Annotated in this window: 46 protein-coding genes (2 of these 46 only partly in view); 24 read left to right on the top strand and 22 right to left on the bottom strand. The window is 40.3% G+C overall.

The window, feature by feature from the left end; all coding sequences use genetic code 11:
• The 3 genes in view from AN393_RS01555 to AN393_RS01545 are tightly spaced (at most 24 nt apart) and all read left to right on the top strand, a layout consistent with a single transcriptional unit that may run on beyond the window.
• Window positions 1–1,180: the 3' portion of an HAD-IIB family hydrolase gene (locus AN393_RS01555; RefSeq protein WP_055013759.1), read on the top strand. The gene continues 566 nt to the left of window position 1, outside the view; only the last 1,180 of its 1,746 coding nucleotides appear in the window; its start codon lies off the left edge, out of view; the stop codon is at window positions 1,178–1,180.
• A complete protein-coding gene (locus AN393_RS01550; RefSeq protein WP_055013758.1) occupies window positions 1,173–2,396 on the top strand; it encodes a hypothetical protein in 1,224 nt (407 codons plus the stop codon). Before AN393_RS01555 ends, AN393_RS01550 begins: the two co-directional genes overlap by 8 nt.
• 24 nt (window positions 2,397–2,420) lie before the next feature.
• Complete coding sequence (locus AN393_RS01545) at window positions 2,421–4,199, top strand: sugar phosphorylase (protein WP_055013757.1); 1,779 nt, start codon at window positions 2,421–2,423, stop codon at window positions 4,197–4,199.
• A gap of 104 nt (window positions 4,200–4,303) precedes the next feature.
• Here the strand turns inward: AN393_RS01545 and AN393_RS01540 are convergent, their stop codons facing one another.
• Both AN393_RS01540 and AN393_RS01535 read right to left on the bottom strand, forming a co-directional pair.
• On the bottom strand, window positions 4,304–7,144 hold the full coding sequence (locus AN393_RS01540; protein WP_055017134.1) for a TonB-dependent receptor domain-containing protein: 2,841 nt from the start codon (window positions 7,142–7,144) through the stop codon (window positions 4,304–4,306).
• Window positions 7,145–7,703: 559 nt separating this feature from the next.
• The gene (locus AN393_RS01535; protein ID WP_055017133.1) at window positions 7,704–10,556 is read right to left on the bottom strand and encodes a TonB-dependent receptor domain-containing protein; all 2,853 of its coding nucleotides are present in this window, start codon (window positions 10,554–10,556) and stop codon (window positions 7,704–7,706) included.
• A 511-nt stretch (window positions 10,557–11,067) separates the two neighbouring features.
• Here AN393_RS01535 and AN393_RS01530 point away from each other — a divergent pair.
• Both AN393_RS01530 and AN393_RS01525 read left to right on the top strand, forming a co-directional pair.
• Complete coding sequence (locus AN393_RS01530) at window positions 11,068–11,457, top strand: cytochrome b562 (protein ID WP_055017132.1); 390 nt, start codon at window positions 11,068–11,070, stop codon at window positions 11,455–11,457.
• A gap of 9 nt (window positions 11,458–11,466) precedes the next feature.
• Complete coding sequence (locus tag AN393_RS01525) at window positions 11,467–11,853, top strand: OsmC family protein (RefSeq protein WP_055013753.1); 387 nt, start codon at window positions 11,467–11,469, stop codon at window positions 11,851–11,853.
• Between the two features lie 51 nt (window positions 11,854–11,904).
• On the opposite strand, the gene ykgO is transcribed toward AN393_RS01525, so the two are convergent.
• Together ykgO and AN393_RS01515 are read right to left on the bottom strand one after the other, a co-directional pair.
• Complete coding sequence (gene ykgO, locus AN393_RS01520) at window positions 11,905–12,039, bottom strand: type B 50S ribosomal protein L36 (RefSeq protein ID WP_055013752.1); 135 nt, start codon at window positions 12,037–12,039, stop codon at window positions 11,905–11,907.
• Window positions 12,039–12,302, bottom strand: a complete 264-nt coding sequence (locus AN393_RS01515) for a type B 50S ribosomal protein L31 (RefSeq protein ID WP_055013751.1) — start codon at window positions 12,300–12,302, stop codon at window positions 12,039–12,041. Before AN393_RS01515 ends, ykgO begins: the two co-directional genes overlap by 1 nt.
• A gap of 223 nt (window positions 12,303–12,525) precedes the next feature.
• Between AN393_RS01515 and AN393_RS01510 the strand changes: the two genes are divergently transcribed.
• A complete protein-coding gene (locus AN393_RS01510; RefSeq protein WP_055013750.1) occupies window positions 12,526–12,792 on the top strand; it encodes a hypothetical protein in 267 nt (88 codons plus the stop codon).
• A gap of 51 nt (window positions 12,793–12,843) precedes the next feature.
• Here AN393_RS01510 and AN393_RS01505 read toward each other — a convergent pair whose 3' ends face one another.
• Both AN393_RS01505 and AN393_RS01500 read right to left on the bottom strand, forming a co-directional pair.
• A complete protein-coding gene (locus tag AN393_RS01505; RefSeq protein ID WP_055017131.1) occupies window positions 12,844–13,887 on the bottom strand; it encodes a metal-dependent hydrolase in 1,044 nt (347 codons plus the stop codon).
• Between the two features lie 57 nt (window positions 13,888–13,944).
• Window positions 13,945–14,832 (bottom strand): LysR family transcriptional regulator, encoded by an 888-nt coding sequence (locus AN393_RS01500; protein WP_082422652.1) that lies wholly within the window; start codon window positions 14,830–14,832, stop codon window positions 13,945–13,947.
• Between the two features lie 114 nt (window positions 14,833–14,946).
• On the opposite strand from AN393_RS01500, the gene AN393_RS01495 reads away from it, so the two are divergent.
• From AN393_RS01495 to AN393_RS01485, 3 genes are all read left to right on the top strand, one after another.
• On the top strand, window positions 14,947–16,119 hold the full coding sequence (locus AN393_RS01495) for an MFS transporter (RefSeq protein ID WP_055013748.1): 1,173 nt from the start codon (window positions 14,947–14,949) through the stop codon (window positions 16,117–16,119).
• Window positions 16,120–16,273: 154 nt separating this feature from the next.
• Complete coding sequence (gene dkgB / locus AN393_RS01490; protein WP_055013747.1) at window positions 16,274–17,089, top strand: 2,5-didehydrogluconate reductase DkgB; 816 nt, start codon at window positions 16,274–16,276, stop codon at window positions 17,087–17,089.
• Window positions 17,090–17,155: 66 nt separating this feature from the next.
• Entirely contained in the window at window positions 17,156–17,443 is a 288-nt protein-coding gene (locus AN393_RS01485) for a putative quinol monooxygenase (protein ID WP_055017130.1), read from the top strand.
• Between the two features lie 115 nt (window positions 17,444–17,558).
• Here AN393_RS01485 and AN393_RS01480 read toward each other — a convergent pair whose 3' ends face one another.
• Window positions 17,559–18,212, bottom strand: a complete 654-nt coding sequence (locus AN393_RS01480; protein ID WP_055017129.1) for a DUF6058 family natural product biosynthesis protein — start codon at window positions 18,210–18,212, stop codon at window positions 17,559–17,561.
• Window positions 18,213–18,384: 172 nt separating this feature from the next.
• On the opposite strand from AN393_RS01480, the gene dapA reads away from it, so the two are divergent.
• Window positions 18,385–19,302 carry a 4-hydroxy-tetrahydrodipicolinate synthase gene (dapA, locus tag AN393_RS01475; RefSeq protein ID WP_055017128.1) on the top strand — a complete coding sequence of 306 codons (918 nt, stop codon included), beginning with the start codon at window positions 18,385–18,387 and terminating at the stop codon, window positions 19,300–19,302.
• Between the two features lie 98 nt (window positions 19,303–19,400).
• Window positions 19,401–20,702 (top strand): DEAD/DEAH box helicase, encoded by a 1,302-nt coding sequence (locus AN393_RS01470; RefSeq protein ID WP_055013711.1) that lies wholly within the window; start codon window positions 19,401–19,403, stop codon window positions 20,700–20,702.
• A gap of 129 nt (window positions 20,703–20,831) precedes the next feature.
• Here the strand turns inward: AN393_RS01470 and AN393_RS01465 are convergent, their stop codons facing one another.
• Entirely contained in the window at window positions 20,832–22,439 is a 1,608-nt protein-coding gene (locus AN393_RS01465) for an NAD(P)/FAD-dependent oxidoreductase (protein WP_055017127.1), read from the bottom strand.
• A gap of 192 nt (window positions 22,440–22,631) precedes the next feature.
• Here AN393_RS01465 and fdxA point away from each other — a divergent pair, with 192 nt between their 5' ends.
• The 3 genes from fdxA to AN393_RS01450 all read left to right on the top strand — a co-directional run bounded on the left by fdxA (window position 22,632) and on the right by AN393_RS01450 (window position 27,471).
• Window positions 22,632–22,955 carry a ferredoxin FdxA gene (gene fdxA / locus AN393_RS01460; RefSeq protein ID WP_055013709.1) on the top strand — a complete coding sequence of 108 codons (324 nt, stop codon included), beginning with the start codon at window positions 22,632–22,634 and terminating at the stop codon, window positions 22,953–22,955.
• Between the two features lie 141 nt (window positions 22,956–23,096).
• Entirely contained in the window at window positions 23,097–25,343 is a 2,247-nt protein-coding gene (locus AN393_RS01455; protein ID WP_055017139.1) for a carbohydrate binding family 9 domain-containing protein, read from the top strand.
• Window positions 25,344–25,566: 223 nt separating this feature from the next.
• Window positions 25,567–27,471 (top strand): bifunctional diguanylate cyclase/phosphodiesterase, encoded by a 1,905-nt coding sequence (locus tag AN393_RS01450; protein ID WP_055017126.1) that lies wholly within the window; start codon window positions 25,567–25,569, stop codon window positions 27,469–27,471.
• 241 nt (window positions 27,472–27,712) lie between these two features.
• Here AN393_RS01450 and AN393_RS01445 read toward each other — a convergent pair whose 3' ends face one another.
• The 13 genes from AN393_RS01445 to AN393_RS01385 all read right to left on the bottom strand — a co-directional run bounded on the left by AN393_RS01445 (window position 27,713) and on the right by AN393_RS01385 (window position 42,134).
• Window positions 27,713–28,417 carry a TorF family putative porin gene (locus tag AN393_RS01445; protein ID WP_055013707.1) on the bottom strand — a complete coding sequence of 235 codons (705 nt, stop codon included), beginning with the start codon at window positions 28,415–28,417 and terminating at the stop codon, window positions 27,713–27,715.
• Between the two features lie 9 nt (window positions 28,418–28,426).
• Window positions 28,427–29,644, bottom strand: coding sequence for a BCCT family transporter (locus AN393_RS01440; protein ID WP_055013706.1), 1,218 nt, complete (start codon window positions 29,642–29,644; stop codon window positions 28,427–28,429).
• Window positions 29,645–29,790: 146 nt separating this feature from the next.
• The gene (betA, locus tag AN393_RS01435) at window positions 29,791–31,458 is read right to left on the bottom strand and encodes a choline dehydrogenase (protein WP_055017125.1); all 1,668 of its coding nucleotides are present in this window, start codon (window positions 31,456–31,458) and stop codon (window positions 29,791–29,793) included.
• A gap of 10 nt (window positions 31,459–31,468) precedes the next feature.
• Window positions 31,469–32,932: a betaine-aldehyde dehydrogenase gene (gene betB / locus AN393_RS01430; RefSeq protein WP_055017138.1), complete on the bottom strand. Its 1,464-nt coding sequence runs from the start codon at window positions 32,930–32,932 to the stop codon at window positions 31,469–31,471.
• 1 nt (window position 32,933) lies between these two features.
• Window positions 32,934–33,509, bottom strand: coding sequence for a transcriptional regulator BetI (betI, locus tag AN393_RS01425; protein WP_024031790.1), 576 nt, complete (start codon window positions 33,507–33,509; stop codon window positions 32,934–32,936).
• A gap of 415 nt (window positions 33,510–33,924) precedes the next feature.
• Window positions 33,925–34,230, bottom strand: a complete 306-nt coding sequence (locus AN393_RS01420; RefSeq protein WP_055013704.1) for a hypothetical protein — start codon at window positions 34,228–34,230, stop codon at window positions 33,925–33,927.
• Window positions 34,230–34,487: a DUF3081 domain-containing protein gene (locus AN393_RS01415; protein ID WP_055013703.1), complete on the bottom strand. Its 258-nt coding sequence runs from the start codon at window positions 34,485–34,487 to the stop codon at window positions 34,230–34,232. The genes AN393_RS01420 and AN393_RS01415 overlap by 1 nt, the downstream gene beginning before the upstream one ends.
• Window positions 34,488–35,116: 629 nt before the next feature.
• Window positions 35,117–36,340, bottom strand: coding sequence for a type III PLP-dependent enzyme (locus tag AN393_RS01410; RefSeq protein WP_082422651.1), 1,224 nt, complete (start codon window positions 36,338–36,340; stop codon window positions 35,117–35,119).
• Between the two features lie 293 nt (window positions 36,341–36,633).
• Window positions 36,634–37,488, bottom strand: a complete 855-nt coding sequence (locus tag AN393_RS01405; RefSeq protein ID WP_055017124.1) for a transporter substrate-binding domain-containing protein — start codon at window positions 37,486–37,488, stop codon at window positions 36,634–36,636.
• 55 nt (window positions 37,489–37,543) lie between these two features.
• Window positions 37,544–38,347 carry a DUF1338 domain-containing protein gene (locus AN393_RS01400; protein ID WP_055013701.1) on the bottom strand — a complete coding sequence of 268 codons (804 nt, stop codon included), beginning with the start codon at window positions 38,345–38,347 and terminating at the stop codon, window positions 37,544–37,546.
• A 27-nt stretch (window positions 38,348–38,374) separates the two neighbouring features.
• Window positions 38,375–39,841 (bottom strand): succinylglutamate-semialdehyde dehydrogenase, encoded by a 1,467-nt coding sequence (gene astD, locus AN393_RS01395; RefSeq protein ID WP_055013700.1) that lies wholly within the window; start codon window positions 39,839–39,841, stop codon window positions 38,375–38,377.
• 7 nt (window positions 39,842–39,848) lie between these two features.
• Window positions 39,849–40,883, bottom strand: coding sequence for an arginine N-succinyltransferase (gene astA, locus AN393_RS01390; RefSeq protein ID WP_055013699.1), 1,035 nt, complete (start codon window positions 40,881–40,883; stop codon window positions 39,849–39,851).
• A 45-nt stretch (window positions 40,884–40,928) separates the two neighbouring features.
• On the bottom strand, window positions 40,929–42,134 hold the full coding sequence (locus tag AN393_RS01385; RefSeq protein WP_055017123.1) for an aspartate aminotransferase family protein: 1,206 nt from the start codon (window positions 42,132–42,134) through the stop codon (window positions 40,929–40,931).
• A gap of 182 nt (window positions 42,135–42,316) precedes the next feature.
• Between AN393_RS01385 and AN393_RS01380 the strand changes: the two genes are divergently transcribed.
• Complete coding sequence (locus AN393_RS01380) at window positions 42,317–42,745, top strand: Lrp/AsnC family transcriptional regulator (protein ID WP_055013697.1); 429 nt, start codon at window positions 42,317–42,319, stop codon at window positions 42,743–42,745.
• 126 nt (window positions 42,746–42,871) lie between these two features.
• The gene (locus tag AN393_RS01375) at window positions 42,872–44,044 is read left to right on the top strand and encodes a cellulose-binding family II protein (RefSeq protein ID WP_055013696.1); all 1,173 of its coding nucleotides are present in this window, start codon (window positions 42,872–42,874) and stop codon (window positions 44,042–44,044) included.
• A gap of 56 nt (window positions 44,045–44,100) precedes the next feature.
• On the opposite strand, the gene AN393_RS01370 is transcribed toward AN393_RS01375, so the two are convergent.
• Entirely contained in the window at window positions 44,101–45,039 is a 939-nt protein-coding gene (locus tag AN393_RS01370) for a hypothetical protein (protein ID WP_055013695.1), read from the bottom strand.
• A gap of 374 nt (window positions 45,040–45,413) precedes the next feature.
• Here AN393_RS01370 and AN393_RS01365 point away from each other — a divergent pair, with 374 nt between their 5' ends.
• The 8 genes from AN393_RS01365 to AN393_RS01330 form a co-directional block, all read left to right on the top strand.
• Window positions 45,414–45,716, top strand: a complete 303-nt coding sequence (locus AN393_RS01365) for an isoamylase early set domain-containing protein (protein ID WP_055013694.1) — start codon at window positions 45,414–45,416, stop codon at window positions 45,714–45,716.
• Between the two features lie 9 nt (window positions 45,717–45,725).
• On the top strand, window positions 45,726–47,723 hold the full coding sequence (malQ, locus tag AN393_RS01360) for a 4-alpha-glucanotransferase (RefSeq protein WP_055017122.1): 1,998 nt from the start codon (window positions 45,726–45,728) through the stop codon (window positions 47,721–47,723).
• Window positions 47,716–49,935, top strand: coding sequence for a 1,4-alpha-glucan branching protein GlgB (glgB, locus tag AN393_RS01355; protein WP_055013692.1), 2,220 nt, complete (start codon window positions 47,716–47,718; stop codon window positions 49,933–49,935). Before malQ ends, glgB begins: the two co-directional genes overlap by 8 nt.
• Window positions 49,928–51,991 carry a glycogen debranching protein GlgX gene (gene glgX / locus AN393_RS01350; protein WP_055013691.1) on the top strand — a complete coding sequence of 688 codons (2,064 nt, stop codon included), beginning with the start codon at window positions 49,928–49,930 and terminating at the stop codon, window positions 51,989–51,991. The genes glgB and glgX overlap by 8 nt, the downstream gene beginning before the upstream one ends.
• Window positions 51,984–54,521, top strand: coding sequence for a glycogen/starch/alpha-glucan phosphorylase (locus AN393_RS01345; RefSeq protein ID WP_055013690.1), 2,538 nt, complete (start codon window positions 51,984–51,986; stop codon window positions 54,519–54,521). Before glgX ends, AN393_RS01345 begins: the two co-directional genes overlap by 8 nt.
• Before the next feature lie 14 nt (window positions 54,522–54,535).
• Window positions 54,536–55,837 carry a glucose-1-phosphate adenylyltransferase gene (gene glgC, locus AN393_RS01340; RefSeq protein ID WP_055013689.1) on the top strand — a complete coding sequence of 434 codons (1,302 nt, stop codon included), beginning with the start codon at window positions 54,536–54,538 and terminating at the stop codon, window positions 55,835–55,837.
• 41 nt (window positions 55,838–55,878) lie between these two features.
• Window positions 55,879–57,414, top strand: a complete 1,536-nt coding sequence (locus AN393_RS01335; RefSeq protein ID WP_055017121.1) for a glycogen synthase — start codon at window positions 55,879–55,881, stop codon at window positions 57,412–57,414.
• Window positions 57,415–57,505: 91 nt separating this feature from the next.
• On the top strand, window positions 57,506–57,671 hold the 5' end (the start) of the coding sequence (locus tag AN393_RS01330; RefSeq protein WP_055017120.1) for an EAL and HDOD domain-containing protein. The gene runs 1,049 nt beyond the window's last position; 166 of the gene's 1,215 nt are visible here — the first part of the coding sequence; it begins with the start codon at window positions 57,506–57,508; the stop codon falls past the right edge of the window.

Raw genomic sequence — 57,671 nt, 5'->3', positions numbered from 1 at the left:
TAAAGAAGGTGTGTGGCGACGCTGTGTAAACAGTTGCCTAGCAAATGAATACAAAAGTGTGTTTAGTAAAATAGATTACACAGTGATGCTCAAAGCGCCGAGCTTTGAAGATGTATTTAAGTGGCGCCAAGAACAAGAGCAAAAGCTTATTGCCGCTAAAGGCGAGGGCGATGGCACCATGAGTGATGATCAACTGCTGCACTTTATTTCACACTTTGAGCGTATCACTCGCGAAAATTTAAACACCTTAAGCGCTAAAGCAAACGCCCTTATTGAGCTTGATAGTAATCGCGATATTAGTGCTATGCATTTGACCAGCGATGATACTCTGCAACCTATTATATTTACCGATTTAGATGGCACACTGCTCGATCATGGCGATTACAACACTAAAAATATCAGTGGCTTGCTGCAAGATTTGCAAGCCGCCCACATTCCTGTGGTGTTTAATACCAGTAAAACTTTTTGCGAAGTGGTTGAACTTAAAAACGAGCTTAATATTCAACAGCCTTTTATTGTTGAAAATGGCGCGGCGGCTTATTTACCCGTAGATTATTTTGAGCTTAAACCCATTGGCTGCAAGCAAGTAGGGGCGTATTGGTGTTATGCATTTGCAACACCGCTGTCTGACTTATTAAGCGATTTAAACTCGTTAAGTAGTGAATACAAAGCAAACTATAAATTATTTAGTGACTTATCGAGCGAGCAAATATCATCCCTCACAGGGCTTAATGAAGCGCAGGCAAGGCGCGCTCAAACACGCGAGTTTTCAGACCCACTTTATTGGCATGGAAGCGATGAATTACTAAATTCGTTTGTAAACGATGTTAAAGCACTTGGCTACGAAATAAAAATAGGCGGGCGCTTTATACATATTGCTAAAAACACCGATAAAAGCGCTGCACAGCAGTGGTTAGTTAAACAAATTTCACAACATTTTAGAAAGCCTCTCACGGTAATTGCACTCGGTGATAGTGACAACGATAAGCAGATGCTAGAGCAAGCTGATATCGCGATTATTATCCATAACCCAAGCAGTAAAAAGCCGGTTAAGTTATCTCACAACAAGGCGCGTTATTCACAATCTCCCGCTCCACAGGGTTGGATTGAAGAAATAACCACATTGCCTTGTATTAGCAGCATTTTAAATACTATTGAGGAGCAGAAATCACATGGCTGATTTTTATCAAAATGGCATTATTACAACTTTACATAACATTGCCGATAGACCGGTAGAAGCGCTAGAAGAAGAGCTAATTGGTTTTAGCAAGCAACGGCCTATGGGGTTAATACTCCCTTCGTTATTTAGCGAGCTTGAAGGCCCAGCGTTACAGAATATTGTAAAAGAACTTAGAGATGTACCCTATTTATCACAAATTACCATAGGTTTAGACAGGGCAGATGAGTCACAGTATCGCCATGCTTTGGGCTTTTTTAAAGAGCTGAATCAAAATCACAAAGTCTTATGGAATGATGGCCCACGCTTACAAGCGCTCGATAAAGAATTACAGGCGCTAGGCGTTGCACCGCGTGAGCTTGGAAAAGGTAGAAACGTGTGGTATTGCATGGGTTATAAATTAGCTACCTCAGAGGTGGAGTCGATAGCACTGCACGATTGCGATATTTTAACTTACGATAGAGGGCTGTTAGCACGTTTAATATACCCTGTTGCACATCCTCGTTTTAATTACGAATTTTGTAAAGGCTTTTACCCGCGTACTGCAAACGGCAAAATTAATGGCCGTGTGTCGCGCTTATTGGTAACGCCGTTATTACGCTCATTCAAAACTATTTTAGGCAATACCGACTACCTTGAGTACATGGATACCTTTAGATACCCATTAGCGGGGGAGTTTTCGTTTAGACGGGATGTGCTAAACGATATTCGTATCCCGAGTGATTGGGGCCTAGAAATTGGCGTGTTAAGTGAAATGTATCGCAATTATTCGCATAATCGCTTATGCCAAGTGGATATTGCAGATAACTACGACCATAAGCATCAGGAGCTTTCTCTTAATGATCAAAATGCTGGATTATCAAAAATGTCGATAGACATAACAAAGGCGTTGTTTAGAAAGTTAGCTACTCAAGGGGTTACATTTACCAGTGAAACTATTCGGTCTTTAAAAGCAACGTATTATCGTATTGGTTTAGACTTTATAGAAACCTACCACAACGATGCAATAATGAACGGGTTAAACCTAGATGTGCACCAAGAAGAAAAAGCCGTAGAAATGTTCGCCAAAAATGTTATGGAAGCAGGCCAGCACTTTTTAGATAACCCGATGGAAGCGCCATTTGTGCCAAGTTGGAACCGAGTTGTATCGGCCATGCCTGATGTGTTTGAGCGCTTAAAAGAAGCGGTAGATCTGGATAATAAAGAATTTAGTGAATAAATAAAACAATAATAAGGGGCGCGTGTGAATACAGTAAGTGAATTATTTTTACAGCGGGTAGAGCAACATCTGCACATCATTTATAAAGATGTTGAGCTGCCATTGAGTATTACAGAGCTGGCTGAGCAGCTTATTACTATAATTTTAGGCGACAGCCCGCTGCGCGACCCTACGCCCCATACTAACCGGTGGGATGAGCAAGATATCGTTTTAATAGCCTATGGCGATTCTATTATTAAGCATGATGAGGCAGAACAAGCCGTTGCAAAACCACTTGAAGCCCCCCTAAAAACCTTGCACCGATTTATAAAAGAGCAGTGCGATATGCAGCTCAACGCTTTGCATATATTGCCGTTTTACCCGTATAGCTCTGATGAGGGGTTTGCGGTAATGAACTACGTACAAGTCAATGAGTCGTTAGGGGATTGGCAAGACATAAGAAATATTGCCAAAGATGTAAAACTAATGGCAGATTTAGTAATTAACCACTGCTCTAGCCGAAGTGTATGGTTTGAAAACTTTTTAAACGATGTAGACCCAGGTAAAGATTACTTTAAAACAGCAAGTTTAACCGATGATTTAAGTAACGTAGTTCGCCCACGTACGTCACCGCTATTAAATACGGTAACTACACCAAGCGGCGAAAAACATGTATGGTGTACATTTAGTCATGACCAAGTTGATTTTGATTTTGGTAACCCTGAAGTTTTAAAAGAGTTTATACGCATTATTCGCCACTATTTAGATAATGGCGTACGTTTGTTTAGGCTAGATGCGGTTGCGTTTTTATGGAAACAGCTCAATACAAACTGTATTAATTTACCCCAGACCCACGAAGCCGTTAGGCTCATACGCACGCTTATAGAGCATACTGAGCCAAGTGTTGTCATAATTACCGAAACAAACATACCAAACCAAGAAAACCTTTCATATTTTGGTAATGCTAACGAAGCCCATAGCATTTATAATTTTGCCTTACCGCCTTTATTACTGCATACCTTACTCAGTGGCGATAGCACAGCCATTAAGCATTGGATGATGAGTATGCCGCCTGCACAAAATGGCACCACCTATTTTAATTTTATTGCCTCGCACGATGGCATAGGGCTTAGACCAATAGAAGGCTTGTTACAGCCAAGCGAAGTGGCATCATTGGTGAGTACGTCTATGCAATTTGGTGGGCGTGTATCAATGCGCACCAGCAACGATGGTACACACACACCGTATGAACTAAACATTGCACTTTTTGATGCATTACAAGGTACGCACAATGGGCAAGATAAGTTTGGCCTTGAGCGGTTTATGTGTGCACACGCCATTATGTTTGCCCTTGAAGGGATACCTGGGCTTTATATTCATAGTTTGCTTGGCACTACAAACGATTACGAACGCTTTGAAAATTCCCAGCATAACCGCGCTATAAACCGCCACCGTTGGCAAGAGTCAAAGTTATTATCGGCTTTAGGTGATAAATATAGCCATCATCACAAAGTGTTTAATGGTATTAAGCACCTATTAGGTATTCGTAAAAAACAAAGTGCATTTCATCCAAATGCCACGCAATTTACGCTGCATCTAGCGGGGGGGTTATTTGGTTTTTGGCGGCAAAGTATAGATAGGCGCCAAAGTATATTTTGCGTTTATAACATAAGTGATAAACCACAAGTACTTACCCTTGCAGATTTAAATTTAATTAACACCCAGCAATGGTTTGATTTAGTGGCTGATGAAACAATAAGCGAAGATCAACTCACCATAGAGCTTGAGCCGTATCAAAGTGTATGGCTAAGTAATATTAAATAATGAGTAGCAACGCCCATTTGCAAAAAGTACACTTAATTAAGCCCATTGGTATAAAAAGGCTCGCAGTGCGAGCCTTTAACATATTTAATAAACGTTGTTTCTAATTATAAGCTGTAGCTTAAGTTAATGTAGCCAAAGCGGCCAATGTTATCGTAACTTGCAGAGCCAGCACCTGTACCACGAGTGCCGTACGGAAGCTTACGATTGAATAGGTTATCAACACCTACTTTTACGCCTAAACCATTATCGAAGCTGTAACCCACTGTCATATCGGTAATAAAGTATTTACCGTAAGACATTTGGTTACTTGGGTTAGGGTTGCTGGCAAGCTCAACATTTGTGTATAAATCAACTTCGCTGATAAAGCGAGTTTCAACCGTTGAGTAAAAGTTATCCATGGCATAGCTAACTGATAGGTTAGTTTGCCATTTAGCTTCGCCAGTTGTACCCGCGTACTCAATATAAGAACTAGGATCATCTTGGAACGGGTAGTCTTTACGCTCAATAAGGTAAGTACCGACTAAACGGGTTTTAAAGCTCCCTTCAAGGGCATCAAAGTCATAGCCTAATTCAAAATCAACACCAGACGCCTTTTGACCAGCTACGTTAAGTACTGAGTTTTGAATTAATGAAATTTCACCACTGGCGTTACGTGTAATTAAATTACAGTATTGGTTGTCTATGCCTGTCGTGCTATCTACACAGCGATCAAGAATGTCTTGCGCCTCAATTGTGTCAATGGCGTCTTCTAGATCAATTTCCCAGTAATCAATTGTCAGCACAGCGTTTTCTAAAAACATCGGTTGATAAACAATGCCAACCGTTGTACTTGTAGACTCTTCACCTTTTACATCACGGTTACCACTGCTTAAACCATCTAATGATGCAGAGTCATAATCTGAGTTAAAGTCACTCGCTACACCTAACGCTGCACAGTTTGCAGAGCGAGTTGCAGCATTCGATAAGTCACCTAAATTTTCAGCGCGACACGGGTCATCTACATTGTAGAAAGTTTGGCTTGCTGCACCAAAGACTTCACTGATGTTTGGCGCACGAAGGGCTGCAGATTGTGTTACACGTACACGTAGCTCATCGTTTACAGTCCAATCAAGGCCCAGTTTCCAGCTAGTTGCTTCGCCAATTGTACTGTAATCAGCATGACGTACTGCGGTATCAAGTACTAAATCTTGAATAAGCGGTAAGTCAGTTAAAATAGGCATAGTCGCTTCAAAAAATACTTCACGCACATTAAACGAGCCTTTATCTTCGCCTAATGCGTTAAAGAACGTACCTTCTGCGTTATCTGGCTCTTTTGTTTCGCTTTCTTCTTTACGGTATTCAGCACCAAATGCAACACCTACATAACCTGCTGGTAATTCAAAAATAGCGCCATTAGCAAGTGAGCCCGAAACCACGGTTTGCTTAATAGTTGATGTGCCTACAGATACTGTATTTATGTAATCAATTGCTTGTTGAGATGGCGCGCCAAAACCCATAATGTTTACCGGTACACAACCATCAGCTTGTGCTGCAGCGCTGCGACATACTATGTTGCCATCGGTATCTTCAACGGCATCAAGGGCATTAAAGTAGTTGGCTAAAATCATGTTAGCGCCGTTTTCGCGCTCAAGATCTGTTTGACCGTAAACAAGTGAAGTATCTAATTCCCAATCTTCAAACACAGTCCCTTTTAGGCCTGTAACAAAGCGGGTTGTTTCACGGGTATTGTTTTCAACACGGCGACCAAGATCACTCATCATGCGGTTAACCATGATTGAATCAACGCCTTCCTCTTGCATACGTGCTTTGATAGCTGGGTCTAAGTACGGGTTGTCAATTTTGATACTGTTGTCGCTATCAAAAAAGAAAAACGCTGGTTGGCCGATGCTTTCGCCTTGGCTGTTCACGTATTTTGCATCAAAGTAGACGTTTAAGTCGTCGGTCACATCGTAGTTAACTTTAAAGTTTACATTGTAACGCTCAAACTCAGGTTGTATTTCTTCAAATTGACCTAAATTGAAAAAGTCACAATTTGCACATGAAAGGCCATCTACATTATTGCCAATGTATAAATCGCGAGCGCTGCTATCCGGATTAAAGCTATTAGTATAGCCATCTTCAAGAGCGTAAACACCCGCGTTGTTAATCGCGTAGTAACCTGCATTAGGTGTTAATATTTTATCAGGAAAATCAGCACTATCTTTGTTTGCTTCCGTTTGAGCTTGGTTACGTAAATTCGCAAAAGATGTGCTAGTCCAAGGGTGGTCAAGTGCGTTTAATGAATCCTGACCTGAGTACTCAATAGCAAATGCAGCATTACCGCGGGCATTATCAAAGTTAGAACCGTACGAAAAGGTGGCTTTTTCGTTGTTGTAGCTATTTAAGTCGGCAAAACCACGGGTAACACTAAAGTCCATGCCTTCAATGTTGTCTTTTAATATAAAGTTTACAACACCTGTCACCGCATCAGCACCGTACACAGCTGATGCACCACCAGTGATGATTTCTACGCGCTCAACCCAGACGCTTGGGATTGTGTTTGTATCAACAGCTTGAGAGCCAGCTGAACTAGATACGTGGCGCTTACCGTTTACAAGTACTAAGGTACGGTCGGTACCCATGTTGCGTAAATCAAGAATATTTAAACCAGCAGTACCAATAAAGCGGCCTGAGTTAGCCATTGAATACGTATTGCCAAGTGCTGGTAAGTTATTTAGCGCTTCACCAATGTTTACAGCGCCAGTATTAATTAATTGCTCGCCACTTATGACTGTTACAGGAGCTGGTGCAATAGCGCCTTCACGTAAAATACGCGAACCCGTTACTTCAACACGTTCAATTTTTGTCGCTTGCTCATCTTGTGCAAGCACAGAATTACTCGCTGTTGCAGCAGCAGTAATTAATGCACATTTAATGCTAGTAGAAAGTAAATTATGACGTTTCATGTGTTTCCCAAAGGAGATTTTATAATAATTTGATACATTAAATTTTAACTAAATACAGTGTGCATTTAGCCAAAGCCCTATAACTTTTGTTATAGGGCTGGCGATTATTGCATGTGGAAACTATGAATAGAAGCGTCGTAATTTATTCTTTTTCAGTAAGTTAACTCTTTATTAAATTGTTTAAAGTTGAAGTTTGTTGCGTTTGGTGAAATAGTTGCTTGTTATTATTTTGTGTTGTTTTGTTAGGAGTTAGAGCGGGTTTTTGGTGTGTTTATTTATTTTTTACTTGGTTTACATCTAATCTTCTTTTGAGTTTGTTTTTTGAGTTTAATTTAACTTTGTAGATATTTTAGTGGTCTTTAGTGATTAGCTTATTAACCTAATGATTGGTTAATGCTTGCGCTTATATGTGTTTTTTATGTAACTCATTTACCGTGCAGGTTCTTAAAAAAAGAACATAATGAAGCAGTTATTAGTCACTTAAAACTATAAATTGAGTAAATTTCATCTAAAAAAATAAAAAGACCCAATTAAGGGTCTTTCTAGGGAGAGTTAAAAATTAAAAGTCGTATGATAAATTTACGTAGCCAAAACGGCCAATATTATCGTAACTTGCACTACCACTTCCTGTACCGCGTGTACCGTATGGAAGCTCTCTGTTAAATACGTTATCTACGCCTAATTTAACACCCATGCCATTATCAAAGTTATAACCTACTGTTATATCTGAAATGATATAAGTACCAAAGTTCATTAAGCTATTAGGATTAGGGTTATCTTCAAGCTCTTGCTCAGTATATAAGCTAACTTCTTCAATATAGCGAGTGCTTAAAGAGGTGTAGAAACGCTCATAGCTGTACTCTATATTAATGTTAGCTTGCCACTGTGCTTCGCCAGTTGTACCCGAATATTCAATGAACTCCTCTGGTTCATCTTGAAATGGGAACTCTTTACGCTCAATTAAGTAAGTACCAATTAAGCGGGTTGCAAAGCTACCTTCAAGGGCATCAAAGTCATAAGCCAGTTCAAAATCAATACCAGAAGCTTCTTGGCCTGATACGTTTAAAACTGAGTTTTGAATTAGCGTAATTTCACTGTTAGCATCACGTGTGATTAAATCACAATATTGATTTGAAATGCCTGAAGTACTATCAACACAGCGATCTAGAATTTCTTGAGATGCAATTGTAGAAATCGCATCTTCTAGCTCTATTTTCCAGTAATCTACCGTTAATACTGCATTTTCTATGAAATCAGGCTGGTACACTATACCTATTGTTGTACTTGTTGACTCTTCACCTTTTACGTCACGGTTACCGCTTTGTAAGCCTTCAAGTGTTTGCGAATCGTAGTCTGATTCAAAGCCAACGGGTACACCAAGTGCAGCACAGTTAGCACGGCGTGTGTCGCTATTTTGTAAATCATCTAAGTTATCGGCTAAACAAGGATCATCTACGTTATAGAAAGTTTGGCTAGGTGCGCCAAAAATTTCACCAATATTAGGCGCTCTTAGTGCTTCTGACTGTGTTAATCGCAAGCGTAATTGGTCATTAACGGTCCAATCTAAGCCAAGCTTCCAGCTTGTTGCATCACCAATAGTGCTGTAATCAGCGTAACGTACAGCTGCATCCAGTACTAAATCTTGAACAAAAGGAAGGTCAGAGACTAAAGGAATCGTGGCTTCAGCAAAAACTTCATTTACATCAAATTCGCCCTTATCCTCACCTAACGCATTGAAGAAAGTCCCCTCAGCGTTATCAGGTTCTATTGTTTCACTTTCTTCTTTACGGTATTCAACACCAAATGCCATCCCGACGTAGCCTGCAGGTACTTCAAAAAGCGCACCATTTGCTAGTGAAGCTGATACAACCGTTTGTGTAATTTCAGAAGTACCGGTTGATACTGTATTAATATAATCAATGGCTTCTTGGCTAGGTGCACCAAAACCCATAATATTAACTGGCACACAGCCGTCGGCACGTGCCGCTTCACTACGACATACAATATTGCCATTGTCATCTTCAATTGCATCAAGCGCGTAAGAATAGTTATCTAAGATCATATTAGCGCCATTTACACGCTCAAGCTCAGTTTTACCACGAACCACTGATGCATCTAAATCCCAATCTTCTAAAACGGTTCCTTTTAAACCCGCTACAAAGCGTGTGGTTTCACGGGTGTTATTTTCGATGCGACGCCCTAAATCTGTCATCATTCTTAACACATTAATAGAGTCAACGCCTTCACCATCATTTGCTTCTTCCATTAATGTTCTGACGCTGTCATCTAAGTAGGGGTTATCTATACTGATTGTATTTCTCGGATCGCCAAAGAAGAACGCTGGTTGGCCAATACTTTCACCTTCACTGTTAACATATTTTGCTTCAAAATAAGCATTTAAGTCTTCTGTTACGTCATAGTTTACTTTGAAATTGATATTGTACCTTTCAAATTCAGGTTGTATTTCATCAAATTGTGCAAGGTTAAACGAGTCACAATCGGCACATAGTAAACCATCAACGTTATCACCAATATAAATATCACGATGAGAGCCATCAGGGTTAAACGTATTTACATAGCCATTACCTAAGCTAAATACACCTGCATTGTTAATTGCGTAGTAGCCTGCATTCGGTGTGTAAATTTTATCAGGAAAGTTTGGGTCATCTTTATTAGCTTCAGTTTGAGCAGGGTTACGTAAATTAGAGTAAGAACCGTCTGTCCAAGGGTGATCAAGCGCATTTAATGAATCTTGGCCAGAGTACTCAACTGCAAATGCTGCGTTACCGCGACCATTATCAAAGTTTTTACCGTATGAAAAAGTCGCTTTTTCATTGTTATAGTCACTAAGATCAGAAACGCCTTTCGTTACACTTACATTCAAACCTTCAATATTATCTTTTAAAATAAAGTTAACAACCCCGGTTACTGCATCTGCACCATATACGGCCGATGCGCCACCGGTAACTATTTCTACACGCTCAACCCAAACACTAGGAATGGTATTCGTATCTACTGATTGCGAGCCTGCTGAACTAGATACATGGCGCTTACCATTGACAAGTACTAAGGTACGGTCTGTGCCCATGTTACGTAAATCAAGAATATTTAAACCAGCAGTACCAATGAATCTACCAGAGTTTGCTAGTGAGTAGGTATTCCCCAATGCGGGTAATTTATTTAAGGCTTCACCAATATTAACGGCGCCGGTGTTTATAAGATCTTCGCCAGAGATAACGGTAACTGGGGCAGGGGCTATTGCACCTACACGGCTGATTTTAGAACCAGTTACTTCTATTCTTTCTAATTTCTTTTCCTCATCTTCTGCAGCGAGTGATGAAAATGCTAAACCTGCAGTTGAGAGACAAAGTGCAGCTTTAATACTGTGAGAGACTATATTGAACGTTTTCATTGATATTCCCTAGATGATTATTTGTGATTAAACTACAGCTCTTGTGCAATGCGTATTAATTACTACGAGCTGTTTATTTATTATTTACATTGCACATTAACAATTAACATGGATGCATATAGGAACAACTAATTTAAGCTGAAATCACAATAAAATAAGCTCAAATACCATGTTAATTTAATGAAAATAATTTACTTAGCCGTTGTTTTTACCGGGTTTGTTTTGTTTTTTGAAATTGTTTTTAGTGTTGTTTTTATGGGTACGTGACTGTTAAGGCAGGGTTTTTATGTGAAATAATTTTTAAAAAATGCGGCTTACCGTCCCTATTTTGAGTTCTGTTTTTAGTGGTTTTAACTTTTGTTCACTATTTAATTACAACTCTTGTTAGCCATATTTGTTAATCACATGTTTTGTAAAGCCCCTTTACAGTTATTAAGCCTTCTATGCGCCCTAAGTTACTTTATTACGTAAACTTGATACACTTACGCGGTGTTTATAAATGGGTTTTACTATGAAGTTTTTAGTTTTAATTTTTACTTTTTTATTTAGTAACGGGGCCTATTCTGAGCAAGAAATTGACCTCGAAGTTAATATGAAAAATACGGGTCTTGCTTATAAAAATGCAGTTCAAGCAGTCGATATAGAAGGCTTTAATATGGCTATCGATAAATTTATTACCTTAATTGAAAGCAGCAAAAGGGCGACCTTTCATAAAAAGCCGAAAATGTCTCTACAGGGGCTTGATAAGGTCATTGAGCAAGCAAGACTAGCGAAAAAGTTAGCAAACGAGCGGGGACTGGATTCGGCAAAGCCAGCGCTTAAAAATATTGATGATTTACGTAAGAAGTATCATGAGTTACATGAGCCTCCTGGCTTTTTTGACTTACTGTTTGGTAATTAAGGAGTAGTAATGGAAATTTCAGTGTCATTGTTAGACGGCCAAAAACAGCGTGCAAAGTTTGGCAGTCTTGAAGTAATAAGCGATCAAAGTATTAATGCGGGTGGAGGTGCCGAACACCCAGAACCGTTTGATTACTTTTTAGTAAGCATGGTGCTATGTGCTGGTTTTTATGCGCGTAAATTTTGTGAACAACGAGAAATCTCTACTGAGGGGATGACCCTTACGCAAAATAACGAGAGCATAGATGAAGAGGGTAAAAAATTATTTTCTATCGAAATTAATTTACCAGATGGCTTTCCTCAAAAATATAAAAAAGCACTTATTGCTGCGGTTAATACGTGTACGGTTAAAAAAGTGATTCAGGCCCAGCCCGAGTTTTCTGTGGTTGTTAAATAAAAAATACGGGTAAACCTGTATCGTTTACCCGTATACTTCACGGAATTAGCGTTACTTTTTCTTCATTCCTTGAACTGCTTTTAAACGTGGATTGTCTTTACATATTACAAAAACACGTCCTTTGCGCTTTACTATTTGACAACCAGGTCGTTGCTTAGCGCTTTTAAGCGAGCTTAATACTTTCATTACTCACCTTTTTTGGTAGTCGATAAGTTTTTAAAGCGGCGATTAAATTGCGCGACTCGGCCATCGCTTGCCACAGTTTTTTGTTTACCTGTATAAAAAGGGTGTGAATCACTAGACACATCAATAGGCACGTACGGATATGTTTTCCCTTCAAGCTCAATAGTGCGGTCTGTTTTGATGGTAGAGCCAATAATAAAGTAGCTATCGGCAGCGGTATCGTGAAAAGCAACCATATTGTAATCGGGATGAATATTAGGTTTCATAATACGCCTTAAGTTGTTATGTGATAATATAACTATAGGTTATCGCGTTTACGGTAATCATGCAAATGATTTTTACTCTCATTTACGTGGGTTTTTGTTGGCTAATTACGCAAACAATTCAAAAAATAACCACTTAAACCAAAAATACTGGCTATTAGTTTTTAGGCTGTTATAACTATATAAAAAGTGTTAACAAGAAAATTTTACGGTTTAGAGGTAAGCTATGAGCGACGCAGCACAACAAGAACAAATAGACCAAGGGGTGATGGAAACCCTAAGAGAGCGCGATCACACTGCCTTATCAGAGCAAATTAACCCTATAGACTGCACACACAACGACATTATTGAGCTTTTAGCACAATATATGGCACTGAGTGAGCAAGATAATGACGAGTTATTTGATGATTGGTTTGATAACCTTAATAAAGAGCAGCACACAGTGCTAAAAGTGTTTGAGGTTTATAGAGGCCAATACGAGCATCAAAATTAATATTAAAAGGGTAGGTTAGTAGTATCACTTTGCTGCCCTTTTTTAATGTACTCATTGCGCTTTAGCACAGCTTTTGTTTGCTAAAGGTGGCGCTAGATTAATATCTGGGTTCCAAATTCTATCCCATACTTTACTTACACGGCTTAAATTAGAGCGCTGGCTTATTTTTTCAAAGTCACCGACATTTACACCTAAGTCGGTTTTTTCTCCCACAACAAAGTTAAATACATAATTGCACTCCATGCCCATACGTAAATCAGAGAGTATTATATTGCTTTGCTGCTGGCGTATGCTGTAAAAGCCTTTAGTAAACCACTGTAAGCGTTTAATTCCCCACTCATCGCTAATCTCATTTATTAATAAGGGGTCAGTGTTATAGGCATTGAATGTTACGTCGTTTGGTTCATCAAATAATGACGCGTAACCTACGTAGTATTGATCATCAGACATAACCACAATACGCCATAACAAGGTGGTGAGTGGCGCAGGAGTACTTATATAGTTGCTTACTTGTATTTGCCTGTCAGAAAGAGCAGCAGTGGCTTTATCGTCAATAATTACTTTTAAAATAAGTGAGCTACATAAATATATACAGCTAAGACCAAGCATTGTCGTGTTGATTTTATAGGCACGCATACTCGTTATTTTTGGTAATAATGTACACGCTACACCAAATATTAAGGGGAGTGTATAAAGCGGATCGACTATAAACATGTTTGAAATAGCAAAAGGGTACCCGGTTAGAGGCCACAATAATTGTGTGCCATATACTGTAAAGCTATCAAGTAATGCATGAGTTGATAAACATAAAAACACCAGCCAAAACCAGCGTGTTTTATGCATTTGCATACCGGTGTGTATTTTTAAAATAAGCCAAACAATAAGGGGGCTAATCAATAAATGCACTATAAACGAATGGCTAAAACCGCGATGATAAGTAAACGCCTCTACAGGCCCGCCATAAGGAATAAAAACATCTAAGTCGGGTAAGGTACCTAAAGCAGCACCCCATAAAGCGGCTTTACGGCCAATTTTATTGCCTAATACGGCGTAACCTACTGCGCTACCTAAAACTACCTGTGTTAACGAGTCCATTTTATTCCTGTTTATTAAGGGTGTTAGTTATACTGCCCTTGGGCTTAAAAACGTCACTTATAATCTGAGCAGTGGTTTTATAAAGTCTAGAAAAGCCATTATACGCGACGATACAGCACTGTTTTTGTAATACACCGCTTGCACAATTTCGCGGTTGTTTGGTGTGCTGATACACCCTGGCAGTATTTCTATTAGCTTGCCTGACTTTAAATCATCACCAATCATAAAGTGCGAAAGCAGCGCCACGCCTTGATTTGCTAAACATAGCTGGCGTACCGTTTCGCCACTACTGGCAGTTAAACCAAAATTTAAAGTTGTGGGCGATTTTAGCGGCCAGTTATTTAATTTAGGCGAGTCGGTAAAGCCAATGAGTCTATGTTGCTTTAAGTCACTGGTTCGCGAAATAGCCGGTGTATGTTTAAGGTAACTAGGGCTTGCAACTAAATGTAATTTACTTACGCCGAGCTTTTTAGCATGTAGGTTAGAGTCTTTTAATTCACCTATACGAATTGCTAAGTCTGTTTTATGTTCGAGCAAGTCAATAATGCTGTCGTGGGAAGTTATATCAAGCGTGATGTGAGGGTATTGCTGATTAAATTCAGCAATTAAAGGCACCAATTGGTGAAGTACAAAAGGGCTTGCGGCATCAATACGTAATTTTCCACTGGGGGCTTGTTTTAAAAGCTTTATGGCTTCTTCACCGGTTTGTAAGGTGTTCAAGCCATCACGGGCATACTTAATAAAGGTGTGGCCCTCTTCGGTTAGCTCTAATCGGCGAGTAGTTCTATTTAACAGCGTACATTGCAATGTGTTTTCAAGGCGAGACACAGCCCGCGACACTTTGGCTACTTGCTGATCAAGTAAATTAGCAGCTGCCGAGAAACTGCCGCTATCTACTACCGTTAAAAACATTTCTAAGTCTTCGGTCTTTGCATGTTGAGCCAAACGTGAGCACCTTACCTTTGCATTAATTACAAAAGTATTTTGTCACTAATGCTGTTTTTTGCAAACACATTTTTAGTCAAACTGTAGATCTTAACTAATAATGAGGATTTAATTATGCCATTGGCTTTGTGGGCGCTCACCTTGAGCGCATTTGCAATAGGAACAACCGAGTTTGTAATAGTGGGATTAGTGCCAACTATTGCAAACGATTTAGGTGTAAGCCTACCTTCAGCGGGTTTGCTAGTTAGTTTATATGCAGTTGGGGTTGCCATTGGTGCACCGGTACTGACTGCACTAACCGGGCGTTGGAACCGTAAAATTGTACTCATAAGCTTAATGGGCTTATTTGTGGTAGGTAACTTACTTGCATGGCAAGCGCCCAGTTACGAAACATTAATACTAGCGCGTATTTTAACAGGCTTAGCGCACGGGGTGTTTTTCTCAATTGGCTCTATGATTGCCACAAGCTTGGTGAGTAAAGATAAAGAAGCCAGCGCTATTGCCATTATGTTTACCGGACTTACTGTGGCGCTGGTGACGGGTGTGCCATTGGGTACTTGGATTGGCCAGCAATTTAGCTGGCGTGCAACGTTTTTAGTGGTGTCGGTACTGGGTCTAATCGCGTTAATTGGCAGCGCTATTTTAGTGCCAAAAAACTTAAAACAGTCTATTCCTGCAACGTTTAAAGAACAGCTTCAGGTTATTGTTAAGCCGCGCTTATTACTCGTATATTTAATGACAATTTTAGGTTACGGCGGCACGTTCACTGCGTTTACTTACTTAGCACCTATATTAGAGCAACAAACAGGTTTTGCTTCTTCAGCGATTGGCTTAATCATGCTGGTTTACGGTGTATCGGTAGCCATTGGTAATATTTGGGGCGGAAATCTGGCTGATAAACGCGGCCCAATTAGCGCACTGAGTATTATATTTAGCGCGTTAACAATTATTTTATTGGCATTTACCTTTACGATGGAATCAAAAGTGGCGGCCGTACTGACTATTTTAGTATGGGGTGCCTTTGCGTTTGGTAACGTACCGGGCTTACAGCTTTATGTCGTAAAACAGGCGCAAAAGCATGCTCCTAATGCAGTAGATGTCGCATCGGGCTTAAACATAGCGGCGTTTAATATTGGTATTGCGCTGGGCTCAATTATTGGTGGCAGCGTAGTAGAGGGCATGTCAGTTAAAGATACCGCTTGGATTGGCGCAGTAATTTCCGCATTAGCTTTAATTGCAACCCGTTACAGTGGCATGCTTGATAGACGTGAAATTCAGCAAGCATAAAGTATCTTTTGTTAAGGTTGAAACTTAAATTAATGGCCTCATTACCTATATTGAGGTCATTGATTTTCAAATGACAACACAATAGAAGTAAAAGGTGTATTTCGTAAAGCTACAGAGCTTGTTTTTTAACCGATTATTTTATAAGGATAGAGCCATGACACAACGTGTAATTGAAATGCCAGATTTAGGCATGGGAACATTCCGTTTAGAGGGCGACACCGCCTACAATTCAGTAAAAATGGCGTTAGAAGTAGGATTTCGTCATATTGATACTGCGCAAATTTATGGTAATGAAGAGCAAGTAGGGCAAGCCATAAAAGACAGCAATATTCCGCGCAGCGAAATATTTTTAACCACCAAAGTGTGGAACAACAAGCTTAACAAAACTGACTTTATTGCTAGCGTTGAAAAGTCACTAGAAAAGTTACAAGTAGACTCTGTTGATTTATTACTTATTCATTGGCCGGCGCCTTCAAATGATGAGCCTATGAGTGAGTATTTAACGGAGCTTTTAAAAGCTAAACAGCTTGGTTTAACAAAACACATTGGTGTTTCAAACTTTACTATTGCCAACTTAAACGAAGCAATGCAGACACTCGACTCTCGTGAAATATTTACTAACCAAGTTGAAGTGCATCCTTATTTAACCAATACAAAATTACGCGCTTTTTGTGATCAGCACGACATTCATGTTACAGCGTATATGCCATTTGTAGTTGGTAAAGTGCTCAAAGATCAAACCATTATAGATATTGCAAATAAGCATGATGCATCACCTGCGCAAGTGGTTATAGCATGGATTAATGCCAACGGTATGACTACCATACCATCATCAACTAAGCGTAAAAACTTAGAAGATAACTTTAACGACCATGTTAAGTTAGATGCTGAGGACATTGCCCGTATAGACAGCCTTGATTGTGGCGACCGCCAAGCAACGCCTGATTTTGCGCCACAGTGGGACCAATAACCACAAATGCAATATGATAGTAGGTGCAGTAAAGCTGCACCTTTATTTTTTTAAAAAGGACTGCGTATGTTAACGGTAATTGCCACTATAGCGAGCAAAAATATCGATGCCGACGTCGTATTGACCGCGCTCGAAAACCTGCAAAAGTATTCACGCCAAGAAGTAGGTTGCCTGCGTTACGAGTTATCGGTTAAAAATGATGATGATCACACGACTTATTTAGTCAGTGAGCAGTGGGCTTCTAATGACCATTTTGAAGCGCATAAAAATGAGCCACATTTCAAAGCCTTTGGTACGCAAGTAACGGGTTTAGTGACCAGCAGTAACATAGATGTGTACAAAGCTATCGGTTAGAATAAGCTAAGTCATTGTTTATATATTTAAATACAGTGGCGGCGTAATCATACACCGCCATTTGCGTTACCTAATCTTTTAAATACCCACCTCGTATTAAAACCACTGCTGTTTTTTATTTAATAGATAAATCGTACTTTAAAATAAGTGCATCTATGTAACGGGCACGCAGTGTGTGCTGCTTTTCATGTTCGGCGCCGTGGCCTAACGCTTTATTAAGTAATTTCATCGCGGGGTGAAGCTGGGTGCGCTCTTGTTGATTTAAACTTCCTTTAGTGCGCAATTCGGTTATATCGTCAACCAGTAGGCGGCCTATATCAACACATACTATTTCATCAATTAAACCGTTCTGTGTCAGTACGCCATATTTACTGCATAAAAACTGTTGCCACACTTGCTGTAAATGCTCATCTATTTCGCAGCCAAATAATTCTTCATTAAAACTAAAGCCTTGCTGGGCAAGTTTACTCAGGCTTGCCGTGTACTGCTGTGCAAAGTAATTAAAAGCATTACTAGAGGATTCAATTTTTTGTTTTATTAGCCCTTGCCCCCAGTTCACGCAGCCGCGCGGGTAATAGTCATCGTATTCTTCACATTCATACAAACCAGAGTACGAGCTGCAACTTAACTGGCTTTTTATACAATAACTTGGTTTAGGAAAAATACTTTGCTGCTGCCATGTATCTAGTTGCTCGGCATCAATATTTAAAGCATGGCAAAGCTCATCAGTGTTATAAAAATGTGTGGCTAAGTAGTCAGATAAACGCATAATGGCTCGCTTAAAGTTAAAAATACAAATACTGTTTAAATGTACAGTGTTTGTATTTTGTATTATCAAACTAAATAACACAAGCCATTTTACGTTTATTATTCGCTTAGGCCTGCAAAAATGCGTGCAAGTATGTTACAAATAGCGCAAGTTTTATAAATAATGAATTTTTATGCGCACCCTAGAACAAATTAAACAAGCAAGCTTAATTACCGCCATTAAAACCCCATACTTAGCCAATGGTGATATAGATTTAGCAAAGTACGATGAACTCGTTGAAATACAAATTGCAGCGGGTGTAGATGGCATCGTGGTTGGTGGTACAACCGGCGAAGGCCAGCTAATGAACTGGGAAGAGCATTTAATGCTTATCGCGCACAGTGCTAATAAATATGGCGATAAGCTGTTAATTGTAGGGAATACAGGTAGCAATAATACCCGCGAAGCGATTAAGGCCACTAAGTACGGCTTTGCAAGCGGTATGCACGCCGCGCTGCAAATTAACCCATATTACGGCCGTACGTCTATTGCTGGCGTTAAAGAGCACTTTAAACGTGTGCTCGATATTGGCCCTGCGTTTATATACAACGTAGCAGGGCGCACAGGGCAAGATTTAACCCCAGATATTATTGAGCCATTAGCAAAACACCCTAATTTAATTGGTATAAAAGAATGTGGTGGTAACGAGCGTATTGCCCATTACGAGCAGCAGGGGATTGCGTGTTGGTCAGGTAACGATGACGAAGCGCACGATGCACGCCACACACATAAAGCGCACGGTGTAATATCGGTGACATCTAACCTTATACCTGGGCTGTTCCGCCAGTTAATGGATACTAAAAATGATGCCTTAAATACCTCATTACAACCTTTAATGAACTGGCTTTTCTGCGAGCCAAACCCGATTGCAATAAACACCGCAATGATGATGACAGGCGCGGTAAACCCCGTATTTAGATTACCGTATGTGCCACTGAGCGATGAGCAACAATCACAAGGCGAGGCCTTAATAAACGAGCTTAACGTTAATGATATTGTGGGCAATAAAGCTAACGTTTTAAATAACGATGATGTGCTTATACTTTCTTAGCGTTTTGTTTGTATTTATAAACACTAATCACTAACTGTTGACGCGTTTTTGCTGTATAATTTGCGACCCTTGATAAATGTGGCCGCAGGTTATACAGCATGAATTTTAAATCTTTTAGTTTTTCCCCTGAACTTATTCAGGCGTTAGACGAACTTAATTACCACACCCTTACGCCCATTCAGCGTGCAGCAATTCCAGCTGTTCGTAAAGGTAAAGACGTTTTAGCAAGTGCCCAAACAGGCACGGGTAAAACGGCAGCGTTTGCTTTACCTATCATCCAAAAATTAACTGAATCTGAGTTAAGCACAAGCAATGCTCCACACGCGTTAGTGCTTGCGCCAACACGTGAGCTGGCAGAGCAAATAGCAAATAACTTTAAAGCCTATGCAAAACATACCGCTTTAAAAGTAGTGAGCTTATTTGGCGGTGTTAATACCGTAGGTCAAGCAAATGCACTTAAAGACGGTGTAGATGTGGTAGTTGCAACCCCAGGGCGTTTACTTGATCATATTCGTTTGGGTAATGTAAGCCTTGCAAGCGTTAAACACTTAGTACTAGATGAAGCCGACCGTATGCTTGATATGGGCTTTATTGAAGATATGCAAAGTGTGATTAAAAGTTGTGACGAGCAACGTCAAATTTTACTTTTCTCAGCTACTTTCCCTGCGGCTATCAAACAATTTGCATCTAAAGTATTAAAGCAGCCTGAAATTGTACGTGTTGATCAAACTAATAGTACAGCAAGTACGGTACAGCATGTTGTCTACCCTGTTGAAGAGCGCCGTAAGCAAGAGCTATTGTCTGAGCTTATTGGTAAAAAGAACTGGCAACAGGTGCTTGTGTTTGTAAACATGAAAGAAACAGCGGATGAGCTGGTTAAAGAGCTTAACCTTGATGGTATTCCTGCTACCGTATGTCATGGTGATAAATCGCAAGGTAATCGCCGACGTGCACTTCGTGAATTTAAAGAAGGCAAAGTACGAGTTTTAGTAGCTACCGAAGTTGCAGCGCGTGGAATTGATATTGAAGGCTTACCACGAGTCATTAATATTGATTTACCATGGCTTGCAGAAGATTACGTTCACCGCATTGGCCGTACAGGTCGTGCTGGTAATCAAGGCCAAGCTATTTCGTTTGTAAGCCGCGAAGAAGAAAACACCTTATTTGAAATAGAGTCGCTAATTGGTCAAAAAATCAAGCGTGTTTACTTAGAGGGTTATGAAGTAAGTAGCCGTGAAGTACTTATTGATAAAATAGGTAAAAAACCTGCGCATTTACGTCGTAGCCGTACTAATAAGCCAACAGGCCAGGCAACAGGCGAAGCACGTGCGGTAAATCGTTCACGTATTTCAAATGTGCGTAAAAGGTTAAAAGGCGCCAAACTTACCCTCAAAAAGTAAGTGTACAAAGTGCCGTTCTTATAAAAAAACCTGAGTTTACTCAGGTTTTTTTATGCCTCAGTTTAACTCAAGGTTTAAATAAAAAAACCTCACTTAGTGAGGTTTTTCGGTAAACAACTTAAATGTGGTTTAAGCGTTTTTGATCATCGAAAGTGCAACGGCTTCAGCCGCTTTTATACCATCAATACCGGCAGATAAAATACCGCCTGCGTAGCCTGCGCCTTCACCCGCTGGGTATAAACCTTTAGTATTTATGCTTTGGAAGCTTTTATCGCGCTTGATACTAATAGGTGAAGATGTACGGGTTTCTACCCCCGTTAATAAACCATCGTTAGTTGAAAAACCACGGATTTGCTTATTAAAGGCTGGAATGGCTTCGCGTATTGCATCAATAGCAAATTGCGGAAGCACATTTGCTAAATCGGTGAGCTTTATGCCGGGTGTAAACGAGGGTTGCACATCGCCTAAGTCGCCCGATGCTTTTCCTTTTAAAAAGTCGCCAATTAACTGCGCTGGTGCATCGTAGTTACTGCCGCCTAATACATAGGCTTGCTCTTCTAGTTTACGTTGCAAATCAATGCCGGCAAGCGGGTGACCTGGGAAGTCTTTTTCAGGTGTAATACCTACTACAATAGCACTATTTGCATTGCGCTCACTACGAGAGTATTGGCTCATACCGTTTGTTACTACCCGGCCTTCTTCAGACGTGGCGGCTACAACGGTTCCCCCTGGGCACATACAAAAGCTGTAAACGGTGCGGCCATTATCACAATGGTGAACGAGCTTGTAATCAGCAGAGCCTAAAATGGGGTTACCCGCATTAGGTCCAAAACGACACTCATCAATCATTGATTGCTTGTGCTCGATTCTAAAGCCCACAGAAAATGGTTTTGCTTCTACGTAAATACCTTTATCGTGAATCATTTTAAAGGTATCACGGGCGCTATGCCCCACAGCAAGTACTACATGGCGGGTACTTAATTTTTTACCGTTTGAAAGCGTTAAGCCAGTTACTTGCCCGTCATCTATATGAATGTCGTCTACGCGGGTACTAAAGCGGATTTCGCCGCCAAGTTCAATAATACGTGCGCGCATTTTTTCAATCATGGTAACCAGTTTAAATGTACCAATGTGCGGCTTGCTTACATATAAAATTTCACTTGGCGCGCCAGCTTCTACAAATTCGGTAATAACTTTACGCCCGTAATGTTTTGGATCTTTTACTTGGCTGTATAGTTTACCGTCTGAAAATGTACCTGCGCCACCCTCGCCAAACTGCACGTTAGACTCTGTATTAAGGGTGCGTTTACGCCAAAAGCCAAAGGTGTCTTTGGTGCGTTCGCGTACTTCTTTACCACGTTCCAGAATAATAGGGTTAAAACCCATTTGAGCCAGCACTAAGCCCGCAAATAATCCACACGGGCCAAAGCCAATTACTACAGGGCGCTCAGTAAGGTTAGCGGGGGCGTGGGCAACAAATTTGTATGAGGTATCAGGTGCAGGTTTTACGTGCTGATCTTTAGCAAATGCATTTAACAGCGCTTCTTCGTTATCTACTTCAATATCGAGGGTATAAATAAGTAAAATAGCCGTTTTTTTACGTGCATCGTACCCACGTTTAAACACATTGTAGCTGTGTAGCTGCGCTGGCTGTATTTTTAGTTTATTAACTATGGCTTGGCCTATAGCGTCTTCGTTATGATCAAGCGGCAGCTTTATTTCGGTTAAACGTATCATTGTTATCTCTTTTAGGTGTCTTAGCGGTAATAGTATCCGCTCACAATAAGAAGTGTAGGGCACGTAATGGCTATACATTAAGGGCGCATATATTACGTTAAATTGACCACAGATGGCACATATTTATTGTGTTTTTAAAGGGGTTGGGTATGATCCGCGCTTCAGATAATTAATTACTAGGTTTAAACTATTATGGCGTTTGTGGTCACCGAAAACTGTATTAAATGCAAATACACAGATTGTGTGGCAGTGTGCCCTGCAGATGCCTTTTACGAAGGCCCTAACTTTTTAGCAATAAGCCCTATTGATTGCATAGATTGTGGGTTATGTGTACCAGAGTGCCCAGCTGAAGCAATTTACCAAGAAGATGAGCTGCCAGAAGACCAAAAAGAGTTTACCGAGCTTAATGCTGAGCTTGCATTGGTGTGGCCACGCATTGTTGAGGTAAAACCAGCGCCTACTGATGCCGATAGTTGGAATGGTGTGGCTAATAAGCTTAAATTAATTGAAACCTAGCTTTTTAAATTAAGCCTTTAATATTAATTAGTTAAAAAAGCGATTGTTTTTAGTATCAAGCTATTAACAAATGTACTGACTTAAATTACACTGCATAAATAAGTTTACCTTTTAAGGGTAAACACGTCTAAATGGATGTTTATGCAGTACTTAATAATTATAAAAAAACAATGCAGTGCTTTATTTCCCTTCTTAATTGCACTTTTATTTTCTAACCACCTTTATGCCAGTGAAAAACAGCAGCATTCTCTTGTACATATAAATGCAGATATTACTGTAGATGGCGTACTGGATGAGCCCCACTGGCAGAATGCCACTTTAATCCCTGTAGCATTTCAAGATGAGCCTAACGAAAAGGGCTCCCCACCGGTTAAAACCGATGCTTACATGTACGAAGATGGCAGCAACTTATATGTTGCATTTGTAGCCGAAGATCCACAACCGAGCGAAATTACTGCGTCACTTCGCGACAGAGATACACTTTGGCAAGATGATACGGTTATTTTAATTATTGATACTTTTAACGATGAACGTTCAGCTTACGAATTTTATGTAAACCCACTGGGTGCGCAAGGTGATACTCGAATGAGCGACACCGATGGCTGGCAATCAGATCCGTCTTGGGATGCAATATGGGATAGTGCTGGGAAAATTACTGAGCAAGGGTATGTGGTTGAAATGCGCATACCTTTTAAAGCGCTGAGATTTCCTGAAAATAAAACAGATTTAACATGGGGCTTTGCCCTTATGAGAAATTATCAACGTGATGTACTGTATCAGCTTTCAAACATGGGGTTTGACCGAGATATAAAATGCAGTTTATGTCAGTTTGATAAATTAAATGGTTTTAAGAATATAAAAGCCAGTAAGAATCTGCAACTAACGCCCACGCTTACTGCGCTCAGAAATGATTCAAAACCTACCTTGCCAGGGCCGTGGGATAATGGCGATATAGACACCGAAGCTGGCCTTGATTTACGCTGGGGGGTTACACAAGATGCGGTAATTAATGCCACTATAAACCCCGACTTTTCGCAAATAGAAAGTGATGCGTTAGCCCTTGATGTAAATACCACTTACTCAATTTATTATGCAGAAAAACGACCATTTTTTTTAGATGGCGCATCCTACTTTAAAAGCAGTTTGTTTGAGCTATTGTATACCCGCACTATTGCAGAGCCTGAAGTTGGGGCAAAATTAACAGGTAAAACAGGGCAACATAGCTATGCATTTATGTATGCCGATGACAATAATAGCACTATTTTATTGCCCACAAATCAAGGCTCTGGTTTTGCAATGTTAGAGGATAAAACCCATGCAGCAGCGGCGCGTTATCAATACGATATTGGCCAACAAGGCACTATAGGGCTAAGTACGACCCACCGCGAAAGCGATGATTACTACAATACAGTGCTTTCTGTTGATGGCAGCTATTGGTTTAATCAAACAGATCTGCTGGCCTACCAAGTAGCTACAACCGATTCTAAAAACTCTGATTTTTTAAAAAGTAACTATAACTTATCTAAAACTCAATCTGATGAAGCGTACGCTTTAGAGTTTACCCGTGATAAACGTGACTACAATTTGTTTGCTAGCTACGAAAAAGTAGGTAAAGACTATCGCACTGACTTAGGTTATCAAGAAAAAGTAGATTATGAGAACGTAGGCTTTGGGGGCGGGCAAACCTGGTATGCGGATGAGTCTGGCTTATTAACGTCATGGTCTTATGAGGCTGATTGGGATAAAACATGGGCGCAAAATGGCGACCTACTTGAAGAAGAATACCAAGGGTTTATAACATTAAAAGGTCAAAAGCAGTCTATTTTTGAAATTGGCTTACTGCATCGTTATGAAAACTATAATGATGCTTTTTATAACCAAAATATTGGCTTTGTTTATACGGGCTTTAAACCTAAAAATAATATATGGCTTTCGTTTTATGGTGAGTATGGCAGCCGCATTGATTACGCCAATGAGCAAATTGGCGATTCGTATGCAACGCAAACACAAGTTACGTGGGATATAAACGATCATTGGCAAGTAGACGCTACGCATAACTACAGCGTTTTAGATAACCCACAAGGGGAGCGAGTTTATACCGCTAACTTATTAGACTTTAGGCTTTATTATAAATTTAGCATGCGCGCTATGCTCAAGCTTATTTTGCAATTTGAAGACATTGATAGAAACAAAGACGCCTACTACTACCAAGTTAGCCACATTAATAAAGACTATGGCAGCCAATTAGTTTACTCGTACAAAATTAATGCTCAAACATTATTTTATTTAGGCTATTCAGATAAAAGCTACCAAGACGACTCCTTACAACACGTTGAAAGAGATCAACGCACATTTTTTACAAAAGTGAGCTATGCATGGCAGCTATAAGTTATTAAGCCAAAATATGTAACTTTAACAAAGTGGTTTATTTTTATTCATCACACTCTATAATTACTTAATTATTAAGCATTAAATTATTCTTTTTGAGTACGGTTCTAAAAATTTTAATACATAAGGACTGTGCTATGGCTTGCTTAGTACTAAAAACAGGCGATATAATCTCCTTTTAGTAACGGGTTTATAGGATAAGTAATTTAGATGGATTTTATTGATGAATAAATTTAAACCCTTAGGCAGCATTTTTTTTGTATTTATCTTGTTTTGCTTTTGTTTAAACATTGAACTAACAAACCAAATTAACCGCATTAATTTATTCAACCCTGACATAGATTTACGCCACTTTGATATTGCAGATACAACGCTCGAAATGGCGCCTTGGTATAACCCTATGCTCAACGGGCACTATTTAATACACCAGCCCTCTGCCGATTTTTTATTAGTCAAAACTACTGATACTGAATTTATTGCTGCAAATGCCACAAAACTAATACTAATGACTTTAACATCGCCAATAAATTTTATTTTGGTGTGTATGGTATTGTTTGTGGGCTTTACAATTATTCGAAAAGAGCGTAAAAAAATCTCTTATCAACGTGAAATAGCAAAGCTTAATAACAGCGCTAATCAATTGCTTGTTGCCTTTAACCTTCAACCCCAACACGACAACTCGTCGGGGCTTAGCAATTTGAGCCAATCAATAAACAATCTAAATATTCACGTAGCTAACTATTTAAAGCAAACACAAACAAGTATCTGCCAAGACAAATTAACCTTGCTTATCGACCGCCATGCCTATATTGAGCACATAGATAGGCAAATTAATTTTAATGATGAGGAGGATCTTAAGTGTGCGCTGCTGTTTATTGACCTAGACGGATTTAAACAAGTTAATGACTCATTTGGTCACAGTTTTGGTGACGAAATTTTGGTACAAGTAGCTACACGCTTAGCTAATGTATTACGTCACCATAAGCTAAGCAATATCAATTCGGCTAATCAGTTAGAGCAAAATTTATCTCGTTTAGGTGGAGACGAATTTTCAATTTTCATAGAGTCAGTTGATAGCGAAAATAAAGTGGTTGATATTGCAAAGCATGTACTCAGTGAGCTTGAGAAAGACTTTGTGCTGGGTAACAAAATAGTCAAAATTAGTGCCAGTATTGGTATTGCTTCCTACCCAGAGAGCGCCTCAACCCCACAAGCACTATTACAGTTAGCGGATGTGGCAATGTACCGTGCAAAAAGCGACGGTAAAGGCATTTTTAAAGTGTACTCCCCAGAAATGGGTAATAAAATGCGCCGTTATCATTATCTATTGGAAGAGCTGCGTTTGGCCGTGGCGTGTAAAGACTTTTACTTATCGTTTCAACCTATCGTCCATGTAGAAGACTGCATGATAGATTATTTCGAAGCGCTTACACGTTGGGAGCACCCTATAGAAGGGATGATTTCACCAGCTGAGTTCATTCCTATTGCTGAAGAATCTAACCTTATTTTAGAGCTCGGCGATTGGATTATGCATGAGTCGTGCAGGCAGATGGCGGCATGGCATAATGCGGGTATGCGCAAAGTAAAAATTTCGGTTAATGTATCAGGCGTGCAATTAAAACATCGCTCAGTGTACGATTGGATAATGAAAAATCTAAAAAACACAGGGCTGCCATCACATTCTTTAATGTTAGAAATAACGGAATCTACGTTTATCAAAGCCAGTAAAAGTATGATTGAAGAGCTTGAGCGACTTCGCGCTGAAGGGGTGACGATTGCGATTGACGATTTTGGTACCGGCTTTAGTTCATTGAGTACATTAGCTGATTTACCTATCGATGTAATAAAAATAGATCGCTCGTTTATCTCTCAAGCTGATAAAAGTCCAAAGTACAATGATATTCTTAATACCATCAGCGAACTAGGTCAAAAGCTGGGGCTTAAAATAGTGGCAGAGGGCGTAGAGGAAATTGAACAGTTTGAGCTTGTAAAACGCATGGGGGTCAGCTCTGTGCAAGGGTATTTGGTTAGCCGCCCAGAGTCATCTATCAATGTGGGTAATAAAGTATTACGAAAAAATACAGCCAATTTATCTGCCGCGGGTACTAGTGCATGGGAAATTGATTAAAGCGTGTATGTTTTATATGGGCTGTATGAATAGAATGAATAAAGTCGTTTTTGGCCTAATGCTGACTATTACGTGATGTATTAGCATTGCTAGTGGACCGACGTTCCTTTATTTAAGATGGTGTTACTAAAAATTTTGAAATGAAAAGCTTTATGCTTAAAGAATAGTAAAATTGTGTTAGATAAAAAAATGCCACTTTTAAAAGTGGCATTTTTGTTTGTAGAATCTAACAACTACAACTTTATAAATCGAATGTGCGTGATATAGCAAGCACTATACGCTCATCAGCGTAGTCGTAGTCTAGGCTTGTGTCTTCTGCAGCAATCTCAATACCAAAGCCTTCGTAGCTCGTTTGATACGCTAGGCGGTAATGGCTGTAAGATTTATCACCTTTTGGTGCATCCCACTGAAATTTATCGCCATCGAGTGAGTTTGAAATATCAAAGCTTGCGCGAATGGCATGATTCGGGGCAATTTCAAAGGTGTGCGCAATCATAGAAATAACATGGCCAGCACCGGTACCAAAGTAATCCCAGCTATACCAAAAGTTAAGCTCTGTTTGACCATACTCACTTGCATAGCCAAATTTTGTGTAGGCTTCTGCGTAGTTACCATCGCTGTTATTACCTTGGTATGTGTAATAAGCAATACCGTAATCAGCGCTCACTTGCTCGTTAAGTTGCACGTATTTACCAAGGTACGCATCAAGTTCAAAATCAGTGTCATCACCAAAATCTACATTAGATGCCCATGCACCCGCATAAACACCGCTGTCGAACGCGTAATCAAGGCTTGCTTGAATTGCAGGGTCGCTATCTGTTTGTGTTACACCGTTAAAAGTATAGTCAGATGCCGCTGTAATGGTTGTTGACCAGTTAGCTGACACCGTTGTTGATAAAAGTGCGAAAGGTAGCGCTACTGCTAGTTGTTTTAGTTTGTTATTCATTGTTGATCCCTAATGTACAGTTTCTATTTTTGTGTAATCGATTTTGTTTGCTTTTGGCGAACTGTCTATATTGTTAACCGTTTTAAATTTGCTATAGCCAATAAACGCAGCACAGCCAAAAAACAGTGCAATTACTAACGCGCCAACCCATTGAATTTGTAAAAATTCAAGTTTAAATAACAAAGTAAGTAGCGATAAGGCCACAATATTTAGCAGCATATAGTTCATTTTACCTAAACGTTTAACCGTTAAATTAAGGTTATCTGTGTATAGGCGTATTAATGAATCAAGCGAATTAATAACAAACACTATCCCAACAAATACCATGGCAAAGTTTTTAATACCCGCTGTTGAAATACCCATTTCGTGGTAGTGATAAAGTACGCTAAACCAAATTGCAATCGGGATAGATGGGAATATCAACATTGCACCTAGCACTTGGTATGTTTTAAGGCCACCTACAAAACGAGACGTAAACTGACCAATCATAATACTCCACGCGAACCACCAAAAAAGGTAAAATTCATGGTAGTCGTTAAGCGGTAAAACAAACTCATTTATATTGGCAAAGTAAGTACCAATTTCTGCAAGGTTATTGGTAAATGCCGACATTTCGCTGTCACCAACGACAAATGCACCCACCCACATAAAGGCAATTAACGCGATAAACAACCAAGTTGTAGAAATACTTAAAAAGCGCACGTATTTAATATCTGTACTTGAGTACACAGCAAAGCAAATAGCTGCAAATACAATAAAGTAAAAGGTAGGTATAACGCTCGAGCCATCACCTAGCTCTGGTAAGTACCAGGGTAAGTTAGAAAGCAGTAGGTAAGCCGTAAAGGCACATGTGCCAATAATAACCACGTTATTAATGAACTTAACCCATGAAATTTCGAAAAATTTAACTTTGGGCTCTATTACACAGAAATAAAAGCACGTAAGAAAGTAAAATCCCCAGATCAAGAATCCCCAGTAGCCAAACTCAATAGCCAGTGGGTTTGCAAACGCGTATTCTGGGCTTGCTTTTATGTCTGCATAACCTGCAAATTCGGTTAATGGAAACATGATTAGGCCAACGTCTAGGCCTGAGGTAAATAAGATTGCGATAAAGGTAAACGTTCTCACTGGTGTTACGCCTACTACGCGTACGTTACCCCATTTAAATAAAATAGTGATAACTGCAAGTAGCGTAAATATAATGCCAGCACTAAGCCATATAGTCATTATCGCCCTCCCAAAATGAATAAAAGTAACTCATAAGTTCTCCGTTTTTGTTTTATTGCTTGCATAAACACCGCGTAACCAATTTACGCCGTGAGCCACTACAAGTTGAACGTGCCCTACATTGTGTTAGGCACGTTATGGCTTAATTAAATCTCGCTATTACGTTGCGTTGTTTGCCAATTACTGCTCATGGCAACGTCTACAGATGCTTGCGGTAACGGTGTTTTACCTAAAATTAGATCTGCTGCTTTTTCTGCAACCATAATTGTAGGGGCATTTAAGTTACCGTTAGGTACCGTTGGGAAGATTGACGAGTCAACAACACGTAGCCCTTCAATACCATGAACTTGGGTATTAGAATTAACCACGGCCATGTTATCTTCGCCCATTTTGCAAGAACAAGATGGGTGATAGGCACTTTCTACCGCTTGGCGTACAAAGGCATCTATTTCTTCGTCGGTTTGAATGTGCTTACCTGGTTGAATTTCTTCATCGCGGTAGTCATCAAATGCGCTTTGCTCAATAATGTCGCGAGTTAGGCGCACACATGCTCTAAAACCTTCAATATCGTCTTTATGCTGTAAGTAGTTAAATAAAATTTTTGGCGGTTGCTCAGGATTAGCTGATTGAATAGTCACACTACCACGGCTTTTAGGTTTGTTATGACCTACATGAACCTGAAAACCATGACCCGCAAATGCACTGCGCCCGTCGTAGCGCATCGCCGCTGGTAAAAAGTGGTACTGAATATCTGGCCACTCAACGTCAGGTTTTGAGCGAATAAACGCACACGACTCAAAATGATTGGTTGCACCTAAGCCTTTTCGGGTCAGCAGCCATTTAGCGCCAATTAAGCCTTTAGAGAACAGGCCTAATTTACCGTTTAAGGTAATAGGTTGCTTACACTTGTACTGAAAGTAAAACTCAAGGTGATCTTGCAAGTTTTGACCAACGCCTGGTAAGTGATGTTTTACCTCAACACCGGCTTCTTCAAGTATGGCTTTATCGCCAATACCCGAAAGCTGTAAAATATGCGGTGAGCCGATTGGGCCTGCACTTAATACAACGTCTTTAGTAGCATGCGCCGTTTTAAGCGTGCCATTTACTGTGTATTCAATGCCTGTGGCTTTTTTGCCTTCTAAAATTACTTTTTGTGCTAACGCACCTGTAATAACGGTTAAGTTACTGCGAGATTTTACTGGGTCTAGATATTCGCGTGAGGCGGAGCTGCGCACACCGTCTTTTACAGTCATATGCATAGGGCCAAAGCCTTCTTGCTGCGCTGCGTTGTAATCGTCTGTGTGTGCATATCCAGCTTGTACACCTGCTTTTATAAAAGTGGTGTAAAGCGGGTTCTGCATTTCGTTACCGTTATTAACACCAAGCGGGCCTGTGCCACCACGGTGCGCATTTTCGCCTAAATAAAAGCTTTCTGCTTTTTTGAAGTAAGGTAAGCACGACTGATAATCCCAGCCGTTAGCACCGTGTTGCTGCCACTCGTCAAAATCTTTCGCGTGGCCGCGTACGTACACCATGCCATTAATTGATGACGAGCCGCCTAACACTTTACCGCGTGGGCAGTGCATTTCACGGTTATCTAAATACGGCTCAGGCTGAGTGTGAAACTGCCACGCGTATTTATCTGTATTCATAGGGATAGAAAGCGCTGTTGGCATTTTTATAAATATACTTTTATCGCTTTTGCCAGTTTCTAGCAAAAGCACTTTATTGTTTGTATCTTCAGACAAGCGATTTGCAAGTACACAACCTGCAGAACCGGCGCCCACAATAATATAATCGTAAGTGTTACTCATAGTTGCCACCTTAAAACGGGCTTTCTATGTCGGCCATGCCCACATAAATAGACTTAGTTTGCGTGTAATGATCAAGCGTTTCTATGCCATTTTCACGGCCAATACCTGATTGCTTATAACCACCAACAGGCATTTCAGCAGGTGAGTTACCATAGGCATTAATCCAACAAATACCGGCTTCTAATTGGTGAATAACACGATGCGCCCGTTTAATATCGCTAGTAAATACGCCGGCGGCTAAACCAAGATGTGTACCATTAGCACGCGCAATTACATCATCTTCGTCTTCAAAAACAAGCACGCTCATAACTGGGCCAAAAATTTCTTCTTTGACGATAGTCATGTCATCGTTGCAATCGGTAAATACCGTAGGTGCTACAAAGTAACCATTAGGCGCTGATTCAGGAGAAAGCGTAGTACCGCCAGTCAATAGTGTTGCACCTTGGTCTTTACCGCTTTGTATATAGCTCATTACCAATTCTTGATGCTTTTTAGAGATTAGTGCACCAAAGTTAGTATTTAAATCTTGCGGATCGCCAGCAATAATATTTTGCTCAGTACGTGTTTTAAGCTCATCAATAAACTGCTGATATACATTTTTATGAACGTAAATACGGGTACAGTTAGTACAAATTTCGCCTTGGGTATAAAAGTTACCTAACATAGCTGCACTGACTGCTTGCTCAATATTGGCATCTTCAAACACTAATAAAGGTGATTTACCACCTAACTCCATTGTTACGTCTTTTAATGTGCCTGCAGCGCTTGCCACTACTTTTTTACCTGTGCCTACTTCACCCGTAAACGACACTTTGTCTATTTCACTGTGAGAGGTTAACCACTGACCTACATCACCCGTACCTTGCACAACGTTAAATACGCCGGCAGGTACACCTGCTTCAACAAAAATTTCAGCAAGTTTAATCGCACCTAAAGGGGTTTCTTCTGAAGGCTTAAAGATAAATGCATTACCTGCGGCAAGGGCAGGGCCCGATTTCCAACAAGCAATTTGCAGTGGGTAGTTCCATGCACCAATACCAGCACAAATACCTAATGGCTCTTTGCGAGTATAGTAAAAGTCTTCGCCAACCATTTGCTGCTGACCAACTTGCGCTGGTGCTAAGCCGGCAAAGTATTCAATTACGTCTGCGCCTGTTTCTATATCAACGCAATTAGCTTCTTGCATTGGTTTACCTGTATCTAGCACTTCAACTAAGGCAAGCTCGTCATTACGCTCACGCAATAAAGCAACCGCTTTTAATAAAATACGGCTACGTTCTATAGGGCTCATTTTTGACCATTGAACAAAGCCTTGTTTTGCACTCTCGATAGCTGCGTTTTGAATAAATTCGTCGGCAACTTCTACCGAGTAAATAACTTCATCTGTGGCTGGGTTTTTTACATCAAAAGTTTCACCACTTTGGTTTGCAAGGAAGTGGCCATTAATAAAGTTTTGATAGACAGGTGTAGTCACGCTAGGCTCCATATTGCTTGATGAGTGAATGTACATAGCTTTTCGCTAATGTTTCACTGTGTTTAAATTGGTTTTCGTCAGATTGACTTAATACTGCTCTTAACCATAGGCCATCAATCATGGCGGCGCTAAGTTCTGCAGCTTGTTTTGCTTGCTTTACGGGCATTAGTTGCTTAAAAGAAAATGCTAAATTACTTTGCAAGCGATTACTGTTTACATTTTGCAGCCTGTGCAGCTCTTGATCGTGCATTGACTGCGCCCAAAAACTTAACCACGTACGCGTGGTGTCATTGCGCTGTTGAACAAGTGCAAAGTTGGCCTCTACAATAAACATCAAACGCTCAATTGCGCTGGTGGTTGGCTCAACTTTTTCAATTAATTCATTTTTTAAATTCGATAACAAATACCTAACGGTTGCCTCTATTAACCCCTGCTTGCCACCAAAGTAATGGCTAATAATGCCAGATGATAAACCTGCATTTTTGCTAATGGTGTTAATGGTTGTTCCTTGCAAACCGCGCTGTGCTACTGACTCAATAGTCGCGTCAATTAGCTGCTGACGCCTGACAGGTTCCATTCCGACTTTAGGCATAATTTTTATTAATTGAACGTTCAATAAAGATAAGCTTAATGTAATAGCTCTAACAATTCAAGGCGTAAGTAAACAACCAGATACCAAGATGTAGATGGATTATTAATAAAAACGGGTTAATTTACAGTTGTGCCTCACGCCGGTCTTTATAAATAAAATCGCATATATTCAATGGTTTACACTTAAAATTTTAAATGGTAAAAATAGTAAGGATTTGTTTACGGGGTATGAGTAATAAAAAAGATAAATATTCGTTAGAATGGTAATAGTTAGAGTACGAAGGGTATTTTAATTAGACAAACATAACCATTTTACACGTTTAATTAGTGTACTAATTAAAAATACTAGCAGTGTATACTGGTTAGAAAAGAGGGGCTTAATGTTATAAAAGGCGTGTAAATTAGGTGCTATTAATAACGCCTTTAAATAATAGCGGATAGCGTCTAAGGCGATTACCTATGTAATCATCGGCTAAGATTTGTTGGCAGATAAAGTTAACGTCGTTACTGGCTTCAAACACCCAATCAAAGCGTTCTATGGCCAGCAAAAAACCGCGTTTAAGGTAGGTTTGTTCGCGATATTCATCTAGATTTTGACGAACTATATCGAGTTTTTCTGGGTGCGCTTGTAGCTCCGCAATTACCTGGTTTATAAACGAGGTGGTTTGCTTGTTTGTGGTGCGTTTACGAATGCGTCTTGGCTGCATTATTCCTCATTAGCAATGTTATATAGTTTTTTTAGAAAGTCGTCTTTGTGTTTTTCATGCTCATAATCAAGATGGTAAGCATTATGAAATCCAAAGCGCAATAATACGCCGCTACCTTCTAAGTATATTGTGTAGCCGTCAATGTCAGAGTAAGCGGTAACTCCCTGGTAGTGTTTACCTATATCGTTTTGCTTACCGCGCTTTTGAATACGTTCATACACAGAAAGGATCTGCTTATTATCGAGTTCGTTTTTCATCATTCACCCTTAGCTATTTCAACCTATTACGTTTTATATATGAGGGACGATCATCGTAAAAACAATCAAATAATGGATATTTTACGATGACTTTATAAGAGCGCTTATCGCTGTTTAATAGCAGGGCGCGTTTATTTCAGCAATGCTTAACGCTAAAGGGGGGGGGTAATTGTTAGGGCTTAAAACGTACTATGCTGCGTGGCGTAAAGTTTGCGTTATAGCAGTAAGGCGCTTTAAGTGAGTATTTTAGGCGTTTTGGGGCCGGTTAACAGCCATTTGTTTAAAGCTTAGTCAACATTGAGACTCTAATAATGAGCTATTTCCTACAAATAGCATTATTCGGCCCGCAGGGCTCATTTAAAGGACAAGCAACTCTTTTATCTGTTTGAATGTCGAGGAGGAGCACTACCTTACCTCATTCTTTCATGAATGCAGCATTAGAATAACGAAGGCGCTGTTATCGAGCCCATTAAGTTACAAACTTAGTACGCCATTTAACTGCCCATATATTAAATAAGCTTAAACCCGCAACGGTTAATATGAGCAAATAAAAAACGCAGTTGGAATGAGCAACTGCGTTGGCGTGTATAGGTACAAGCCAGCGTACCTATAGTGAGGAACTTAGTTTACTAGCCTGTTAATACTTGGCTGTGCATGTGCTCGTTTAATACAACGACCTCAGCGCGCTTAAAAAAGTTAAAATCGGTTGCCGTAGCTAGCGTATAGGCCCCCATCATACGGCTAATAATTAAATCACCGTTATTAAGTTTTGGCAGCATAATTGAATCACTTATTACATCTATACTGTCGCATGTGGGGCCTGCTAATACCGATTCAAAACGCTCGCCGCCTTGTTTGGCACTATCTATAGGGTAAGCTGCCTCATCAAACATTAAACCGCTAAAGGAGCCATATATGCCATCATCTAAGTAGTACCATGTTTTACCTTCGCGCGTTGCTTGTCCCATTACAGAGGCAACACTGGTTACACTACTTGCTACAATAAAACGCCCAGGCTCAGCAATAATTTGCATTGTTTCTGGTAATTGTGCCAGCGCGCTATTAATTGGCGCACAAAATACATCAATTGGTAGCACATCCGCACTGTACGGCACAGGAAACCCACCACCAATATCTAGCGTACTAAGTGCTGGTAACCCTAACTCAGCCACCCGTTTAACTACTTTTGCAGATGCATTTATTGCTTCAACGTATTTAGTTGGGTTAGGTGATTGCGAGCCAACATGAAACGATAATCCTTTAATACGAATACCTAGTTGCTGAGCAAGGCTAATAATGTCGATTGCCGCCTCTGGGCTGCAGCCAAACTTTTTAGATAAATCAGCAAATGCATCTTTATTACGAAAGCTTAAGCGCACTAAAATTTCAGCTTGGTCTTTGTAGGTAATAAACTTTTCAAGTTCGTTAATGTTATCCACCACAAATACGGTACAGCCGTAGGCAAGTGCGTCGCGAATGTCACTGTCGCGCTTAATTGGGTGCGTGTGAATTGTACGCTCGCTTGGTACGCCTTGGCTTGCTACTAAGTCAACTTCGCCGCTGGTTGCTAAATCAAAGCTTGCGCCTTCTTCTAGCAAAGTGCGCACTACAGCAGCATGCGGTAAAGGCTTTAAAGCAAAATGTAACACAACGCCGGGCAGTGCATGTTTAAGTGCACGGTATTGAGAACGTATAGCGTCGCAGTCAAGCACCATCAGAGGTGCGCCAAATTGTGCAGCAAGTTGTTCAATGTGAGCAGTACTCAGTTGCGCGTAATCAATTGCTTGGTTTGCAGCAACCGCTGCTGCAGGTACTTTAGTTACGGTGTCTTGTCGTTGTGTTGATAAAGCCATTTTATTTTCCGAGTCAATTAAGCAACTGCTCGGGTAGGGTGTATCCACGAGTCAGTTGAGTGAGATCAATAGTGCAAACGCACAGTCAAATTCACTCTTGGATAGTTGCTCTATCGCCTTGCTACAAACGGGGTTTGTAATGTACTCGGATTGGCTATCATCAAGAAGCGGCGAGATAATAATGTAGGTTTTTATATAGCGCAATAAAAATTTTTAATAAATTTAAAATAATTTATTTTGCTTTTAAATCATAGGTTTACGTTGATTTAGACTGTTTATCTAGACGATTAATTTTACTCATCAGCTGTTAAGTATACGTGCTCTTGAGAGTAAGCAAGCATCATAGCGCTAGATGTATCAGCACTATAGGCTTGCTGTAAACTTTTTTGTAAGCGGTCATAAATCTCGGGGGTGATCATTAAAATATTGATGGTTTTTATTACTTTTTCGCTAAGCTCTGTCTTACTACATGCAAAGTAGCCATTAACAAATTCTGGAAATTCAGCTATTTCTCGGCTATCAATTTGTTTTAACTGCTCAGAGGTGAGTGCATCAAGTACGTTAACCTCGTAATCAACAATCATGTCTATTCTGTTATGAATGAGAAGTTGAGGCAATTGAGAGCTGGTATCTTCTGAGCTTATCGCCGCAATTTGGTCTTTATACTTTGTTAAAATTGGCTCAAGTTTTTGATAGCTCGTTCCCGAGTCTACGGCAAGAGTAAAATCCTTTTCTAGTAATTGGGCTACATGGACTCGTTCAGGAAAGCTTTGTAAAGTGCGTTTAAAAGCATATATTTTTCGCTGCTCGTAAATTGTGGTGGGTATATCTGAGAATAAAATATGTTTTTCACGCTCGGGCGTTTTTATAATATCGTAACTGCATACTGCTTCAGTGCCCATAAGTCGCTTAATTAAACGGGCTTGATTGGTCCACTGCAATTTAGTATCAATTGTGTGGTTAAGCAGGCTTTCGAACGTTTTATCTGAGTTTAAAAAGCCATCAGTAGACGCATTCGCTCTTGAGAGTAATGTAAGGGGTTCGTTTGCATGGCTCAATGGTAATAAAAGCAGTACATGCAAGATAATCAAAAATTTAGTAAATACAGGCATAAAACTTAGTGTAAATGTTCTAAATATTTTTGTCATAAAAAAAAGCCCAAACGGGCTTTTTTTAAGTTAAAACATTAAGGCATGCCTTAATTTATCGCGCATTAGTGCTTTCAAAAATTTTATCAGCAGAGGCTGCCACAAACCCTGTGTAAAGCTCGCCATCAGCTTTAGGGTACCTAATGGCAAACTCATAAAAACAGCTAGGGATGCGCAGTTCGCCGTCGCTAAAGGTGACAGCGTAATCGTCTGCAAGGGTTGATGATTGCTCTAGTAACACCTCTGGTGAGCCTTTTACTTCGCCGCCAGATGTATTAAGCGCAAAGCCTGCATTTTTAAGCGCCTGATTAACATCATGAATGTTATCAAACTTAGCAAGCATATTAATATTTACAGTAAAATGATTTGCACGGTAACCCCATGCCGACATCCACGCTGCGTACTCGCTTTCAGCGAGTAACTGTTTGTAAGTGTCGCTACTTACTTGCCAATGGGTGCCTGAATATAAAAAGTTATTGGCAGTGACTGCGTTTTCATCAATTTGCGCAACCATATCTGTCACAATGGCTTGTAACTCTGGTGAACACTTTTCAACTAATAGCTCAGAAATAAATACTTTAGGTTGTTTTGGGTCGCTATGCTCATAATGTTTAGCGTATAACTTTTTAGCTTCAAAGTGGTATTCGCCACACTCTGTGTAACCAAGCGCTAAAAAGTGAGCAGCTAGCTTTTCTAGGCCTACTTTTTCAATATTAAAGGTACGCAGCGCAATATGGTCGTTAATAATGTCATCTTTTTGCGTTGAGCCCAGAAGGTCATGAATTTTATCTGCCGATGGGGTAACAGCTAAATAGTTATCCCATAGGTTGTCAAATAATGTATTTACGTTGGTGTGCATGTTAAATCCTTAAATTGGGTTATTCACTTATTCAATTACTAAGCCTGGCGCTAAAGTTTGTGGCAGGTTTACCTTATCGGCTTCAACTGATGCGACAGGGTAAGCGCAGTAATCAGCAGCATAATACGCACTTGCTCTGTGGTTACCACTTGCGCCAATGCCGCCAAACGGTGCAGCACTAGAAGCACCCGTAATAGGGCGGTTCCAATTGACAATGCCGGCACGAATGCGCTTTAAAAAGTAGTTGTAATCATCTTCGTTATCGCCAAGTAAGCCTGCAGATAAACCAAAGCTGGTATTATTAGCCTCTGCTATTGCGCTGTCAAAATCGTTGTAGCGGTACACTTTTATAAGCGGGCCAAAGTGTTCTTCATCGACCATGTTGGTGATGTTAGTTACATCAATAATACCTGGGCTTACAAACCCTGTGCCTGCTTTAAGCTGCTTAAGCTCAACAAGTATCTCAGCGCCTTGTTTAACTAGGTCAGCCTGCGCTGCAACCATACCCAGTGCGGCTTTTTCACTGATCATGGCACCCATAAATGGCTGGTCAGTTGCAAAACTGTCATCAACAACAATGTTTTTTGTTGCGCTAATAAGTTTTTCTAAAATAGCATCGCCATTGGTTGAATTCTCAATAAACACGCGGCGCGCACAGGTACAGCGCTGGCCAGAAGTAATAAAGCCCGATTGAATAATATCGTGAGCTGCAGCGCTTACATCGGCTACATCTTTAATTATTAATGGGTTATTACCGCCCATTTCAAGCGCTAATATTTTACCTGGGTGACCTGCAAACTGTTTATGTAATAAATGACCTGTGTTAGAGCTGCCAGTAAAAAATAAGCCGTCTATGTTTTGATGCGAAGCAAGTGCTTTACCTGTTTCTATTTCACCTTGCACTAAATTAATAACACCTTCTGGTAAACCCGCTTTTAACCAAAGTGATAAAGTAAATTCAGCAACGTGAGGGGTTAACTCAGACGGTTTAAATACCACGGTGTTACCCGCTAAAATAGCCGGAACTATATGGCCATTAGGTAAATGTCCAGGAAAGTTATATGGCCCAAATATAGCCACAACGCCGTGTGGTTTATGGCGTATAAAGGCTTTAGCTCCGGGCATTGGGTTTTCTGTTGTACCGGTGCGCTCATTATAGGCTTTGATTGAAATGGCTACTTTACCAGTCATAGCGCCTATTTCTGTGCGTGTTTCCCAAAGTGGCTTGCCGGTTTCGCGCGCTATAATGGCTGCAAATTCTTCGCTATGTTCTTTTAACTGTGCGACAAAGTTTTCAAGTATGGTTATGCGCGACTCAATTGGTGTATCTGCCCATTGTATTTGTGCGGCTCTAGCTGCATTGATTGCAGTATCTACTTGATCTGCGGTTGCGCCATTACCTTGCCATACAACTTCGCCGTTACTTGGGTTAACAGAGCTAAAAGCGGGGCCTTGGCCTGTATGCCATTGGTTATTTATAAGATGTGTGTTCATATATGTTTTACAGGCGGAAAAAACGCGCTGCATCTCCTTGGGATAAATTAAGGGCATTAGCCACTTCTTGGCTTATTACTAAGGTGTGTTTAGCGTGGTTATAGTGGGCGTGCTGGGTAAAGGTAGCTCTGAATCCACTTACGCCTTGGTTGCAAACGGCAAGTGTATCTGAGCTGTGTTGGCTAATATGCTCGAGCTCACCAATTGTAATAGGGCATACTTGAGATTCACGAATGCTACGAATATTACCAAGCTTTGCCTCTACGGTTGGCCCTGCATCGAATAAATCAACATAGCCACGATGCTCAAATCCCTCTTTTTCAAGCAGCTTGAGTGCGGGTTTAGTTTTTTCATGCACGTTACCAATTACCGCTTGAGCTTTGTTACTTAATAAATTGACGTAAATAGGGTATTTAGGCATTAGCTCACTAATAAATACCTTATCGCCAAGCCCCACTAAGTGATCAGCTTGTGGAAATTCAATACTAAAAAAGTGCTCTTGCAACCACTGCCAAAACGGTGAATGGCCGTCTTCGTCACTTACACCGCGCATTTCAGCAATCACGGTATCGGCAAAGCGTTCGCTGTGCTGCGCCATAAATAAAAAGCGTGAGCGAGATAAAAAGCGGCCCGTTAACCCTTTTCGGCTGTTTTCGCGTAAAAACAAAGTACATATTTCAGAGCATCCGGTGTAATCGTTGCACATGCTTAAAATATCAACGGTGTTATAAACATTCAGTGTAGGCGAGTGGTGTACTGTTTTACCTAAATGATAATGATACAGCGGCACCGATAAGCCCACTGCGGCTTCTATGGCGGTTGTGCCTATGACCTCACCTGTTTCACTGTCTTCTAGAACAAATAGGTAGCTTTCATCAAGTGGTTGATTGATATTTTTTGCAAAGCTTTTTTCTGCGCGCGCTATTTTATCATTTAATAACTGGTCATCGACAGGTAGTGAGGTAAACCCATGGCCTGATTCAATTGCAATCTGCTTAAGTGCAGCAAAGTCTTTTGTTGTAATAGGACGTAATACTTGCATTTATTACTTTCTCCAACAGCGCGCCTTGCGGCGCGCCTATGTAAATTAGCCGTTTACTACGTCGCTTACTGCTTTTTCAAAGCGTGCTAGGCCTTCTTTAATATCTTCAACTGGAATAACTAAAGATGGGGTAAAACGAATCACGTTCATGCCAGCTACTAGATTCATTAAGCCATTGTTAGTACTAGCAACTAAAAAGTCACGGGCACGGCCTTCAAACTTATCGTTTAATACCGCACCAATAAGTAAACCTTTACCACGTACTTCACTGAATACGTTGTATTTTTCGTTAATAGCGTTTAAACCATCGCGGAATAACTGCTCGCGCTCTTTAACGCCATTTAATACATCAGGTGTGTTTACTGTATCAAAGGGAGCTTCTGCTACTGCACAGGCAAGTGGGTTACCACCATACGTAGAGCCATGAGTACCTACTTTTAAGTGCTCTGCGATATGAGTACGCGTGATCATAGCGCCAATTGGAAAACCACCGCCTAACGCTTTAGCCGTAGTTAAAATATCAGGCACTACGCCTAAGCCTTCGTATGCGTATAAATCACCCGTGCGGCCAACGCCTGTTTGCACTTCATCAAAAATAAGCAGTGCATTGTGCTTAGTACATAACTCGCGTACTTTTTTAGCAAATTCATCTGTTGGTGAAATAATACCGCCTTCACCTTGTAGGGGCTCCATCATTACGGCACATGTTTTATCACTAATAAGTGCTTCAAATGCTGCAATATCGTTGTAATCACAATGCATAATGTCGCCAGGTTTAGGGCCAAAGCCATCAGAGTAAGCTGCTTGTCCGCCCACTGTTACGGTAAAAAATGTGCGGCCGTGAAAGCCTTTGTTAAACGCAATGATTTGTGATTTTTCTTCGCCGTGTTCGTCTAGTGCAAACCGACGAGCAAGCTTAAGAGCCGCTTCGTTGGCTTCTGCACCTGAGTTTGCAAAGTACACTTTGTCTGCAAACGTCGCTTCAACCATTTTTTGTGCTAAACGCAGGGCAGGCTCGTTAGTCATTACATTTGATAAGTGCCAAATTTTCTCGCCTTGCTCTTTTAATGCAGACACAAGCGCTGGGTGACAGTGGCCTAAACAATTAACGGCAATACCGCCTGCAAAATCAATAAACTCATTGTTATTTTGATCCCACACACGTGACCCTTCGCCGCGCACAGGAATAACTGCCGACGGATTGTAGTTTGGCACCATTACATCGTTAAATAAGTCTCTTGTTACTTGCATTATGTACACCTAAAAATTGTAAAAATTGAATAAAGATTAGCAAAATAAAAACGTTAGCGTTTTCTCAGCTAGGTAATTTTTGTTATTGATGGTTATTATCGAAGGTTATAGGTTAAATTTGCAGTGCTATTTTGTGAAAATTGATTACAATAAAAGTCAAAATAACGAAATTAATAAGCAATATGATAACTTCACAAGACGAAAAGCTACTTTCAATTTTAAAAAAAAATGCAAGAGCCAGTATTTCTGACTTAGCACGCATGCTTAATTTATCACGCTCTACCGTGCAAAGCAGAATGTTAAAGCTTGAGGAAACAGGTGTAATAAAAGGATATAGCGTTGACTACGGTGAAGACTATTTAAGCAGTATGGTGTCGGCTCATGTATCTATTAAGGTGATGCAAAAACTCACCACTAAAACTAACTTAGAGCTTAAACAAATTGATGCGATTTCTCAGCTTTATGCAATAAGCGGCGAGTTCGATTTAATTGCCGTTGTACAAGCGCAAAATTTAGAGAAGTTAAGTCACTTACTCGATGATATAGGTAATTTAGACGGGGTAGAGCGCACAACATCGTCAGTGATTTTAGAAACAAAATTTAAGCGTTAAAGTTTTGATTTATTTAGTCTTCAGGTTACCTGCTGATTTAACTATATTTAATTTTAACTCAGTTAGGTATTTTTTCGAAGCCTTACTATACTTGGTGTAATTAACATAATTATTTAGCAATGGATTATGCCCACAACGTTATTTTTTGCACTTTTGACTTTAGCTGAACCGTTAAAGTTTGGTACCAATGTATCGCTTACAACACCCGATAATGCGGTTGAACAAGTAGAGTGTATTTTACATAACATGAATATGCCTTTTGAATTGCAATCTCTGCCTTGGCTTAGAGCACGCAGGGAGGTAAAGTTAGGGCGATTAGATGGGTATTTTACAACGCACTTAACTTCTGAAATGAGCCAGTATGGTAAGTTGTCATCACCTATTTATTTAGAAAATTGGTACTGGTTTACTCACCCTGAAAGCGTAAATAAAGATCCCAAAAAACTACGTTATGGTGTAGTACATGGAAGCTATCAAGCTAATTGGTTTAAAACACAAAATATAACCTCACTACTTGAAGTAAATTCGTTAGAGGAAATAGTGAATGTGCTTCATCATCATCGAGTAGATAAAGTATTACTTGATTTAGATGATTTTAACAATGCCGCTGATAACTTAGGTATTGATGCCTCTGTGTATCAACGTTCGTTTTATCGCTATGTGCCGCTAGGTGTATTTGCCGCAAATAAGCTTATAAATACGCATGCTTCTTTTTTAGAAAAATTCGATGAAACAATACCTCAGTGTGCACCAGCGCCTTTTTACTTATCACAGGCTGAACAGGTTCAAATACTAAATAAACTATTAGATTCCATCAATACACTGCTATTAGAGCCAATAATTAGCGATGCAGTTGAACAAAGCAACCATATTAATTTGTCTAATCAAGAGCTTGAAAAAACCGATGACCTTTGGGTTAAAGAAGTAAAAACACATCAACATGGCATAGCTAAAAAAATGCTAGTAACTGACGCGTCATTATTTTTACAACAATGGCAAATGCAGTTCAATGGTATAGTGACAGAAACCATAGTGACAGATAAGCAAGGTAAAAATGCGGCAATAAGCAAAGCCACCAGTGATTATTGGCAAGGTGATGAGAAGGAATTTAGTCTCCTATACCAGCAGGATTTAGATTATCGCTTTGATAGTGTTGAGTACGATGCATCAACACATCATTTTCAGGTGCACTTGAGTTTACCGATAAAAAATACAAAAGGTGAACATATTGGCGTTATTATTTTGGGTGTTGATGTAGAAAAAGCACTGCACTCATTTAATAATAACGTATTAAATTAAACCTTAAACAGTACCTTATTAAACACCCCATGATATGTTTAATAAGGTATTCATGGCTATTGAGCTACTATAGATATTGGCTTGGTGACTTGTTTGATAATGGTTTTTTCTGCTTCATCTAGTTTAATAACGTAAGCATTTCCTCCCACAAGCCCTTTAAATTCCTCATCAGTAAATATAAGGGTATTATCGTCATAAAAGGTAATCGCTTCTTTTTGCGTAACAATACCTAAATCGATTCGAGATACATCCCCAGAAAAAAATTTGTCGCCTTTAAAATTTTCGAATAGCCAAATACTGGTAGAATCCAGAAGTACTAGTTTAGTCCTGTCTGGGCTAAGCGCAGCGGAGGTTATCCAGCATAGCTTTTCAAGAGTTGTACATGTTTTAAATGAATCAATTAACTGCGCATCAAAATTAGCTGCATGATCGCCTACTTTATAAACATTGGTAATCCCATCGAAAGGTTCGGTTCTGTTTTTGGTAAATAAATATAAATGGCGTTTGTACTCTACAAAGGCCTCTAAATCAAAGTTGCGTTTATTAGGTGTAATAGGCGTGCCGTCCATTTCTGGGTAGGTAAATTTGATAATTTCGGCTTCGGTGGTCTGTGTTTTTATATCAATAGGGTTTTCTATTTTATAAATAGTTAACCATTTCCTATCGTTTTTATTATTGCCAAAATCACCTAAGAAAAAATGACCAAATTTATTTTGCGTCATGTCCTCCCAATCAATATTTTTAGCATTAGTGACAAGGATTTCTTTTTCAATAGCGCCATCTTGACCTAGACGATAAAGTTTTGGGTCGTCGCCGCCATCATTAATCGCCCACAAACGCTTTTTTTTATCAAACTCTATGCCTGAAATTTCTTTTAATTTTGGGTCAACTGATAATTGCTTTTTACTATAAAGCGTATATGCAGAAAGGCTTACAAAGGAGGCTAATGCAATAAATACAACTACGGTAGTAAATAGAATGCTTTTTTTCAACATGAAATTTATGGTATTTCAGAGACATAAGATGCTGTGTATTATTACTTAAGGACAGTGACAACGAAAGAAATTTATAGGTTGGTGTGGGCCTTTGTGTCATTTTTTTGCTAACACCTCCTTATATTTAAAATGATTAAGTTGGTTTAATACTTGCTGTACTTTATTTACTCATTAAAAAGCCAGGTTTATTAGCCTAACCGCACTTTTTTTGTGCGGTTTAAAAACTTTTTTGCACTGTAATAATGCGTAAATAAAAGTTTGATTAAATTACCTGTGTTTGATGTTGTTTAAAAGCACCCACATCGCCTTTTGAAGTGTTGTATCGGCCCTGTGGCAAAGATTAAGTACCCATTTTGGATTAGTTGGAGCCTACTATGTTGAATAAACGTTTTTTTAAAACTAAAGATGAAGCAGAAGTTACCTTTGAGTTTACCCACCCAGATGCAGAGCAAGTAAGTTTACTAGGCGAATTTACCGATTGGCAGCCAGTGCCTATGAAATTTAATAAAAAAGACGGGGTCTTTAAATATAAGCAGCGTTTGCCCGTTGATCAGCAGTTTCATTTTCGTTATTTAATTAATGGCGATACTTGGGATAACGACCACCAAGCAGATGACTACCTACCTAATACATTTGGCACAGAAAATAGCATAGTGAACACTCAACGCATAAATTAAGGCGAGTAAATGGACGCACTTTCGCAGTTGTTTTATCTGCACGGTATTGGTTATGAATTTACTAAATACACGGGTGAGCAGGTTATATTTAGCGAAGACACGCGCATACGTGCCTTACAGTGTTGTGGTATAAATACTGATGATGAACACCATATTGCACAGCTTAATTACCAATTGGATGTGGCGCCTTGGCTTGAGTTAGCACCCGATACTAGCTTAGTGAATTTAACTGATAATCTTTTTTATATTCGCATAGATGAGCGCCAACTTGATTTACCTGTTGTTATAACGCTGCCAAAATTAAATGTAACTTATGAGCGCACTAACTTACATAATTTAACCATTACCGGCGATTATTATGCACATGGCGTACGTTATATTGAAGTGGCAGTGCCTTTAGGAGCTATACCGGTAGGTTATCATCAGGCGCTTGTTAGTGTTGGAGCGCAAAGCAAAGAGATTCAATTGTGGGCTACCCCAGAAAAAGTTTTTCAAGTAGATGACACTAAGCGCACTGGGCTTTCGCTGCAGTTATACACAGTTAAAAACAAAGCAGGCCTTGGCGTAGGGGATTTTAATGATTTACTAGCGCTATGTGATTTATGTGCACAGCATCACATGGACTACATATTACTCAACCCACTACACTTGCTATTTGCACAGCAAAGTGAGCGGGCCAGCCCTTATAGCCCTAATAGCCGTGCGTTATTAAATCCTCTGTATATTTCTGTTGAACTATCAGCTGATAGTAAAAATAATCCGCAGTTGAATGCTTTATTACACAGTGATGAGGTAAAAGCGCTTTTAAACAGCAATCAGCAGTTTATAAATTATGAAAAAGTAAGCACAGTTAAATATGCATTATTTAATGCGCTATTTAGTCATTTTGAAGCACATGCCAGTGCTTCGCGGCGCGATGAGTTTGCACAGTTTTGCAAACAAAACGCCCAGACCTTAACTACGCTCAATTCAGCCAATCCTACCTTTGATTACTACTTACAATGGCAGGCTAAACTACAATTAAGGCATTGCCAGCAGCACTGTTTAAGTAAAGGCATGGCAATAGGTTTAATTAATGACCTTGCTGTTGGCTGTGCAGGAGATGGTATTGAGTATCAATCACAGCAATCACTTTTTAGCGATAATGCTAATGTTGGCGCTCCCCCAGACCCTTGGGCAGAAGCAGGGCAAAATTGGGGGCTGCCTGCGCTTAACCCACAACAATTAAAAAATGATCACTTTGCGTTTTATCGCTCACTTATTCGCGCAAACATGCAAGGCGTTGGCGGTTTGCGAATTGATCACGTTATGGCACTCAGGCGTTTATGGTGGTGTTTTGAAAATAACCACGCACAAGATGGTTGTTATGTTTATTACCCTTTCGAGCACTTATTGGCTATTTTAAAAATAGAGTCTCACCTTAATCAGTGCATAGTAATAGGAGAAGATTTAGGCATAGTCCCACCCGAGGTTAAACACGCACTTGCAACAAGCGGTATTTATTCAAATAGCTTATTTTATTTTGAAAAACAACATGATGGTGAGTTTTTGCCATTAGAGCAATTACCTAAGCATTGTTTAATTATGATAGCCAATCATGACGTTCCGCCATTTTGCGGCTGGTGGCAAACAGATGATTTAGATATTAAACGCCAGTATCAACTTATTGATGAGCAGCAGTACCAACAACAATTGCAAGAACGACACCATGAAAAACAGCGCTTACTTCGTTTTATACGATTACATAGCATAGAGCAACTTAACGAATCTAGCGATGCTATGTGTGTGTATGGTGAACTAGCTAAAGCACTTGCACATAGTGATAGCCGTTTATTTGCACTTCAGCTTGATGATTTAGATAAACAAACGTATCCGGTGAATATACCCGGTACTGATACCGAATACCCAAATTGGCGCCGTGTTTTAACGCACTCATGTGACGACATTTTTAAACATAATGCCAGTACCTTGGCTGCTGTTAATTCAATAAGGAAAGAATATGAGTAGTACTGCACCAAAGGATTCATTACAAACCCGTTACGACGAGCAGGTTAGGGCACTCCAAGGCGGCAGGTTCAAAGACCCTTTTAGTTTTTTAGGGGCGCATGCTTATAAAAATGGTTACGAAATACGCGTGTATTTACCCGCAGCGAAAAGTGTAAGTATTTTTATTAATGATAAAAAAGTTATTGCAAAGCGTTACAACCACAGCGATTTATTTATAGCAACAAGCAACGAAATGCCCGCGCAGCCTTATAAGTGTAACGTTGAATATGAAAATTCAACACTATGTTTTTACGATGAATATAGCTTTGCAAGCAGCCTAGATACGGATGCAATGTACTTATTTAACGAAGGCAGTTTAGAGCATGCATATAAACATTTAGGTGCACACTTTATTAACCAACAAGGGGTTGATGGAGTGCGTTTTTGTGTGTGGGCGCCTAATGCAGCCAGTGTATCTGTTATTGGGGAATTTAACCTTTGGCAAGCTAATCGTCACTATATGCGTTTTCATCCTGCGTGTGGTGTGTGGGAGATTTTTATCGCAGGGCTTCAGCCCGATACATGTTATAAATTTTCTATTGTGACACAGCAAGGCGATGTACTTGAAAAAGCAGATCCGTTTGCCTTTAAAATGCAACAAGCACCAGGCACGGCCAGTGTGTTACAACAGCAAGCGGCGGCTATTATGCTGAGCGATAGCGAGCTTAAAAATCGTCAAAAGCGTAACCATATAGACGCGCCCATAAGTATTTACGAAGTGCACTTAGGCTCATGGCAAAGGGCTGAAGAAAACCGCTATTTAAGCTATAGCGAGCTTGCCGACAAATTGGTTAATTACACGCTTGAAATGGGCTTTACGCATATTCAATTAATGCCAATAAGTGAATACCCATTTGATGGCTCGTGGGGTTATCAGCCGGTGGGGTTATTTGCACCAACTAGTCGCTTTGGTGATTACAGCAGTTTTAAATACTTTGTTCAGCAGTGCCACAAAGCAAACTTAGGTGTGCTACTTGATTGGGTGCCTGGGCATTTTCCTAGTGATCCGCATGGATTACATCACTTTGATGGCACGCATTTATTTGAACATGCCGATATTCGACAGGGCTTTCATCCCGATTGGAATACCTATATTTATAATTACGACCGCCCGGAGGTGAAAAGCTTTTTAATCTCTAATGCGATGTATTGGCTAGAGCAATTTGGCCTTGATGGACTGCGCGTAGATGCGGTGGCTTCCATGCTTTATTTAGACTACAGCCGCAAAGAAGGGCAATGGGTTGCTAATTGTTATGGTGGGCGAGAAAACTTAGGCGCTATTGAGTGCCTAAAGCAAGTAAATCTGCGCAGTTATAAAAATAATCCGGGTATTATGATGGTGGCTGAAGAGTCTACTGCATGGCCGGGCGTTACTCAAAGTGTTGATCACAATGGCTTAGGTTTTGGCTACAAATGGAATATGGGGTGGATGAACGACAGCCTGCATTACATGAAATATGACCCACTTTATAGGCAGCACCACCATCACGAAATGACGTTTTCTATGGTATACGCATTTAGCGAAAATTACATTTTACCGCTAAGCCATGATGAAGTCGTACATGGTAAAGGCTCTTTAATAGAAAAAATGCCCGGTGATGATTGGCAAAAATTTGCCAATTTGCGTGCGTATTATGCATTTATGTGGGCGCATCCAGGTAAAAAACTGCTGTTTATGGGCGGCGAAATAGCACAGCGAAAAGAGTGGGATCACAATCATTCTATTGATTGGCACTTGCTAGAGCATAAAAGCCACCGCGGTATGCAAAACACTGTACAAGCGCTCAATACTGTTTATGTAAAGTCACCTGCACTATATGAACTCGACTCAAGCCCTGCGGGTTTTGAATGGATAGATAATAACAATAACGCGCAAAGTATATTTAGTTTTGTACGTTATGCTAAAAATGCCCACGACTTTATTGTCGTAGTGGCAAACTTTACGCCTGTTTCTTACCAAGAGTATGAAATTGGGGTACCCGCAGCCGGTAAATACAAGGTTATTTTAAACACCGATGATGACGCTTTCTTTGGCTCAGGCATTAAAGCAACAGCAAACAACAACGATACGGTTAGTAGCTTTAAGGCAAGTGCTCATGGCTTTTCGCATAGTATTAAAATTGCAATGGGCGGGTTAACGACGATTTATTTACAAAAGGTTGAAGATGAGTAATCGATTTGAGGTTTCACATGGGCAACCACAGCCACTTGGCGCAACTATTTGCAGTGGCGGCGTTAACTTTAGCTTGTATGCGCCTAAAGCAACACAAGCTTATGTATGTTTATTTGATAAAAGTGGTCACTCTGAAATATTAAAAGTAACCATGCATATCAACGAAGGCGGTATATGGACAGCCCATGTTGTGCCTTTAGCCGAAGGCGCATTATATGGTTATCGCATTGAAGGTGAGTACAGTCCTGAAAAAGGCCTGTTGTTTAACGAGCACAAGTTGCTGATTGACCCTTATGCAAAAGATTTATTTGGCGAATTTACATGGAGTGAGCGCCATTATGGGCAAATGCCTATTGGCACTAAAAGCACCGTTAATAATGCCATTGATATACCTAAATCACGGGTTATTAATAGCCAGCCTTATAAACATAAAAAGCCAAACCATAGCTGGTCTAATACCGTTATTTATGAGTGCCACGTAAAAGGTGCCACGTGCCGGCACCCTAATATTCCTAAAAATTTGCAAGGCAAGTTTTTAGGTTTAAGCCACCCTAGCTTTATTGAGCATTTGCATAATTTAGGGGTTACTGCACTTGAGCTACTCCCTGTGCATGCCTTTATAAGTGAGCAGTTTTTAACGGCAAAAGGGCTGCAAAATTATTGGGGCTACAACACACTCAATTTTTTTACTCCCCATAAAGATTATTTAGTTGACGATGATATTAACGAATTTAAGCGCATGGTTAGCGAGCTTCATAAAGCGGATATAGAGGTTATTTTAGATGTGGTTTATAACCACACCGCAGAAGCGGGCGCCGATGGGCCGATTTTATCGCTCAGAGGACTAGATAACCTTGCTTATTATCGTACGGTTGCTGACAAGCCACAGGTGTATATAAACGATACAGGCTGTGGTAACACCATTAATATTGACCACCCTAAAACTTTAAAGCTGGTACTAGATAGCTTGCGTTATTGGGTACAAATAATGGGAGTCGACGGCTTTAGGTTTGATTTAGCTACTATTTTAGGCAGGAATGCCCATGGTTTTAATACCGCCCATGCGTTTTTTCAAGCAATTGAGCAAGACCCTGTATTAAGCCGTGTAAAGCTTATTAGTGAGCCCTGGGATATAGGGCCCGGTGGCTACCAACTTGGCGCATTTCCCTCCCCGTGGCGAGAGTGGAATGATCAGTACAGAGATGTAATACGCCGATTTTGGCAAAGCGAAGAAGGCGTTATAGCCAATGTGGCAAAGCGTATTCATGGCTCATTTGATATTTTTGAACACAGCCAGCGCGGGCCGCTTAATAGTATTAACTTTATTACCAGCCACGATGGTTTTACGCTTGCCGATTTAGTCAGTTATGAGCACAAACATAATGAAGCAAATGGTGAGCAAAATCGCGATGGCCATAGCGCTAATCATTCAACCAATTGTGGTGTTGAGGGATTTACTAATGATGCCAAAATTATTGCCTTAAGACTGCAACAACAAAAGAATTTTTTACTTACGCTAATACTCTCAAAAGGAGTACCTATGATTGCCTCAGGCAGTGAAATGGGCCACTCGCAGGGAGGTAATAATAATGCGTATTGTCAAAATAACCGCACCAGTTGGTTGGCATGGAAAGACTCGCAGCTAAATCACTCACTTACCCGTTTTATTGACGATGCACTAAAAATAAGGCGTGGTCACAGCGCGTTTAAACACAGTGTATTTTCAGAAGATATTGACGAGCGCTTTACAGTTAAATGGTTTACCGAGCAAGGCGTAAAAATGACTAACGAGCATTGGCATGAGCCACAGCGCCAGTTTTTAATGTATAGCTTGTTAGATAAGCAAAATAAATACGCCTTATTAATCATTTTAAATCCGAGTAAAAAAACAGTTTTTTGTAAGTTACCCCCATCGCCTATCGCGGCGCAATGGGAGATGGTTTTATCAAGTGTACATAACGCATCGCTAAGCAGTAAAGAGGATGCAATAGTCGAAATTTCAGCACAAAGCAGCTGGGTTTTTAGTGCAAATTTAGAGGACGAAGGTCATGTCTAAGCAAGACGAAAATGTGTGTGTGGTAAAAGGGTGGCAAGAAGGCCCTGTAATTGATGAAAGCACTTTAAAAGATGATTTAACTCGGCACTTTTATTACAGTTTAGGACGTGACAAAGTCGGTGAGTCGCAACTGTATTTATATCATGCGCTCGCGCTGACAATTAGAGATCGGCTTGTTGCTCGTTGCAGAGAAACCAAACAACAAATCAAGCAAGAAAAACGCCGCAAAACAGCTTACTTATCGTTAGAGTTTTTAATGGGTAGGGCACTTGGCAATGCCATTTTAAACTTAGATTTAGACGAGCAAGTCTCCAGTGCTCTACAAGAATATTGCACCACTATAGAAACTGTAGCCCAAGCAGAGCACGATGCAGGGCTAGGTAATGGTGGCCTTGGACGTTTAGCTGCCTGTTTTTTAGATAGCTGTGCAAGCCTTGCGCTTCCCGTGGTGGGTTACGGTATTCGCTACGAATACGGCATGTTTAACCAGTCATTAAAAAATGGCCATCAAGTTGAGCAACCCGATAACTGGCTTCGTGAGGGGCACCCGTGGGAGCTTGCCGCCCCTGAGCAATCACAACGAGTGAAGTTTTTCGGGCACGTACAAAGTTATACCGACAAACATGGGCGAGAACACCGCCAGTGGGTTGGTTGTCATGATGTTTTAGCCGTGCCCTATGATGTGCCTATCCCTGGTTATAAAAACGACATTGTTAATACGCTAAGGTTATGGAAATCAGAAGCGACCGACGAATTTAACTTAACCGAGTTTAATGCAGGGAGTTATTCAGAAGCGGTGGCGCAAAAAAACTTAGCAGAACAAATCACAATGGTGCTTTACCCAAATGACAGCAGTGAAAATGGTAAAGAGCTTAGGTTGCGCCAACAGTACTTTTTATCATCAGCGAGTATTCAAGATATTGTATCGCAATGGGTTGAGCAGTACGGCGAAGACTTTAGTGATTTTGCTACACATCATGTATTTCAATTAAATGATACCCACCCAAGTATTGCCGTGGCAGAGTTAATGCGCATTTTGGTTGATGACTACGAGCTTGATTGGGATAACGCGTGGGAAATTACAACCCGCACAATGGCATACACTAACCACACATTATTGCCAGAGGCATTAGAAAAATGGTCGGTGCCACTTTTTGCAAAACTATTGCCGCGAATTTTAGAAATTATTTATGAAATAAATGCCCGCTTTTTAGCCCAAGTGGCTCAGCATTGGCCTGGTGATGCAAGTAAACAGCGTGCGCTGTCGTTAATTGAAGAAGGCGACGTGCCGCAAATACGCATGGCATATTTAGCCATTGTGGGTAGCTATTCGGTAAATGGTGTGGCCGCACTACATACTCAACTTTTAAAAGAAGGCCTATTTAAAACCTTTTATGAGCTTTGGCCTAATAAGTTTAATAATAAAACCAATGGGGTTACGCCAAGGCGTTGGTTAGCACACTGCAACCCGGCCTTGAGCACGTTAATTACAGAAAAAATTGGCTCAAAATGGGTTAGCAATTTTGCAAATATTAGCCAATTACGTCGCTACTTCGACGACGGGGCGTTTCATCAGCAATGGCAAAATGTTAAACGCGAAAACAAACAACGCCTCGTCGATTTAGTGAAAGAGCGCTGTGGTGTTGATTTTGATGTAGAGATGATGTTTGACGTACAAGTTAAACGTATTCACGAATACAAACGCCAGCTATTAAATGTGCTGCATGTTATTCATTTATATGAGCGTATACGCCGTGGCGATACAACAAACTTAGTACCACGTTGTGTGCTGTTAGGAGGTAAAGCAGCGCCTGGTTATTACATGGCTAAAAAAATAATTAAGCTCATTAATAATGTCGCTGAGGTTATTAATAAAGACCCACTTGCAGCACCATACTTACGAGTTGCGTTTTTGCCAAATTATAATGTAACCGCAATGGAAACGATTTGCCCGGCAACTGATTTATCAGAGCAAGTCTCGACCGCAGGTAAAGAAGCATCAGGTACTGGTAACATGAAGTTTATGATGAATGGCGCGCTTACTATTGGTACGTTAGATGGGGCGAATATTGAAATTAGAGACGCTGTGGGCGCAGATAACTTCTTTTTGTTTGGTGCGCAGGCTCATGAAATAGATGATATTAAATCGCGCTACAACCCTTCTCATTTAATAGAGCAAAACAGCGACCTGAGCCATGTAATGCAGTTACTCGAAAGCGGGCAATTTAATCTGTTTGAGCCTAATTTATTTGACGACATTATTAATGCAATTAAAAGCCCTCACGATCCGTGGTTGGTTGCACATGACTTTGAAAGCTACGTGGCTGCGCAAAAGCAGGTAGAGGCTGCGTATCTTGACCAAACGCATTGGACGCAAATGAGTATTTTAAATACGGCCGCAAGTGGCATATTTTCAAGTGATAGAACCATAAGCCAATACAGTGAAGATATTTGGCACCTAACCCCCCTAACTATTAGTGAAACAGACTTACACGCAACTACGAGCCATGCCACTAAGAGCACAGACTAAACGGAGAGAGTATTATGCCTAGTTATGCAAATCGTTACATAAGTAGCTTAACCCGAGATACGTACGCGTTAATACTGGCTGGTGGACGCGGCTCACGCTTACACGAATTGACAGATTGGCGCGCGAAGCCCGCTGTTTATTTTGGTGGCAAGCACCGTATTATCGATTTTCCATTATCAAATTGTATTAATTCGGGTGTGAGACGTGTAGGCATCGCCACACAGTATAAATCACACTCTTTGATCCGCCATGTTAATCGCGCCTGGGGCCATTTTAAAAAGGAGCTGGGGGAGTCGGTTGAAATTTTACCCGCATCTCAGCGTAATGGTGATGAGTGGTATTGTGGGACTGCCGATGCGGTTTTTCAAAACATGGATATAATTCGCCACGAACTGCCAAAATATGTGATGATTTTGTCAGGCGATCACGTTTATCGAATGGATTACGGCGCCCTATTAGCTGAGCATGTGCAAAAAGGCGCCGACATGACTGTATGTTGTCTTGAAGTACCTGTTGAAGAGGCCGCAGACACCTTTGGGGTAATGACCGTTGATGAAAAAAATCGGGTATGCCGCTTTGATGAAAAACCTTCTATCCCCAGCTCTGTTCCTGGTAAGCCAGGAACCTGCTTAGCCTCTATGGGCAACTATGTGTTTAATACTGAGTTTTTATTTGAGCAGCTAAAAAAAGATGCTGAAAATGAAGGTTCTGGCCGCGATTTTGGGCACGATATTATTCCGGCCATTATAGAGGAGCACAGTGTGTATGCGTTTCCGTTTAGAGATCCCATGCAAGAAGGGCAACCTTATTGGCGCGATGTAGGAACGTTAGACTCGTTTTGGGAAGCCAATATGGAATTAGTAATGCCCGAGCCACAGCTAGATTTATACGATCCAACCTGGCCTATTTGGACCTACCAAGAGCAGTTGCCACCGGCTAAGTTTATTTTTGATGATGAAGATAGACGCGGTATGGCGGTAGACTCAACTGTATCAGGAGGGTGTATTGTATCGGGCTCAGTGGTTAGAAAATCACTGCTGTTTTCTAACGTGCATGTGCGCTCATTTTGTGAAATAGACCAATCGGTTATTTTACCTGGGGCTCTCATTAATCGTCATTGTAAAATTAAGCGAGCCATAATTGATCGAAGCTGTGAAATACCGGCAGGGCTTGAAATTGGCTACGATAGAAAAGCCGATGAAGAAAATGGCTTTAGGGTGTCTAAAAAAGGCATAGTGCTTGTGACCCGTGATATGCTCACTGAACTTGCTAAAAAGCTTGAGCGTCAAGCACACGAAAATAAAAAGTTCGCTTAAAATCGGATGCGAATAACAAAGGTTAAGGAAGTAGTAAATAAATGCATGTATTAATGGTTGCCGCAGAAAACGATGCTTTACCAAACGCTAAAGTGGGCGGGGTAGCAGATGTAGTCAGAGATGCCCCAAAAGCACTAGCCGCACAAGGCGTGAGCGTAGATGTTGTTATTCCTGATTATGGGTTTGAGCAACTGCAACGTGAATATATAGGTGATGTCACTGTTATATTTAGAGCGCAGCCACAGGTATTATCTGTATTTAAAATATGTGATGACAACACACACATTAATCAATTTGTTATTTCGCATACACTGTTTAGCCAATCGGGGTCGGTGTACTGCAATGACGAACCCGGGCGACCTTTTGCAACAGATGCAACCAAATATGCATTATTTAGTGCCGCAATATGTGAAGTGTTATTGCAGGGATTATTAAAGCGCCCTCAAGCACTGCATCTTCACGATTGGCACAGCGCCTGTGTTGCCGTGTTATTAAAATTTGATAAACGCTACGATACGCTTGCTAATTTGCACATTGCCTACACTGTTCATAATTTAGCACTGCAAGGGATCAGACCTTTTAAACACGATGACTCGAGTTTAGAGGCCTGGTTTCCTTCGTTAGGTTATAACGGGCAACATTTGTGCGACCCTCGTTACCCACACTGCTTTAACCCTATGCGCAGCGCTATAAATTTGGCTGATAAAGTGCATTTAGTCTCACCTAGTTACAGTACTGAGGTACTAAAGCCGAGTAATTATCAGCAAGGTTTTTTTGGTGGAGAAGGCTTAGAGCTTGATTTACAAAATCAATCGGCCCAAGGCAAGGTAGTGGGGATATTAAATGGCTGTGAATACCCTGAGCAAAGTCCTGAACAGGTTAGTTTATCGCTTTTGTATGAGCGTATTGAACATACCTTATTTAACTGGATGGTAAAACATGAACAGCTTGAAACGAGCTACTATATTGCGCATCAGCGCATGCTGCAGTTTAAAAACACGCCAATAGACGGGCCCCTTGTAACAAGTGTTGGCAGGCTGACCGAGCAAAAGGTGCTATTACTTTGTCAACAATACGGTAATGCATTAGCGCTTGATAAAGCGTGTGAAATAATTGACCGTTTTAATGGCCGTCTTATTATTTTAGGCTCTGGTGACAAAGCTCTTGAAAGTATTTTTACTAAGGCTATGGCACGCAATGCAAACTTACTGTTTTTAAAAGGATATGGCCAAGGTATTGGCGACAGCCTATATGAGCTTGGGGATTTATTTTTAATGCCAAGCTCGTTTGAACCTTGCGGAATTAGTCAAATGCTTGCTATGCGCGCAGGGCAACCTTGTTTAGTACACAGTGTTGGCGGTTTAAAAGACACCGTAAGCCACAAAAACAATGGCTTTGCGTTTTTTGGCGGCTCGTTGGATGAGCAAGTTGATGGGTTAATGACATGCTTAACTGAAACCCTTACGCTAAAACAGCAAAATCCTAAGCAATGGGAAAAAATTACAGCTAATGCTAAAGGAGCACGTTTTTCGTGGGAAACGGTCGCTGCTGATTATATTTCAAGCATGTATTGCTAAATCATTAAATTTAAATGCAACAGAAGTGACATTTTTACCTATTTAGGCTATTAATTACTTAGTTTGAGTATATAAATAAGAAGTAGGGAATGTGTCTGTATTTGTTGCAAGGCAAGCAATATTTAATCGTAAGCAAAATGTAGTTGCTTACGAGCTTTTATTTCGTAATAGTGCTGAAAACTTTTTTCCCAATATAGAAGAAGGTCAAGCAACTGCTCGCCTAATAATGGAAAACCAGCTTAATTTAGGTACACGCC

This window comes from Pseudoalteromonas sp. P1-25, assembly GCF_001401805.1.
Lineage (GTDB): Bacteria > Pseudomonadota > Gammaproteobacteria > Enterobacterales > Alteromonadaceae > Pseudoalteromonas.
This window is presented reverse-complemented; position numbering and strand designations above follow the sequence as displayed.

Excerpts from the sequence above, each read along its gene's own strand:
- AN393_RS01550 (WP_055013758.1), top strand. The coding sequence starts at position 1,173 with ATGGCTGATTTTTATCAAAATGGCATTATTACAACTTTACATAACATT.
- AN393_RS01540 (WP_055017134.1), bottom strand. The coding sequence starts at position 7,144 with ATGAAACGTCATAATTTACTTTCTACTAGCATTAAATGTGCATTAATT.
- AN393_RS01535 (WP_055017133.1), bottom strand. The coding sequence starts at position 10,556 with ATGAAAACGTTCAATATAGTCTCTCACAGTATTAAAGCTGCACTTTGT.
- AN393_RS01530 (WP_055017132.1), top strand. The coding sequence starts at position 11,068 with ATGAAGTTTTTAGTTTTAATTTTTACTTTTTTATTTAGTAACGGGGCC.
- AN393_RS01525 (WP_055013753.1), top strand. The coding sequence starts at position 11,467 with ATGGAAATTTCAGTGTCATTGTTAGACGGCCAAAAACAGCGTGCAAAG.
- ykgO (WP_055013752.1), bottom strand. The coding sequence starts at position 12,039 with ATGAAAGTATTAAGCTCGCTTAAAAGCGCTAAGCAACGACCTGGTTGT.
- AN393_RS01515 (WP_055013751.1), bottom strand. The coding sequence starts at position 12,302 with ATGAAACCTAATATTCATCCCGATTACAATATGGTTGCTTTTCACGAT.
- AN393_RS01510 (WP_055013750.1), top strand. The coding sequence starts at position 12,526 with ATGAGCGACGCAGCACAACAAGAACAAATAGACCAAGGGGTGATGGAA.
- AN393_RS01505 (WP_055017131.1), bottom strand. The coding sequence starts at position 13,887 with ATGGACTCGTTAACACAGGTAGTTTTAGGTAGCGCAGTAGGTTACGCC.
- AN393_RS01495 (WP_055013748.1), top strand. The coding sequence starts at position 14,947 with ATGCCATTGGCTTTGTGGGCGCTCACCTTGAGCGCATTTGCAATAGGA.
- dkgB (WP_055013747.1), top strand. The coding sequence starts at position 16,274 with ATGACACAACGTGTAATTGAAATGCCAGATTTAGGCATGGGAACATTC.
- AN393_RS01485 (WP_055017130.1), top strand. The coding sequence starts at position 17,156 with ATGTTAACGGTAATTGCCACTATAGCGAGCAAAAATATCGATGCCGAC.
- AN393_RS01480 (WP_055017129.1), bottom strand. The coding sequence starts at position 18,212 with ATGCGTTTATCTGACTACTTAGCCACACATTTTTATAACACTGATGAG.
- dapA (WP_055017128.1), top strand. The coding sequence starts at position 18,385 with ATGCGCACCCTAGAACAAATTAAACAAGCAAGCTTAATTACCGCCATT.
- AN393_RS01470 (WP_055013711.1), top strand. The coding sequence starts at position 19,401 with ATGAATTTTAAATCTTTTAGTTTTTCCCCTGAACTTATTCAGGCGTTA.
- AN393_RS01465 (WP_055017127.1), bottom strand. The coding sequence starts at position 22,439 with ATGATACGTTTAACCGAAATAAAGCTGCCGCTTGATCATAACGAAGAC.
- fdxA (WP_055013709.1), top strand. The coding sequence starts at position 22,632 with ATGGCGTTTGTGGTCACCGAAAACTGTATTAAATGCAAATACACAGAT.
- AN393_RS01455 (WP_055017139.1), top strand. The coding sequence starts at position 23,097 with ATGCAGTACTTAATAATTATAAAAAAACAATGCAGTGCTTTATTTCCC.
- AN393_RS01450 (WP_055017126.1), top strand. The coding sequence starts at position 25,567 with ATGAATAAATTTAAACCCTTAGGCAGCATTTTTTTTGTATTTATCTTG.
- AN393_RS01445 (WP_055013707.1), bottom strand. The coding sequence starts at position 28,417 with ATGAATAACAAACTAAAACAACTAGCAGTAGCGCTACCTTTCGCACTT.
- AN393_RS01440 (WP_055013706.1), bottom strand. The coding sequence starts at position 29,644 with ATGACTATATGGCTTAGTGCTGGCATTATATTTACGCTACTTGCAGTT.
- betA (WP_055017125.1), bottom strand. The coding sequence starts at position 31,458 with ATGAGTAACACTTACGATTATATTATTGTGGGCGCCGGTTCTGCAGGT.
- betI (WP_024031790.1), bottom strand. The coding sequence starts at position 33,509 with ATGGAACCTGTCAGGCGTCAGCAGCTAATTGACGCGACTATTGAGTCA.
- AN393_RS01420 (WP_055013704.1), bottom strand. The coding sequence starts at position 34,230 with ATGCAGCCAAGACGCATTCGTAAACGCACCACAAACAAGCAAACCACC.
- AN393_RS01415 (WP_055013703.1), bottom strand. The coding sequence starts at position 34,487 with ATGAAAAACGAACTCGATAATAAGCAGATCCTTTCTGTGTATGAACGT.
- AN393_RS01410 (WP_082422651.1), bottom strand. The coding sequence starts at position 36,340 with ATGGCTTTATCAACACAACGACAAGACACCGTAACTAAAGTACCTGCA.
- AN393_RS01405 (WP_055017124.1), bottom strand. The coding sequence starts at position 37,488 with ATGACAAAAATATTTAGAACATTTACACTAAGTTTTATGCCTGTATTT.
- AN393_RS01400 (WP_055013701.1), bottom strand. The coding sequence starts at position 38,347 with ATGCACACCAACGTAAATACATTATTTGACAACCTATGGGATAACTAT.
- astD (WP_055013700.1), bottom strand. The coding sequence starts at position 39,841 with ATGAACACACATCTTATAAATAACCAATGGCATACAGGCCAAGGCCCC.
- astA (WP_055013699.1), bottom strand. The coding sequence starts at position 40,883 with ATGCAAGTATTACGTCCTATTACAACAAAAGACTTTGCTGCACTTAAG.
- AN393_RS01385 (WP_055017123.1), bottom strand. The coding sequence starts at position 42,134 with ATGCAAGTAACAAGAGACTTATTTAACGATGTAATGGTGCCAAACTAC.
- AN393_RS01380 (WP_055013697.1), top strand. The coding sequence starts at position 42,317 with ATGATAACTTCACAAGACGAAAAGCTACTTTCAATTTTAAAAAAAAAT.
- AN393_RS01375 (WP_055013696.1), top strand. The coding sequence starts at position 42,872 with ATGCCCACAACGTTATTTTTTGCACTTTTGACTTTAGCTGAACCGTTA.
- AN393_RS01370 (WP_055013695.1), bottom strand. The coding sequence starts at position 45,039 with ATGTTGAAAAAAAGCATTCTATTTACTACCGTAGTTGTATTTATTGCA.
- AN393_RS01365 (WP_055013694.1), top strand. The coding sequence starts at position 45,414 with ATGTTGAATAAACGTTTTTTTAAAACTAAAGATGAAGCAGAAGTTACC.
- malQ (WP_055017122.1), top strand. The coding sequence starts at position 45,726 with ATGGACGCACTTTCGCAGTTGTTTTATCTGCACGGTATTGGTTATGAA.
- glgB (WP_055013692.1), top strand. The coding sequence starts at position 47,716 with ATGAGTAGTACTGCACCAAAGGATTCATTACAAACCCGTTACGACGAG.
- glgX (WP_055013691.1), top strand. The coding sequence starts at position 49,928 with ATGAGTAATCGATTTGAGGTTTCACATGGGCAACCACAGCCACTTGGC.
- AN393_RS01345 (WP_055013690.1), top strand. The coding sequence starts at position 51,984 with ATGTCTAAGCAAGACGAAAATGTGTGTGTGGTAAAAGGGTGGCAAGAA.
- glgC (WP_055013689.1), top strand. The coding sequence starts at position 54,536 with ATGCCTAGTTATGCAAATCGTTACATAAGTAGCTTAACCCGAGATACG.
- AN393_RS01335 (WP_055017121.1), top strand. The coding sequence starts at position 55,879 with ATGCATGTATTAATGGTTGCCGCAGAAAACGATGCTTTACCAAACGCT.